This window comes from Bacillota bacterium (assembly GCA_012842395.1).
In the GTDB taxonomy this organism is placed as follows: Bacteria; Bacillota; SHA-98; order UBA4971; family UBA4971; genus UBA6256.
Genome location: DUSX01000031.1, coordinates 1 through 57,671, shown reverse-complemented (window position 1 = coordinate 57,671; position 57,671 = coordinate 1). Strand labels below are relative to the sequence as shown.

Below are 57,671 nucleotides of genomic sequence, written 5' to 3'. Positions count from 1 at the left end.
TCGTCCAAGCTCACAAAGTCAACCATGTCGCTGAAGCCAGCCTTGACTGCCTCGGGCAGAAGAGGATCATATGCCAACAGCCTAGTCTGCGATAGAGGATGGAAATAGCCGGCTAGGATCTGGCCAATTCTCCCGAACCCTACAATCCCCAGCCGCTTTCCTAGAACGTCACGGGGGTAGTTCTTGAACCGTATCTTGAAATTGCCCTTTCTTATCTCTCGGTCCATCAAGAAAAGATGCTTCAGCAGAGCGAGTATCATGGAAAGGGTGTGTTCAGCCACGGTACTGGCATTCACACCAAGGCTCGATGTAACAATGACGCCCTTTTCCGTGGCAGCCTTCAGGTCGACGTTATCCACCCCGCCGCCCGTTCTAGATATGGTCCATAGGTCGTCGCTCAATGCCAACAGATCCCTGCTGAGGAAGATCCCTGTCCGAAGGACTATCGCCCTGGCGTCCTTCATAAGCGGGGCTACAGTAGCCGGGCTCGCGTCTGGCGCCACGACTACCTCAAGCCCTTCATTCTCCAGCATCTGCCGCGCCTCTTCCTCGATCGGCTGGGGAAGAAGCACGTAGCCCTTCTTTCGATCCATCGCCCATCCCTCTTACGGATTACTGATTGGCAATATGGGCCTCGTCGCGCCCTCAAACCCTCAAGCCAGCCATGTCCGAGCCGACAGCCTCTGATTGAAGACGCGCCGTAACCCGGAGACCAACACCCCTCAATGCGAGCTTGGCCTACGCCGGCCGGCCCGCGTGCCGCGCGTGTCGAAACGTACGTGGGGGGCTCCGCTCAGACGTTTCGGCGTGTGCCCCACTACTCTTTTGGGACGCCTCCGGCAAGATGCATCATCACCGATTCCTACTGCTACACCTGCTGTTGCCGTTGTCTCTCCCAGTTGCCCAATGAATCCCACTCTTTCGCTGGGCTACCGGAGGTGTCCCAAAGCCTTATCACCCGGAGGATGTGCAAACCCATGCCGAGACAAGATCCGCGCCATCCGCGTCGGGATTGACACCGCCATCGAATCGGGCACACTCTCAGAACCTGAGGCCTTTACCTCAGATAGCGCCCACCGCATACGTCCAGGGTAATGCCTGTAATGTAGCTAGCCTCGTCTGACGCCAGGAATACTACGGCATTACCGATCTCTTCAGGAGTACTCAATCGCCTCAGCGGTATCTGCGAGACGATTCTGTCTCTCTCCTCTTCAGGCTTGTCGTCCCAAAGCGACTTGACCCGTTCACCGGTGAGCGTCACCGTGGGAGCAACCGCGTTTACCCTGATGCCCACTGGGCCCCAGTCATACGCAAGTTGACGAGTCAGCCCTTCCACGCCTGCCTTAGCAGCCGTGTACTGAACACCGGCTAACGATGCTCGCCAGTGACCAGCCAGCGCCGCCATATTCACGATGGCGCCTTTGCCCGCTTTCGCCATGATGGGGATCGCACACTGGCAGGTAAAGAATGTCCCCTTCAGGTTCACGTTTAGCACGAGGTCCCAGTGCTTCTCTTCGATCTCCTCGAGTTTGTATGGGGTGTGCAGGGCGCCGCCCGCGTTATTGACCAGGATATCGATCGTGCCCCACTTACGGCAGAGCTCTTCGATCATTGCCTGGACCTCTGGCTTCTTGGTTACATCCGCCTTTTTCCCCACAACCCGGCCGGGGAAGTCCTTGCCGAGCTCCTCCACAGCGCGATCAATACCCTCTTGGTTGATGTCGTTGATCATGACCTTGGCGCCCTCTCTTAATAGGCAGCGGGCAATGGCATACCCCATCCCCTGTGCAGAGCCCGTGACCAGCGCCACTCGATCCTGCAGTCTTCCCATGTCGCACGCCCCTCGAATTCCGCGTAATTCCGCGTTATGGTTGTCGTTTAGGCTCTATTGGTGAACAGCCTCTTCTCAAGCGGGACAACGATGTTGAACTTCTTAACCTCTTCCAAGAACTTGGCCAGAGCTTGCCCGGCGATCTCAAAGTATTTCTCGCCTTTCTCTTTGCTGGCTCTTAACGGATTTCCAATGGTGGCCGTGTCCGAATACTCGTGGTGCTCCATTGGAACCCAGATGTTTTCCGCCCCCATGAAAGTTACGAAGCCCGACCCGTCACGCTTGCTGAAGGCACTGCCCATCCACCGCGGGGCATGGGCTCGATCCGGCTTCGCCTTGCTCATGTCGACGGTGCCTTCGTCTGCCGCCCAGGCGGTACTAGTCTCGATTTCCCCGGCATGCCAACCCGGCGTTTCCTCCGGCGGTCCGTCAACGATGTCCGCTATGAGGGAGTACGTTCTCTCGGTTGGGGTCTTGTACCAGCATATGAAGCACCCTGTCTCGTATCTAATCCTCCTCAGCACGTCATCGATAACCTTCGAGTTGCTACCATGATGGCTCACGAACACTATCTTGTTGAAACCATGATAGATCATGCTCATGGCCAGGTCGTAGACGACGCGCCGGTAGGTGTCTCCTGAGAAAGTGAGCGTTCCCGTTCCCTGATTGACCTCGCCCATATGGTGGGGGGAATAACCGACCGGGATCAGCGGGGTGTAGCACGTCTTCGCTATCCGAGCGGCTCTCTCCACGACTCCCATCGTCGTCAGGCTGTCCGTTCCCAGCGGGCAATGGGCGCCGTGTTTTTCGGTCGACCCCATGGGAATCATGATGACGTCATTGTGCTTCAAGTATTCAGCTACCTCGTCGTAGCCCTTTTCGTAGATGTTCCAGGTCTCCTTGCGCGGCATTGTCCATTTCCTCCCTCTTGCACTGCGTACTGCCTAATGTCTCGCGTCCTCATATGAACTAGATGAACCCAAGCTCTCTGATGTTTGCTTCCAAGGTGCGTTTCTGTTCCGGCGTCAACGGCCTCAACGGGTGCCTGGGGTCTCCACCGACATAACCAGCCAGCTCCATAGCGCTCTTGACTGCGGCGACGCCGCCGAAGCCGGATACCCTCTTGTTCAACTCGACGATTCTCTCGTTGAGCCTCTTGGCCTCGTCGAGTTTCCCTTCCTTGAAAGCGTTATACAGCTTGACGCACTCCTCGGGGAAAACATTGGCCAGGGAAAGGACCCCGCCTACGCCGCCCTCAAGCAGCAAATCCAGGAAGAACCCGGCTGATCCGGCCAAGACGTAGAACTCCTTCCCCCTCGCCGCCTGGATGTAGCTCTTGAAATTCCCTTTGGAGCTGTCCTTCATCCCCACTACGTTGGGGTGTTCGGCCACTATCCGGACCACCTCAGGGCTTATCAAGACATCAGCGGCCACTGACGGGTTGTTGTATAGCAGAACCGGGACGGGAGACGCGTCCGCGACCCTGATTATGTAGTCCACCAGTGCGTCATCGGTAAGATGTTTCCGGAAGAAATGAGGCATCAGCAAGCTGACCATAGAGGCACCGAGTTTGGCCGCCTCCAGGGTGATGTCGATCGTCTCTTTTGTGCTCTCGGCGCTCGTTCCCGCCATGATCACTTTATCGTCAGCGGCGTTGTCGATCACTGTCTTCAGGACAGACAGCCTTTCCTCGACCGAAAGGGATCTGAACTCGCCGTTGGTCCCCAGGACAAAATACCCCCTGAGGCCGGTCTCGTTCATTCTCTTGACGTTCTTAACTATCCCCTCATACAGGATCTCATCATTCTTGAAGGGGGTGACCATCGGGGTGAAAACGCCAGATAGCTTCTCCTTAACCGTGCTGTTCATTGTGTGCACCTTCCTGCTTTGACATCATCCTGTTCCGACATCATCTCGAGAAAACTGTCTACGACTAGGTCGATAAACTGAGGGTCGTTAATGTGGGCATTCACCTCCTCCACAGGAATGGAGGGGGAAATCCGCTCTTTGAAGGTCTCTATGAACACCAGATTGCCTTGTGGATCCCACAACTCCTCTCCCTCACGGTTCGGGTAGGAGAAGCCCTTGAGCGGCAAAAAGACTTTCACCGGGCCTTGAGCCCTGTTGATTTTGTCTGCCAATAACTTTGCAACTTCGCTCAGTTCTTCATGGGAAAGCCGCACGAGGGTCAGCGTCGGATTATGTACGATGTACTTTCTTCGCCTCATCTCCGGAGTCAGGGAATCCAGCGGACCCTGGACAGTGTACTCAATGCTCCCTGGAGCGATGACCTGAGGCAAACCGGCCTGAGACGCTGACTCCAACCGATACTCCTTGATCGCCCCGTGGAGTCCTCCGACCAGCCTATCCGCCAACTCATGCAGGTTTATATCCAATACTCCGGCGAAATACCCCTCTTGGATCAGATCCTCCATTGCTATGCCTCCGGTCCCGTTCTGGTGAAAGGCCACGACCTCGAAACCTTTCTCTTCCAGAAGGGCTTTGGCCCGCAAGGCCCCCGGCGTCGTGGTCCCCAGCATCGACATGGCGACGACTTTTCCGCGTTGCTCTCGTCCGCCCTGATTCATGGCGCTCCTAACCATTCCGCAAATGGCGCCGGCCGCGTTCCTGAACACCCGAGTGGTGAGAGCGTTCACACCTTGCACGTCGACCACCGAATGCATGATGGCCACGTCCTTGGTCCCGACGAACGGTCCGAAAGTCGCGGTGCCGCAAGCCACAGTGGAGACCATCAGTTTGGGCACCCCGAACGGGAGGCTCTGCATCACAGCCGTAGCGATGTTGGTGCCCTGGGAGCCGCCAATCCCGATCACTCCCGCGAAGCTCCCCTCGGCGTACCGCTGTTGGGCGACCTTCGCGGCCCCTTTGATCATCACCTCAATGCACTTGCCCTTGTTTCCGGTTGCCAAGAGCTCGTTGATCGGCATGCCACCTGCGATCGCCACTTCTTCTCGCGAAATGTCGGGCTTGACTCTCCTGGGAGCCGCGAGAATGCCGGTATCCATTATGAGCGTGCTGAACCCGTTTTCCTCGATGGCCCTCCTCAGGTAGTCGGCCTCTGTCTCCTTCGTATCCAAAGTCGCGATTATAAGAATCGTTGGGACCATTGCAGTTACGCGTGGCCTCCTTAGTCTGCCCAAACACTTAGTACGGAGGTGACTTTGAATACCTGCAGACTCATGTGCGCCTTCTCGCGCGATCGGCAAATAGCAAATAGTCTGTAGTGAAAAGACCAAAGAATCGGCGGAATCACCCTTGCTGCCTTGCTGTCTGACACCTAGTACGAAAAATATATAAGGCCTTCTTCTCGTATTCTGTTTGCTCTGCTTTGCTCAGCCCGAGCCGACATTGGCTTGACTCGATGTGCGCCCCTAACCTGTACATCTACACTCGCGGGCCCGATGAGATTCTATGCCCATTCGTAACCCAGCAAACACATCATAAGCCAAACATGCCAACCTGTCAAGCTGTCAGGCTGCCTTACCGGCTCCCCCTTACACCGTGGGATTTTTCCCAGCGTGGGTCCGAATACTGCTGGATACTATTCGAGGTCGCCCCCGCAGCGATGTCGACGGCCGCGATTCTCTATCCGGGTCATGACCCCGATGCCGTCGGACGGACGTCTTCTGCCCGCGAACCGGCGGGATGTCCGCCTGTCCCGTCGTCGGCGAGCGCCTCGTCTTCTGAGGACCCATGGCCATCCTCGGCCTCTGCCTCTGCGGTTTCATAGTATCCTGTAAACTTCTGTTTGGCAGCCTGGAGGTGATTGAGCATGCTCTTGCGGGCTGCCGCAGAGTCCCCCTCCAGGATCGCCCTATAGATGGCCTCATGATCATCATACGATTTGCCAAACAGCCTCTTTACCGACGAACGATCATCCGCTGCTTCGGCCAGCTTGATGGCGTTATAATACGGTTGACCCAGCTTCAACAAGGCTTCCTTGATGAATTGGATGAACAGACGGTTGTCTGACGCCTTGGCCAAAGCAAGGTGGAACTCGTAATCAGCCTCAATGAACTCATCCACCGACTTGACATCCTTGCATTTCCTCAGGGAGCTCTCGATCTCCCGCAGTGAAGAACTGGTGCGCCTCTTGGCCGCCAGGTAGCAGACCTCACCCTCGATAGCCCTTCTAGCCTCCAGCGCTTCGAGAAAGGTCATGCGGCTCCTGATCGTATCGATGATGCCCTCTAATTGGTAATTTACAGCTGGCTTCTTCACGAAATTGCCCTTGCCCGGGACGGACTCCAGTAACCCCAAAACCTTAAGCCCGCTCAAGGCCTCTCTGATCGTCGCACGGCTAGTGCCCAAGCTCTTGGCGAGGCTCGCCTCTGACGGGAGGCAGCTCCCGGGTTTCAGCTTGTCGGTACGAATCATCTCGACGAATTGCTCGATGATCTGCGTCGACGTGCTCACGGTTTCAACAGGTTTTAAACCAAGACTTGTCATTCTGTTCACCTGCATGGTGTGTTTATGAATTCTATGAGGGATAAGGCCGCTTTTCGGTCCGTTTTTCGGCCTCTGTCACAAGTCTCCTGCCCGAACCGCCGTGTCTCGCCAGCTGAGAACCGCACCGTATCTGCCCCGGTCTCGGAGTCGGGCTCACCACGATTGCCGGTCCCCTGCCGCGTTGCGCCTGCGGAGCCAGGTGGTGTTTTGGCGCTTCTCTCGGGCTGCATACCCGCGCGATGCAGCCAACAAACAGGCGATCGGCGTCGGAGATCGCTTCTAAAGCGTCCACGAGTGGGCCGAAGGAACAAACTGCTCTTCGACCGCGGCAATTCATTATAGTTCTTCGCTCCCGTGCGCGACAATCCTTCTTCATCCAGTAATAACCGCTCGAACCTCCTGCCCGAACGGGAGCCAAAGGTTTGTTCGGGATCCGGTGCCACGTCCCGTCACATGCGGACACGGTCACAGGGCGCGTGCACTCTCGTGAATGCTGGCGTAGACTCCGGGAAGCGCGCTGCACCCCGTCGCACAGCTGGGGCGCCCAGGGGGTGCCTGCTTCTGAATCCGCCGACAACGATGAACACGCCGACCTCAGGCCTCCTATGGTTTTTGTTGCGAACCCCGAACGCAAGGAAGGTGGTACGGCAGGCGGTGCTGAGGGTAGCGGCCTTCGACACCAGGATTTCCATGGCCGACGTGCGCTCGCGTCTCCTCAAGATGATGGTGAGGCTGTTCGGCTACGCTGCCAAGCCAATAGCCGACGGACTCCAGAAAAAGGGAGGCGCCCTGGCGGCTCCGCCCGAAGGCTTCTTTGTGGAGGCCACCAAGGGCCCGCTGAAGCATGGTGAGATTGAACGAGCAACAGCGTGGGCAAGGAATCTCTTGAAGACCTAGTGACTTCACAAGACGTCGCGATTGGGAGGCAAGGGTCTGGGTGAAAACAAAGAGACGCACGACACCCCTCGCGATTCTGGCGATGCTGATCGCTGGAGCCTGCATCGCGGCGGCGGGCCCGTTCATAACAGGCGCCGCAGGCCCAATAGCCGCTTACCCGCCCAACAAGAACAAGGGGAGGAAGCGCAAACAAGGCAAGCAAGAGCCTCCTCCCCCGAACCGGTGCGGTTCGCCCGGCACTCACCGAGCAAGATCTTCTGGGTGGATTGTGTAGGTCGGCGGCATAGTCGGGGTCCAGAACATGTTCGGCGGCACGGGATAGACGGAGAAGCCGCCCTGCGCCGTAAGTTCCAGGTTGGCCAGGAGCTTGTCCCGGACCAGAGGATACGGAGCAACAAATACAAGCTCGCTGTTTTGAGTGCCGCCGAAGATCCTGTCACCCGCGCATGGGAATCCGACTACGGGCTTGCCAGTTGCTACCGCGAAACCGATGGACGAACAGAGCGCCGCCTCGGCGACGGTGTCCGCGGTGACCTTCTCCCCGGTCTCGTAGGTGCACGCGTGGATAAGCCTCATGATTTGGGCCGGATTCGCATAAATGACGACAACATCGGGGTCTGCCTGGAGATTGTCGAGGGCGCCGACCAGGATCCCGTCGAACTTCTTGCCAGTGTCTCCAAGCTTGAACGTGTTCGCCATGAAAGCCTTGCCCGCCGCCAGATCCTTCACATATGGGCCAACGGCTGCTTTGCCCGACGCGATAGCCTCAGGCGTCCTTATGAGGCCGACGCAAGCCGCTCCCATGGAGCACACCATCATCTCTGGCACCCCGGTGTTCACTTTCCCTTGGCACCTAGCCATCGACACCAGCTGGCACACGTTCAGTTTGAAGTTCAGGGGTTTCCGAGGCAGCTCCTCCTTGCTCTTGTAGAGTTTTACGCCGACAGGTCGCGTGTCAAGTCTTAGGATCCTCTCTAGTTTATCTGAGACTTCTCTGCATACCATTCACAAGTCCCCCTCTCCCCGTTCTCTTCTCGTCGTTACGACGAATCACAAACGCGCACGCAGATGAGGGTCAGCACGATCTGCTTTTCAGGCCTATAGTGATACCGAGCAATCTCGCGTGCTCGTGAATGCCGATTCCACGCCCGTGCATTATCGTGCCGCCTTCGGCCCCGGCCCTCTTTGAGGACTCCACCACCTTCTCGGCATCGCCCTTGTTGACTATCGTCACGATCAAATCATACAACACTTCGCCCTCGCCCGCCATCTTAACTTCTCCCATGCTCTCAGTGCCGGTGGACCCCCACCGGGCCGGGCGGCGGGGCTGACCCTGTAGACCGGGGTCACCCGCACGGAGGAAATCCCAAGCCCCATGGCGAAAATGCGCGATCAGGACGGGACGTCCTTCGAAATGGCCTCTCCGGAGATTGAGCGGATTCGTCGACCGGCCGCGCGCCGCACGCAAGCCAAGGCCAGGCCTCCCGGCTGTCCCGGCATGACGTCTAGTCCCACATCCCATCCATCTCTTCGTCGCTCACGTCGAAGGTCGTGCCTGTGGCGGGGTTTGGTTCCTCGACAAAGTGCTCTGGCAGCCTGTCGTGCACGCTCGTGAAACCCGCCCGCCGGTTGAACTCCCTCTCTGCCATGATCGTCTGTCTTGCGAGAGCGCGGATGGTCTCGGCGGAACAGGGAACACCAAGCCGGGCCGAAACGAGATCGCCGAGCAGGTCTATCCGGTCCCTGACCGCCGGGCCGACGAACATGCACACCCCCAGCATGTCGTATATCGCGGCCGATAGCTGAGCGTTCCTCGACGCCTCAACCTGACCTGCCGGGCTATGATGATCTATCTGCACGCGCACGGTATTCCCGGCAGTATGGTCGGCGCCCATCGGGGATGTGGCGAACGTCACCCCCAGCCCTTTGAGCCCCCGCGGGTCGTAGGCCGCCATGACCTGGCCTTTCACCGCCGGCACGCGCCTCACCCCCAGGACCCTTGCGGTCAGCGCACCGCCATGGCCTATCACCCTTCCAAGCACCGTGCCCTTGCCTATCTCACGTATGAGCTCAAGGGCGCCCGCGGCGTCTCCAAAGCGGACGAGACCCGCCTCCATCGCCACACCCACGGCTCCACCGACATCGATGGTGTCAACGCCGAGGTCGTTACACAACCGGTTCATCTCACCGATCGCATCGAGGTCGTCGATGCCGCAGTTCGAGCCGAGCAAGCCGATGGTCTCATACTCAAGAGGGCTCACGAGATCGCTGCCGTCCGCTCTCGGCACCCGGTTTGAGCACCCTATGGGACACCCGGGCATGCAGAAGTGAGTGGCCAGCCCGCCTCTTGCCAGGATGAGCTCGCGGAGAGCTTCCGCAGAGATGCGGTCCGCGCCCTCAAAACGCCCGGTGCTGAAGTTGCGCGTGGGCAGTCCGCCGAGGGCGTTGGTGGTCGTCACTAGGGCAGCGGTGCCCCAGTTGCGGTAAACCTCCGCGGTCTGAGGAGTGTCCCTGATCAATTGGATGACAGCCCTGGCGGCCTCGAGGAACTTCTTCTTGTCCCGGATCTCCGGAGCACGGGTGCCGGAATCGTCGATCACCACGGCCTTGATGCCTTTGGACCCCATGAGCGCCCCCATGCCCCCGCGGCCACAGTACCTTCCGGGCTCCCCGTCTAGGTCGGTGATGGCTATCCCCGCAGCTGTGAGCTCCATCTCGCCAGCCGGGCCGATGACCATGACTCCGACTCGCTTCCCGTACCTTTCCTGAAGCCGTGCAGCAGTCTCGTACACGCCAAGGCCCGCAAGATCGGGGCAGGGAACGAGCTCCACCGTGTCCTTCGCGAGGACGAGAGTAAACAGCCCTCGCGCGTCATCCGGTTTGTTCTCGAGGATGAGTGCTTTTACACCGAGCCGGGCGAGCTTGTGGCCGACAACCCCGCCCGCGTTGCTCTCCTTGATCCCTCCGGTAAGGGGGCTCTTGCCGCCCACCGAGATCCTGCCAGCGCACGGTGCCGGCGTGCCGCCCAAGACCCCTGGCACGATGAGGAGCTTGTTGTGACGGCCGAGGGGATCGCAGCCGGGTTTCACCTCGTCGAGCACAACGCGCGCTATGAGGCCACGTCCTCCCAGCATTGCGAGGGACTCCCCCGCTACGGCGCGCGTCACGCGCCGGGCCGGCATATCGATCCTGAGAACGTACGTGTCCATGTGCAAGTCCACGCCTCCTTGGAGCCGAACGTGCCCTCGACAAGGCGCTCGAGGCGCCTCGAGGCGCAAGGGGCTCCCAGTCCGAACGGACGGCTCCCACTTCTAACTTCCGGTAGCACCCTTGCAAGTTACGTGCCTATGGAGCTGCGCGACACGCGGCCCCACCCCAACAAGAAGAAGGATGGCTGCCCCCCGTGCCGAAGTGTTTCTATTGTGAGGAAGGCCCGAAAAGCAATGGCAGGCGGCGGTTCCCTTGCTCGAGTTTCGAAGCCGAGACAACATCGGGGGTGACATCAATGGCGGACGCCATCGTCCGAAACCCGTCCGGTGCCTTTGACTTCGCGATGCAGCCTGATACTCCTCCTTCTGAGAGAGACTTCGCGCGGCTGGAGGCGGCATGGCGCACCTTCGTGCAGACGGGGGAGATCGACTCGACCGTCGTGAGACCCGTGATCGCCGAATCGTGGAAGAGATGCCGGGCTCTCGGGCTCGACCCCCAAGACACAAGATGTTTCGACCTCGCGGATGAAAACGAGGTGCGCGCGCGTATATCCGCCAACGAGCAGCTGATCTCCACGGCCTGGTCCTTCATGAGCACGCTTTACAAGCTCGTGGCCGGTTCGGGATTCCGTGTGGACATAACGGACGGCGAAGGGTTTCTGCTCAGAAGCATCGGGGACGATCAGGTCCTCCAAGAGACGAGCCGTGTGCGCCTCGCGCCCGGTGCGAGCCGACACGAGTCACGCGCCGGCACATGCGCCATTGGCCTCGCGCTCATGCTGGATGAGCCTGTTCAGGTAGTTGGGGCCGAGCACTATAACGTCCACATTCACTGGGTCACTTGCTCCGCGGCGCCCATCCATGATCACACCGGGAAGATAGTCGGCGTGCTGAACATGACCGGCAGGAGGGAGCTCGTGCACAAGCACACCATCGGGATCGTCGCCAGCATGTCGGAGGCCATCGAACGCGAGCTCGCCCTGGAGCGCTCCCTCCACGAGATCCGCACGCTGAACCGGTTTCTCGGCACCGTGTTCGATTCCATAAGGGACGGCCTCGTGGCAGTATCGTCGGACGGCACCATCATGCGTGTGAACGAAGCCGCGTTGCGCATCTTCGGCATAGAGCGGGAGGACGCCCTGGGCAGGCCCATCGATGCAGCATTCGGGCTTTTTCCCTCGGTCGTCCAGATTCTCAAACAATCCAAGCACCGCGAGTTCAAGGAACACGAGATCTCAATACGAACCGGGCACGGCACCACGAGGTGCCTTGCAACCATCCGCACGCTCCGCAACGCAAGCGGGGATTCCATCGGCACCCTCGCGGTTTTCGACAAGATGGAGCGCGTGAGAAGCCTCGTTCGTAGGATGGTCGGGGCGCAGGCCAGGTTCACGTTCGACGACATCGTCGGGGAGAGCCCCTCTCTTCAAGAGGCTGTGAGGCTGGCGAAAGCCGCCTCGCGTACAGACTCGCGCGTATTGCTCTGCGGAGAGAGCGGCACGGGGAAGGACCTCTTCGCCCAGGCGATCCACAACGCAAGCGCTAGGAAGGACGGCCCGTTCGTGGCCATAAACTGCGGGGCTGTGCCAACCGAGCTTATCGAGAGCGAGCTGTTCGGGTACGAGGAAGGCGCCTTCACCGGTGCGCGGCGTGGAGGAAAGCCGGGCAAGTTCGAGCTGGCCGAAGGAGGCACGCTTTTCCTGGACGAGGTAGAGAGCATGCCCCTGGAGATGCAAGTAAAGCTCCTTCGCGCGCTGGCGGACGACCAAGTGATGAGAATAGGTGGCACGGAGATGATTCCGATAAACGTGCGGATAATCGGCGCGACCAATCGCAACCTTGCCGACGAGGTCCGGGCTGGTAGGTTCAGAGAGGACCTGTACTATCGCTTGAATGTGGTGAACGTCTCTATACCACCCCTTCGACAAAGGCGTGAGGATATACCTTTGCTCGTGCGTCACTTTCTTGATCGCCACGGCTTCGGCGCGTCTTGCGGGCCGCATGCCCGCGGCGGGACAGATCCAAAGTTCGCGATAAGCCCTGACGCGCTGGAGGCCTTAAAGAAGTATGAGTTCCCGGGGAATGTGCGCGAGCTTCAAAACGTGCTGGAGAGAGCGGCAATAGCCGCCATAGAGAAGCAAGGGGACCGGCCTACCGATGAGGACGTCATTGTCATCACCTCGGACTGCCTGCCGAAGGACGTGTTCGCGGGCGGGGAGCTGCTCCCGCTCCCGGGGCACGCATCACCACGGGCACTGACCGGGCCGTCGGCGCACGCGACGCCTGCGGCTGCGGCGCTCCCGGTTTCGCGGCCTCCGACTTCGCCGGCCCCATCCGCGGCATGGGCGGCGGTGGCGCCGCCGGCGTCCGCTGGGCCCGTCGGGCCCGCCGCTAGGCCCGCGGAGCCCTCGGAGCCCCCGGAGGTCGCTCAGCTCGCTGAGCTCGCGGAGCGCCCGATTTCCCCGATCCCCGGCGGCGGCCGTGCAGAACCCATAGAGAGTATGCAGAGCATTGAACGCGACGCCATCCTCAAGGCCCTGGCCTATTGCAGCGGAAACGTCTCGAGGGCCGCCGCGACGCTCGGCATCGGCCGGAGCACTCTTCACAGGAAGCTCAAGAAGTACAACATAGTCCCGAATCGGCACAGTGTGCCACGTGGTGCTTCATAATGATACACATCATCAGAATCGGAGGAGTTGGTATCGGGCCGCTGACCGCAGGGACCCGGTCCTGGCGAAGCGTGGCCGCGCTTGGGGTGCCGACTCCGAGTGCGATACCGGAGGCCTTTCACCGCGCGTTTGCTCTGTGGAGCTCACTGCCGCTCGTAATGGTCCGCCGAGAACTGAGAGTCGTAACCGGCCCGCTGTCGCCGTTCATAGTCGTCAGAACGCTAAGGTAAGAGGCATCCCGCAGCCGCAGCGTCCCGTCGTGAATGCTGCGGTAAACGTGGCACAGCACTTGCATGTTTCGTGGTGGCGGCGAGGTGGGTTGAAGTGGAGCAATGCGCACATCTTTCCCTCACGCAACTGCCTGATGTCGCTAGACGGGTCCGTCACCACATCCTCTCGATGATCCACACGTCCGGAGCCGGCCACCCAGGCGGCTCTCTCTCATGCGTCGAGATCCTTGTTACCCTGTACTTCCGCGAGATGAGAATATCGCCCGGGAACCCTCATTGGCCCGAGCGCGACCGCTTCGTACTATCAAAGGGGCACGCAAGCGCGGCCCTGTACAGCGTCCTGGCCGAGAGAGGATTCTTTCCCGTGGACGAACTCCGCACCTTCGACGCCATCGACAGCAGGCTCCAGGGTCACGTGGACATGACAAAGACGCCAGGGGTAGACATGTCCACTGGCTCGCTCGGTCAAGGGCTTTCGGCCGCCTGTGGAATGGCGCTCGGAGCGAAGGTCAGCCACAAAGACTTTCGCGTGTACTGCCTCCTCGGGGACGGCGAGACGCAGGAAGGCCAGGTGTGGGAAGCGGCTATGTTTGCCGGCAACAAAGGTCTCGACAATCTCACGGCCATCGTCGATTACAACAAGGTCCAGCTTTGTGGGCCTGTTGCCCAGGTGATGCCGCTCGAGCCCTATACTGAGAAATGGCGGTCTTTCGGTTGGTCGGTGGTGGAGGTGGATGGCCACGATTTCGAGCAGCTCACGAGCGGTTTTCGGCGCGCCCGGGAGACCGTCGGCGCGCCCACCGTGCTGGTGGCCCACACGGTGAAAGGCAAAGGCGTCTCGTTCATGGAAGGCCAGGCCAAATGGCATTCCAGGCCGATCGCCAAGGATGAATTCGAACGGGCACTTGGAGAGATCGGCTTCGTGCGGGGACAGGGCTCGTGCGGCCCAAGCCTGCTCAGCGGTGAAGTCGGAGGTGATGCACGATGAGCAGCGCCGTTTGCGAGTCCATCCGCGACGCGTTCGGCAGTGCCCTTGTCGAACTCGGGAGAAGCGACCCACGGGTCGTAGTACTGGATGCGGACCTCGCGGAACCGACCCGGACTAGCAGGTTTGGAAGGGAGTTTCCCGGACGGTTCATCGAGTGTGGGATCGCCGAGCAGAACATGGTGGGGGTGGCGGCAGGCCTCGCCACTACTGGATTTGTTCCTTTCGTCACAACGTTTTGCGTGTTCGCTAGCAAGCGGGTGTACGACCAGGTCAGTATCTCCGTGGCGTATCCGAGGCTCAACGTCAAAATGTGCGGCGCCTATACGGGCCTGTTCACGGGGAAGACCGGCGCGACGCATCAAGCCATCGAGGATCTGGCGCTCATGCGGGCGCTCCCAAACATGACCGTGATCGAGCCCGTTGACGCGAGGGAAGCAGCGCTTGCCACGAGGTACGCGGCGCAGATCCCGGGCCCCGTGTACCTCCGGATAGCGCGCGACGCCTACCCGGTGCTCCCCAGCCATATGGTGGGGCAGGCAGGCGCCTGGGGGGAAGGCGATGGCGACGCGAACGGTCGTCCACCGTTTATGAGGGCCAGGACCCTCGCGGATGGCCACGACGCGGCAATCATCGCGATGGGCACGATGGTTCACACCGCTCTAGCCGCACGCGAGGTGCTCCGTGAAAGAGGCGTGGTTGCAAGGGTTGTCGCGGTATCCTGCCTCAAACCGATCGATGAAGAGGGCATTGTCAAGGCCGCGACGGACACGGGAGCGGTCGTGACCGTCGAAAACCACAGCATTATCGGGGGTCTCGGTGGAGCGTGCGCGGAAGTGCTCGGCGAAAAGTACCCCGTTCCGCTGAAAAGGGTGGGCATCCGCGACGTGTTTGCCGAGTCAGGGGCAGATGCAGACCTCGCTCGCAAGTATCGGCTCACCGCCGATGACGTGGCCAAGGCCTGTCTAGAGGCCCTCGCTGCAAAAGAGAGCCGTGGTTGCGGTCGCAGTCGCGGCGCGGTGGCCGCGTCGACGACGGCGACGACGAGCTGAAGTCCGCTCATTGGGATGGGTTGTCGGTGATTGCACGAGGGGTGCCAGGATCCGGCCACTGGCCCGACGGGCCGGATCCTGGCGAAGCGTGCCCCGCTCCGCTTGGGGCGCCGTCCCGAGCGCAAACACCGGCGATCCGGCAACCGCCGGAAATAGGGTAAAGACTAACGCGCGCTCACTTAGGGGACGACACGAGGAGGTAGGAAATGTTCGTGCGGGAGGTGGTCGCAGCGTAGAACGCAAGAGCACACATGACATGGTGATGTCGCCAGTCTCACCGTGACGCGGTCGTCGGGTCAACACGTGAGGACGCCTGCTAATAGACGAGCGAGGAGGTTGCGAACGATGAGAAGGCTTCTGGGCATCTGCATACTCATTATGCTGGCTGTAGCTTTGTCCCCGCCGGTTACACGCGCCGCCCAGCCAACCTATACTCTCCGCTTCAACCATGTCCTGGGCCCGAACCATCCGTACCACGCGGGATTCCAGAAGTGGGCCCAGCGAGTGGCCGAACGGACCAAGGGCGACCTTCAGATCCTCGTGTTCCATAGCGCTGCGTTGGGCGTCGAAGAGGACATCCTGGAGCAAATCCGCCAGGGCGTTCCGGTAGGTCAGAATACCGACGCGGCCCGGATGGGCAACTACATTCCCGACATCGCCGTTCTGAACGCCCCCTACTTTGTGAACAGCATCGAGGATGTGGTCAAGCTCAGCCAGCTACCCACGGTCAAGAAGTGGATCGACGAGCTCGCGAAGAAGTACGGGTTCCAGGTGCTTTCGATCCAGTGGGTCCAGGGGTTCCGTCATTTCATGACCAATAAACCTATCCGGAAGCCCGAGGATCTGAAGGGCCTGCGAATAAGGACCGCCCCGGCCCCGATCTGGCAGGAGGGGGTCAGGGCTTTGGGTGCGACGCCTACCGCCATGGCCTTCGGCGAGATGTACACCGCCCTGCAGCAGGGTGCCATCGACGGGGTGGAACTGGTTTACGACAACATCATGGACGGAAGCCTGTACGAGGTTCTCAAGTATGTAGACGAGACCGGGCATTTCCTGCTCATCAACTTCATTGTAGTCAGCTCGGATTGGTTCAACAGGCTCCCCAAGGAGTATCAGAAGATACTCGTCGAGGAGTGCGACAGGGCGGGTCTCGAGACCTCCTACCTGATCCAGGAGAATACTGACAAGGTCAGGAAACAGGTTCAGGAGAAAGGTATGGTCATCATTAAGGACGTGGACATAAACGCCTTCAAGAAGGCCGGCGAGGCCGCATATCAAAAGATGAATCTCGTCGGAGTCAGGGACGCGATATACAAGGAGCTCGGCAAGTAGGGAAGAGGTCCGCGGAGCAAATGGCCGGTTGAACCGGCGACCGGCCCCCGGTCCGCGCCCCGTGCCGGTGGCGGGCCGGGGGCTCGGCATAACGGGAAACGTCCGGGCAGGACCCGGCCTTCGCCGAGGGGGGATGTGTGTGTCCAGAGTGAGACGAGTTTACGACGCCATTTGCCGGGCCGAGGAGGCCATTGCCGGAATTCTCCTCGTGGCGATCCTCGTCCTCATATTCGGGGCCGCGGTGGCCAGGGGTGTCGGGCGCCCGCTCGCCTGGGGGATGGACATGGCCACCTTTCTTTTTGCTTGGGCGGTCTTTTTCAGTGCCGACGCCGCCATGCGAGAAGACCGCCATGTTAGCGTAGACTTGTTCGTCAATCGGCTGCCGAAGAAGGTCCAGTTCTACATCAACATCCTGAACCACCTCATCATCGCCGCGTTCTTGATCTTTCTCATCGTATACGGGGTTTGGATGTCTTATCTGACGAGGTTCCGGACATTCCAGGGCATCCCGGGATTCAGTTACACCTGGGTCACGCTAAGCGTGCCTGTGGGCAGCGCGCTGCTTCTCATCACCACGGTACTCAAGATCGGACGAATCGTCGCAGACCATCGCCGCACGGCCGCCTCCGCAAGCTCCGGAGAGGACGACACCCGCGCTCTTGAGGCTTAGCGCTGCCTAAGGGGAGGGACACATATGACGTGGGTCTTGATCGTGTTTGTGGCATTACTCATTCTAGGGATGCCCGTGGTCTTTGCCATAGGCATTTCCGGATTCATCTTCTTTCTCCAGCAGCCGAGCCTGCCTCTCACAATGCCGGTGCAGCGTATCCTCTCCGAGACGCAGAATTTCGCGCTGCTCGCCATTCCCATGTTCATCTTCGCTGGCAACCTCATGAACGAGACCGGCATCACGAAACGGCTGGTCAAGTTCGCCACAACGTTGGCCGGACACATGTACGGTAGCCTCGCGCAGGTGAGCGTGGTGTTGAGCACGCTAATGGGCGGAGTGTGCGGCTCGGCCATCGCGGACGCCTCCATGGAAGCCCGCATCCTCGGCCCGACGATGACGAGCCGGGGCTACTCGCGGGCGTATTCGGCGGCCGTTCACGGCTTCACAGCGCTCATCACGATCGCCATCCCGCCCAGCATCGGCCTGGTGCTCTATGGGACCATCGGAGAGGTCTCCATCGGGCGCCTGCTCGCAGGCGGGATAGGACCGGGTCTTCTGATGTCGGTCTTTCTCGCCACCGCGGTGGCAATTACCGCCCGCCGCAGGAAATACATGCCCGAGAGGCCGAAAATGGCCCCCCTCGGCGAGATCCTGCCGACTTTCGCGCATACCCTATGGGCCATTCTCTTCCCGTTCCTGCTTCTGGTGACTCTCCGCTTCGGGCTGCTTGTCCCGTCGGAGGCCGGGGCCGCGGCGGCCGTGTACGCGATGGTGGTCGGGCTGGTCGCGTACCGCGAGATGACGTGGGAAGGGTTCAAGCGCGCGGTGAGGCTGACCATCATGGACGTCGGCATGGTGATGTTCCTCATCGCGCTTTCTTCGCTCATCAGCTACGCGATGACCTGGGAGATGGTGCCCCAGGCGCTCTCTCAGCTCTTACTGGGCATCAGCCGCAACCCGAAGATCATCATCGCCATCATCGCGCTTTTCCTGATTTTCCTCGGCATGTTCGTCGACTCCACCGTCATGATCCTGCTCCTCACGTCCATTCTCGTGCCTGTCATAAAGGGAGTGGGCGTCGATCCCGTGTACTTCGGAGTACTCATGGTGATAAGCTGCGCCTTCGGGTTGCTCACCCCGCCGGTGGGTTTGGCGATGTACTCCGTATGCTCCATCATGGAGTGTTCCGTGGAGGACTTCGTGAGGGAGGGATGGCCGTTCGCACTGGCGGTGCTCCTGGTGATACTTGCCATGTACCTCTTTCCGCCGCTGGTGACGTTCATCCCTAACGCGATATTCGGTTAGCACCGAGACAAGATGCGGAGGTAAGATAGGATGGAGAAGGGTGTAGCTATCGTTACCGGGGGTGTGGCCGGCATCGGTCGCGCCATCACTATGGCTTTGGCTGAAGAAGGCTATCTTGTGGTGGCGTGCGACGTTAACGTCGAGCGAGGGCGGGCTCTGGAAGCCGAGCGCCCGGGGCGGGTGGCGTTTCAGCGGTGTAACGTTGCTGAAGAGAGTGACGTGGAACGGGTCGTGCGCGACACTTGCGCGGCATACGAGAGGATAGACGCGCTCGTCAACAACGCTGGCATCATCAGGCGGCGAATGGGCGAGGAAATCAAGACGGCTGATTGGGACGCGGTCTTTGCCGTGAACGTGCGCGGCGCTTTCCTTTTCTGCAAACACGTGGCGAACGTTATGAAGCGCCAGAGAAAGGGCAAGATCGTCAACGTCTCATCGGTCGCAGGCAAGATGGGCGACATCACATCCGCGCCGGGTTACGGCCCATCCAAGGCCGCCCTCGATGCGTTGACGAAGACCTTCGCAAGGGAAATGGCGCCATACGGCGTGACCGTCAACGGCGTGGCCCCGCACGCCATCGCAACGGAGATGAGCGCTGAGTGGTCAGAAGAAAAGAGGAAGAGCATCGTCCAGGCCATTCCCCTGGGGCGACTCGGAAAGCCCGAGGAAGTCGCGGCAGTGGTACGGTTTCTCCTGTCACCCGGAGCCGACTTCATCACCGGTGAGATAATCGACGTGAACGGGGGCTTTCTCATGGACTAGCGCGATCTCGCCTCTGAGTTCGCGAGGACAAGCACCCATCCTGTGGAATGGGTTTGTATCTTCTTGAGATCGATCCCTGGACAAGTATCCAATAGGCTGAGGAGTGTCTCGTCCCTCATCACGATGAGCGCGGGCCCTTGTGCCACGAGGTCGCGAAGTTCGCTCGGATCTCCGAGGAAGGGCACGGATCGGCCCGCGTAATGCTCGTAAACGACCCTCTCGGCCTCGCCTGGGACCCCGTACGGGAGCATGCCGCTGGTCCTGTACCATGCGAGTTGCGTGTCCGGCTGAAGCATGGCCCTGGTCGCGAGGCCGAAGGAACGCCACGGCGAGACCTGGTCCCACTTATAGCTCACGCTTGCGAAAAGTGTACTATAGCTCGCCACAGCAAGGATGACCATCGCCACGATGGCAAGGCGCTCACGGCGCCATAGCGCGGCCACAGTGAAGGCGGCGAAAGCCACGGTGGACATCAGCAGGAACGGTAGGACGAGGCCTCTATATGGTCTCATGGTGGCGTCCAGCGACTCGAAAAGAAGATACGCGTCGATCGCAACGAACACGGCGGTTATCACCGCGCCGAGCGCAGCTGACACCGCAAAGCGTTTGCCCTCCTGCAACTTGCGCGTCACACTGACAGCGGTCAGCATGGATAATGGTGGCAGCACGGGAAGAAGGTACCGGATCACACGCCAGGCGCTCACGTGGGGCACAAAGAAGGCAACGAGGCACCATAGCGATGAGAAGAGAAGGCCGTCCACCTCGCGCGTACGCCGCGCCCGGCGGGCGCTCCGTAGCCCGTCTATGCCGGTGGCCACGGCGTCCGGGAGGAATACCACCCACGGAACCGTCGCGAGGAGCAATTGAGGCAGGTACGTGACGCTCAGCCATGAGAGCGGCCTCCCGCCCGGCGCCTGCAGGAATGCCAAGTTGCGTCTACCGAAGAAAAGGTCGAGGAAGGGACGGCCTAGATGCAGGTACTCATAGACATACCACGTCCCGCCTACGACAGCGAAGATGGCTAAGCCAAATGAGGTGCGCCACAGCGCGGACCGCCATGAGCCGAATAGGGTCGCGATCCGGAAGTCGTCCCTCCCGAGCATTCGGACGGCAATCACGCATGCCAGAACCACGCCCGCCGGGATGACCAAGGCAATATGCCATCGATTCATAAACGACAGCGAGAGAGCCAGCCAGGCAAGGTAGTAAGCGGCTGCACTGTGAGTCTGCCAGAAGAGCGCGAAAGCATAGAAGAAGAGGGCATATGTGAACAGGTTCAGGATGTCCTGCTGCACCACCATCGTGCAGTAAGCGAAGAGCAAGCTCGTGCCGAGGATCAATGTGGCAAGCAGGCATTGCTCGCGAGCGAAAAACCGCCGTCCGGACAAGTAGGTAAGGACAAGGATCCCGATGGACAATGCTACCTGCCACAAACGCGTCGACCAGTCGGATTCACCCCAAAGACGGTACGATAAGGCTATTGGCCATATTGACAACGGCGGCTTATCCAGCAGGTCGCCTCCTGAGCCTCGTATGGTCATCCAGTCCCCGGAGTTAACCACACCGCGCGCAGCACCGGTGTAGTACGCCGTATCCGCATCTGTGACCGGGAGGTTGAGCCACGGGAGGTACATGATCGCTCCAAAGGCTAGTACGAGGAGCATGTCTGCGGCGGCGGTCTTCCTCGAATTTCCGTTCATGTTCGTCCACCCCTTGCGCGCCTCGCCTGAGTGATAGTAAGCGACAGTGAGCAGCAGTGAGCAACAAACGAGTCATAGTCGACCACAACGAGCGACAGCGAGTGACAACGAGTGAAGGCGAGTGAAAGCACACGAAGGCGGGTGGAGGCGAAGCATCGATTCCGGCCGTTTGGCACGTAGCCAATGACCCTTTTGAACCTATTGACCGCGCAACCGCCTGCGTCGCTTCCGGCGCCCGAGTCTACCGCCGAAGGCTCCCGTCGCTCGCAGCACCCGAGCTCACCGCCGAAAGCTCCCGTCGCTCAAGACCGTGCTGACACCACAGGAGAAAGGCTGCACCAATAAGGACCACGAGGTAATACGAAAGCGCCCGATCCAGAAGCACCGCCCCCCGTTCCACTCCCGTCGCAGCCTCCCCAATGACAAAAAGCCTAACGAAAGCAGCTTGGAAGGACTCTGTGACACCAATCCCGCCGGGTATAAAGGACGCGACCGCCACAAGGATCGAGGCCATATATCCTATCGTGAGGCCCCACGGTGCCACCGTCAGACCCACACTCCGGAAAACGCAGTAGAACCTTACTACCTCAGCCCCAAGCGAAAGCAGGGACAGGCCCAAGAGCGACCAGAAGTTCTCGCGTCGACACCACGCGAGTAAGCTCGTTCCAGAGCTCGCCATCACACTCTGTATCGGAGTCTCAAAACGCGGCGGGATCGGCAATGCCTCCACGACGCGCTTGACCCCGCGCAAGAACGCACCTGGAAATGCCAAGGCGGCGGCAAGAAACACCAGAAGCGCCGTCGCCAACCCGGCCAGCACGCGAACAGCCGGGCCAACAGCAAGAGGTCGGATGGCGAGGGCGATCAAGAAGATGATGGCGACGCTCAGCATGTCCAGTGCTCGCTCGACCAACATAGCCGTGGTCGACGGGGCGAGCGGGATATGGTGGAACCGCTTTAGTATCAGAGGTTTAGCCACGTCGATCGCCTTGCCCGGGACTAGGCTTGACGACGCCACCCCGGCGTAGATCGAGCCCACCGACAGCATGAACGATATCCGCACGGAGGTCGCGGACCGAATCAAGCGCTGCCAGCGTATGGCCTTCGTAGCGATGTTGACAAGCGAGGCTGACACGGCCCCGACGAGGAAGAACAGGTCGACCCGCCCCACGCCCTGCCGTAAAGCCGGCCAGTCTAGGGTCATCAAGAAGTACACGAGCGCCGCGAGCCCGATGGCGTGCAGCGCGTAACGCGTGGGGTTTCTCATTCTCCGCCTCATCTCCCGGTCGCCCCTGGGGCACGCCTCCGAGCGGCGGCCACCCGAACCATCATCCGGAAGTAATCCAAGATCGTTCGCGCGACCCTCATCTTGCTTTGACCGCGCTTTTGATCATACCGAAGGACCAGCGGCACCTCCCGCGCCTTCACCCCGACGCTACGAAGCTTCAAGAGCAGCTCCGCAGTTGCGCTGAACGTGGTGGACTCAATGAGGCGCGGACCGTACGCTCCAGCAACGCGTCGCAAGGCCTCGGCCCGGTACGCCCTGAAGCCGGAAGTATAGTCAGTGACTCCCGGGATATCGAAGAACGCCTTCAACATTAGATTGACGGTCCGGCTCATGACGCGCCTCGGCAACGAGAGGCCGATCTCCTGCCCTCCCCTCTGATAGCGGGATGCGATGACTATGTCGGCATCATGAGGAGGCTGAAGGTTACCGAGCATTTGAGGGACAAGGCCTGGTTCATGCGTGTTGTCTGCGTCCATTGTCACGAGGACGTCCGTCTCGTTGGAGGCCGCTGCCAGGAAAGCCGCGATCCCGTCCCGAAGCGATGCCGGAAGCCCTTGGTTGGTCTCGTGGGTGACCACGTCGATAGGCATGAGGCCGTCTCTTTCACGTATCCTTTCCATAGTAGCATCAGTGCTGCCGTCGTTCACGACTAACACCCGGTACCGGGGAAGCTGCCCACTGAGCGCACGTATCTTGTCCAATAGGGGGCCTATGTTCCCTTCTTCGTTGTAAGCGGGCAGCAAGAAATACAGCAACCCTAGTCACCTTTCCTGGCCTGGCAAACCTCGTGGGTGGATCGCCGGCACCATCGCTTGGGCTAGAGCCTGGCGCCGCCCCGGGCCTCGCTTCTTTTGAACAACCAGCGTCCGGAACATGTTGCCCCGGCTGACATCCTGCCGTCTCTTCGAGCATACCACAGGAGCGGTTCGGCTGGAAGGCCGTAGTGGACATCCTATGTATGGCTGGGACAAACTCGGGCGCACTCTCATGTGAGACGCTGCCGTGGTTTCGGTCGGATGCATTTCTGGAAACGGGGTGCAGGCTGCCCGGAGCGCCGGGCGCCAGATCAAGCGGAGTCGAACGAGGCGAGAGTAAGGCAAGCTGAAACGGAATACGATGAGATGGGATGAGGATGAGATGAGGTTGATCAAGTGGGTAGATTGGCACTCCCGCGGCAGGGAAAGGCGCATCTGTGGAGAAGTTTTTGTAGTCTGGCGATGGCGCTGCCAGATATGAGTCATCTGGGTGCGGCGCCATAGGTTTTGATTTGTTCCTTCGAACGAAGGTGTCAAGGTGCCTGCGCCCGCACGACGCGGCGCGGAGGCTTTGGCCGTTCTCGCACGCCAGATTCGAAAGAGCCGCACGGCAAACGCCCCGTCCCTGGAGAGCAAGGCCAAAAGCCTTGAAGGGGGCGAGCATGGCCCCTAGCCCCGGCGTCCCATGCCAAGCTGAGCATTGGGCAAGCCCGTGACCCCTGGCGCTTGCCCGGGCTCCCTATCTTACTATTGAGGAGAATCTGTAGATCGATGGATTCAGGCTCGACCGATTTCACTCAAGGCAGCATACCGCGGCACCTCATAACGTTCTCCATACCGTTACTCCTTGGAAACTTCCTCCAGGCGGCATACAACACGGTTGACAGCTTTTGGGTCGGTAGGTATCTTGGTCCCCAGGCGCTCGCCGCCGTATCGGTAAGTTCGCCCGTCATTTTCTCCCTGATCTCACTGGTCCTCGGCCTCACCGTGGCGGTCACGGTGTTGGTAGCGCAGCTTTACGGAGCAGGCGACCATGCGAGAATGCGCCACGTGGTCACGAATTCCCTGGTATCCTTGACAGAGATCGGGATAATCTTGTCGATCATCGGTGTCCTTAGCAGGGACGCCCTCTTGCGGCTCATAAACGTCCCCACGGACGTCTTCAAGCCCGCCTCCGACTACATTGTGATCTTCCTGGCAGGACTGGTGGGTATGTTCCTGTACAATGCCGCGAGCGCCATACTGAGGGGCCTGGGCGATTCGAGGACGCCCCTCCGTTTCCTCGCGTACGCTACGGTCACGAACATAATCCTGGACCCGATCTTCATCCTGGGCGCGGGTCCGATCCCGCGCATGGAAGTGGCGGGCGCCGCGCTTGCAACCATACTTGCGCAGGCTTTTTCCGCGGTTATCGCCCTCATTCACTTGCACAAGGTCTCTGGGCTGCTGAGCATCGAACATGATTGGTGGCGATTGGACTTGCCGCTTCTAGGCCTTGTCACTCGAATCGGCCTCCCTGCGGGGGTCCAACAGACGCTAGTCTCGCTGAGCGGCCTCGCGGTCAACTCAATAGTAAACCGCTTCGGAAGCATAGCCATGGCTGGCTACGGAGCCGGGCTCAGACTTGACCAGTTTGCGTTCATGCCCGCCATGAGCAGCGGGATCGCGGTGACGTCCCTGGTGGGACAGAACCTCGGCGCGGGACGGGACGACAGGGTATCCGAGAGCGTGCGCTGGGGGGTTATCCTCGGTGGGGGCATCACTGCGGTGATGTCCGTCGCTGTGCTGGCCGGTTCCGCGAGCCTCATCTCGGTGTTTACGAAGAACGCCGATGTTATCTCGATAGGCGCAGAGTACCTCAGGTACGCAGCTTTGTCCTACATACCCTATGCCCTCATGTTCACCCTGTCCGGGGTGCTCCGGGGAGCTGGAGATACAGTTGCAAGCATGCTGTCGACCTTGATCTCTCTGTGGCTTGTGAGAGTCCCCACGGCCGCCATGCTGTCTCGGCTCCCGGGCCTCGGGCTACGAGGTGTGTGGGTCGCCATCGTTGCAGGACCAGTCTCAGGGACCGTCATCAATTTCGTATACTACCGAACCGGCCTGTGGAAGAGGCGCGTCGTGGTACGCCGGCAAGACGGGTGATGTGGGGAACGGATGAGGAGGGGACTTGTGATGTGCGTCATGCGACCGGCCGCAAGGTTGCTCTGCGGAACGCGTCAGGGCGGGCGCGTGATGTGTGTCACCCGATCCGGGTCGTAAGGTGCTGTGCGGAACACTTCGTGGGGGACGGTTGCCGTAGGTAACGAATGGAGTGCCTGGGGTGACGCTGGTCACGGATTAGGCGGGAAGCATGACGGGTGGCACTCGGCGGGAGGGACGTGTGACGGAGGGAACGCGCAAGGCTGGAAGGATGATGTCCGTCATCTATAGGCTCTTGATACGTAAGGTCCAGAACGGAATGCCCCTCACGAGTGACGCGCGTCGCCCGTCCCCTTGCACGCGCGACGTCCGGAACGGGTAGGGCCGCACGCGGCGCCGTAACCGGTGATGCGCGTCACCTTTGCTGTGAAGCGCGAACCGCCCCATGCCGTATCCCGCAATAACGCGGGGCGCGCGCCATCTATGGTCGTGAGAGAAGACGCGAGCTCACGGCCTCTTCCTAAGTGGGGGTACTAAGTGGGGGTACAGAGGAGAGCCCAACGGCCTTGCGCACGCTCGCGCAGGCAGCCTCGATGGGTACCCAGGCTCCTGCAACAGGGCTCGCGTTGTCCTGAGGTTGTCTTGAGGGCCGGAGGGTCAGGACTCTATTCCCCACGCGTGTTAGGCTCTCGCCTATCCCGGCGCGTCATATAGCTCTGGCTCCGTAGCTCCTTCAAAAAGGTGGCTTGGGACGGCGTGGGCGCAGCATTGTCCGATAGAGAGGCATGGGTCCCGCGCGTCTTGAGGCGTTTCCTTTCCTCCTCAATCTCATCCACTTGTCGAACCAAGTTCCTGAGGTTTTCGATCTCCTCTTTGACCTCGGCATCGCCGGCGCCGTGCCCGTCGCGGGTTAGGTTCTCCAGAGCTTGCAGCCTATGTTGCAGAATCGCCTTGCTTTCGTTCAACTCGCCTTCCCTGGACTTCTCAACAGCTTTGTCTTTGGCCAGAGCGGTTTTCACGAGTTCCACCCGCTTCACCACTTCATACCTGGGCTTGTACGCCTCAGGCGGACCATAGCCGGCACTTAGCCGGGCCTTGACCGAGACGCTCACTTCGGCCAGCGCCTGCCCAGCATCTACATATTTCAGGGACACCTCCAAGACCTCGTGCTCGCCCTCCGGCAGCGGAGGATGCCAGACCTCGAGCACGAGGCGCTTGACCTCGTCCTCGTACATATCGGGCAGGTGCAGGACCGCGCCGTCGGGGGCCGGCTCGGGCTCATACCCGAGCACGCCAGCGAGCTTGCACCCGAATCCAACCGTTGCCTTTACCTTCACCGCTTGAGCCACGACTGAGAGCAGGCCCGTGAGCTCTTGCCGGAACACGCTAGGGATCTCGTCAATGTTCTTGACATAGTAGAAATTGCCGTGCCCAGCTTCGGCGAGCGCGATCAGGAGGTCTTCATCGAATGCGCTACCAACCCCTACCGCCGAGACTGATATGCCTTTTTTCTCGATGGCGCGGACTTTGGCGCCGAGGAGGGTGGGGTCGGTGACGCCGACGTTTGCCATGCCGTCGGTCAGGAGCACTACGCGGTTTACCTGGCCGGCGCGGTTTTCTTTCAGCACTTCCTCATATCCGCGAAGGAGCCCTCCGGAGAGATTTGTGGACGAACCGCTTTGGATGTTCCTTATCGCGGCCTTGAGCTGGTCCTTGAATTGAACCTCCTGGGAAGGACAGAGGAGCTCGACATCGCTATCGAAGGTCACCAGGGAGAACTTGTCCCTCGCGCTTAGCTGGTCGACCACAAAGCAGGCGGCCTCTTTCACGTATTCGAGGGGCTCCCCGCTCATGGAGCCGCTACGGTCCAAAACCAGGCCGATGTTGAGCGGCAGACGCGCACGGCCCCCGCCTCCGTGAACTGCCTCCTTGGCGTTCGGGCTGAGGCCAGTCAACGTCACGAGCGCCCAAAAGACACCAGGCTCCCCAACAGGCAACAGGGCGTGGCTCAGAAGAATCTCCATGCGCACTGAATCGTTTCGACCAGCAGCTGCGCCATCCTTATCATTCAGTGCGCCGCCACTCGATACGCCATCATTCGCCGCGCAATCATTCGGACGATCGTCTTTCCGGATGCCACCCGTGTTTTTGGAACCGCCGTCCGCACTCATCCTCAAGCCCTCCTCAGGTGATGCTCGCGCGCGATTCCCGGAGGGATCGCGTGTGCTGTCTTCTCGCTATTCGGCGCGGTCCCTTCCATGCCTCCCATGTTCTACTCGCACTTCGCCAACCCGAAGTCTACACAAGCCGCCATCCGTCTACGTCCTTGATGAACGCAAGTCGATGTTCACGGAGCACATCCGCGGTCTCGCGCGGCCCGCATTTGTCCGCACGATAGGCGCAAATGGCCTTCATCCGGGACCTGCGTAAAACGTTGTCCACGCGGTTCTCGTAACTCACAAATCTCGCCCAGTCCTTGGGCTCGAGCCAACCCGTGTCCCCAGAGAACCTCATGCCATCGAACCCCCTGGACAGGGCCTGGTTAAGCTTGCCTGCCCACGCTTCTATGACGCTGTCCGCGTTGAACGCGCCGCCTCTCATGTACCATTCTGAAGAGGAGAGAATCTCGATTTGTCCCTTCTTGAGGTAACCTTCCAGCCCAGGAACCGCCTGGGCCAGCGCCTCCCTTGCCATAACCCGACCAAACGGTTCACAGGTGACCCACAGGCAGAACTCGTTATGCTCCAGCCCTGCCCTGAAGTAAGGGACGAGAACGTCTACGAGATCCTGACTGCCAGAGTAGAACTGACAAAGATGCATGCCCCACGGAAGGAGCCTCATGGCATTGGCTCCGGACCTCCTGAACTCATCCTGCAGGCGATACCGCAAGGATCTGGCGGAGCCTCGATAAGCTTCCACAACAGGACTTCCGTAGGCTTGAATGGAAAGCCCCGCGGAGAGTTGTGGCGGAAACGGCCCCGAGCGCTCGCCGGCTGGGCTCTTGCGGCGCCCTACGAATTCCGCGATGAGGACGTCGAGCCTTGTGCTCAAGGCCTGAACCGCCGCAGCCTGGAAATTCAGGTGGTTCCTCTGGACGGCACGATTGAGTTCCTTGCGAAGTTCCTCGATCTCTGCGGTGAGTTGGGCGAGCGCCGTATTTCTTGCATCCTTCATCAATGTATCAGTCATTACCGTGCGTCTTCCCTTGGTCGCGTTCTCTGCTCGTCCTCTTGGCCTGTCCGTGACTCTGTGCCTGTTTCTCGTGCGGCTCCAGGTTCCTTGCCGCGCCTAGCCATGTTTCGGCCTTTGATTTGAGTGGAACACATGCCGCGTCAACGCCTGACAGCCTTTTAGGCACTACCCCCTTTCCCGGGACACCCACTGCACCGGTTTGCGCGAGGTGATACGGCAGTAGAGCATCGCAGCGTACGATCCGGGTTCATGCGCTTTTGGTGTCGAAGAGCGCTGAAGCACGACGGGTCCTGACGGCGCCGGCTAACATGAATCGACCCACGTTAGCGGTAATCTTCGCCACGAGTCGATGCAATCCTTCCGAAGAGGATCAAGGAGAGACGGTTTTTGTCCCCGCCGTGCGGTCGTGCGGTCGGAGGCCAGGTTGCCCTGCCCGCACCGCAGGTCATTTCTGCGAGACAAACGGCTTGCCGTCGGCCTCCGGGGCCTCAGCCCTCCCAACGAATCCTGCCAGCGCCAGGAGAGCAAGCACGTACGGCAACGCGAGGAAGGCCTCCTTCGGGATCGCAGCAGCGAGATTGAGCTGCAGCGCGATCTGAACGGCGTCCGCAAGCCCGAAGAAGAGCGCTGCCAGGAAGGTACCCACCGGGTTCCACTTCCCGAATATCATCGCCACAAGGCCGAGGTATCCCCGGCCAGCGCTCATGTCTTGCTGAAAGAACCCCAATACGTCCAGCACGAGATAGGCACCAGCGAGACCGGCCAGAGCGCCGCTGGCCACAACGCTCACGTACCGCACCCGATGCACCGGAATCCCCACGCTCTCCGCAGCATCGGGCCGCTCGCCGACGCTCCGCACGCGAAGCCCCATGGGGGTCTGCTGGTAGAAATAAAGCAGCGCAAAAGGAAGGGCTAGCGCAAAGACGTCTATCACGGTCATGTTCATGAGGATCGGGCCGACACCTGGAAGTTGAGCTATCCCGGCGGGGAAGAGCTTCGGAATGGTTGGCACGGCTGGCGATGTGCCGGCATGCCGGAAGATCACTTTCAAGAGAAAGCTCGTGCCCCCAGCCGCCACGACGTTGATCCCAGTCGCGCTGATGATTTGGTCCGCCGCCCATGTCACGCTTGCATACGCATGCACGAGCCCGAGCACCGCGCCCACCGCCACCCCCCACAGCAGGCCCAACCAGACATTGCCGCAAACGCTGGCGCCGATCATGCTCGCGAACGCACCGGACAGCATCATTCCTTCCAAAGCGAGGTTGACCACGCCGGAGCGTTCTGATACGAGGCCCGCTTCTGCGGCGAGTATCAACGGCACAGACGCCTGAATGGCGGAAGCGAGCACCCAGGATATCATCGGACTCGACCCTCCCTCAGCAGCTTGACGCGATACAGCCTCTCGAATGCGAGGAACAGCACCGTCAAACCTTCAACCACAAGTGCCAAGGCTTTCGGCGTGCCGAAACGCACCGTCATCTCTAGCACACCCGTCCGCAGGGCGCCAAACAAGAAACCTGCGAAGATCGTGCCCAGGGGATGGGCCATGCCCACCAATGCCACCGCGATGCTGTCAAAGCCAAGCCCGGGCGAGAATTGATCGAAGAACCTGTGGTCCACGCCCAGCACCTGAATCGCCCCGGCCATGCCGGCCACGGCTCCGCTCAAGAACATGGAGAGATACACCACCTGGGACACGGGGATGCCGGCATACGCGGCTGCGATCCTGTTCTCGCCAATAGACCTCACGTGGAATCCGAACACCGTGCGGTAGATGAGGAACCACAGGAGCACGCCGAGTACCACTGCGATCACCACACCCATGTGCAACCTGGTGCCTCGCACGAGCACGGGGAGAACGGCAGTGTCCGCGATTGGCCGGGTGGCTGGAACCACCCCTGGCGCGCGCAGGGGATTGACGACCATATAATGAACCGCTAACGACGCGACGTAATAGACCATCAGGGTAGTGATGACTTCGTTTACGCCCCTCGATACCTTGAGCCACGCTGGCACCAATGTGAGCATGCCGCCGATGAGCGCGCCCGCCCCCATCGCGACCAGCGCGTGGAGGCCGGCGGGCAGATGCCAGGCCGCGGCAACATACGCGGCGGCCAATCCGCCAGCGTATATCTGCCCCTCGACCCCGATGTTGAAGAGGCCGGCCTTGAACGCGACCGACACTCCAAGCGCAGCGACAAGAAGCGGCGTTGCTTTTACAAGCATCTCAGAGAAGTTTGAGAAGCTGCCGAAGGATCCGGCCGCGAAAGCCCGTCCGAAGGCGCCCGGCGGCTCCCCCATCGCCCACAGTATCAGAGTGGCAACGATGATGGATCCCCCCACCGCAATCGCCGGAGTCACGACCTTGCTCGAGAATCTCATGCTACGCCCTCCCGGTCACCCAATCCGGTCATGAGCAGCCCCAGACGTTCCTTCGTTACCTTGCCGTCGTTGCACATCGTAGCAACGACCCTGCCGTCGTACATGACTGCGATCCTGTCACTCAGGCTGAGTATCTCGTCCAAATCGAAAGAGATCAATAGGACGCCCGCTCCGGCATCGCGCTTTTCAACGATCTTTGAATGGACGAAGGCGGTGGATCCCACGTCCAAACCTCGCGTGGGCTGCGCTGCCACAACAAGCCGCAACGTCGAGGATAGCTCCCGGGCGAGGATCATTTTCTGTTGGTTGCCCCCGGAAAAGGACGATGCGGGAGCATACACGTTAGCAGGTGTGAGATTGAACGTGCGGGCCAACTCCTTGGCCCTAGACAGAGCGGCCGATATATTAAGGACGCCGCCCCGTTGGATTCGCGTATCACTCGTCTCATACCCGAGCATCATGTTTTCCCAAGCGGGGAAGCCGAGCAGTAACCCCTTCTCGTGCCTGTCGTCGGGGATTAAAGCAACCCCCAGGTCCCTTATGCTTCGGGGGGACATCCGCGTGACATCTCGGCCGAGGATGCTTACCTCGCCAGCATTCGGACGCAGGAGACCTAGAATCACGTCGACCAGTTCCGCTTGGCCATTCCCCTCAACACCGGCGATGCCAAGGATCTCGCCCGACCGCAACTCAAGTGTCGCTCCTTTGAGCACCTCCGCCTCTGAGCTAGCGGCCCGGGCCCTCAGACCCGTGATCCTTAGGATCACGTCTCCAGCCTGCCGGTCGTGCCTGGATAGGCGAGCGCTGCTAGCTTCCCCACCGGCCGCAGCGGAGCCAGGCGCGACGGAGCCACGCTCTGACGAGCCAGCCGCTGCTGCTGAACCAATCGCTCCAGAGCCACCGACTGCAGGCCCAGCTGTTACAGAGCGTGCCGCCCCGGAGCGAGCCGTGCCGAAATCGGGTGATCCGGACCCTGTGATCATCTCGCCAAGAGCCTGCACGTCCACTTGCCCCCGGCTTACGGTGCCCACGACCCTGCCCTTGGCGAGCACGGTTATCCGGTCGGCTATCTCGATGACCTCAGGCAGTTTGTGGGACACGAACACGACGGACTTGCCTGCGCGGCAGAGCAGCCTTATGACACTAAAAAGGTTGTCCACCTCACCCGGCGACAGAACGGCGGTTGGCTCGTCGAGGATGATGACGTCAGCCTTTCTATACATGACCTTGATGATCTCAACCCGCTGCTTCTCGCCGATGGATAGGTTCTTCACGATCGCGTCGGGATCTACAGCCAACCCGTACTGGTGCGACAGATCCTTCACCCACGCGCGGATCGCCGCACGGTCGATGTTCAGGCCCCGGCGCGGCTCTGCGCCGAGCGCTATGTTCTCGGCCACGGTGAACCTGGGTATCAGCATGAGGTGCTGGTGAACCATGCCGATCCCAAGCCTGTATGCGTCCACCGGCCCCCGCATGGATACCTCCTGACCTCTGACCAGTATTGATCCTGAATCAGGAGCTAAGAGACCCGCAAGGATCTTCATCAGCGTGGTCTTGCCGGCACCGTTTTCGCCCACCACCGCGTGGACCTCCCCGGGGAGGAGGTCGAACGAGACTTGGTCGTTCGCCACCACGCCCCCGGGGTACCTCTTGGTAATATCAATAGCTGCCAGGACATGCTCCATGCTCGTGCACCGCACAAGACACCGGCTAGAAGGCCGGTGCTTTGAACTTGGCCAGTTCGTCGAGGCTGGTCGGCACCTTGAACTTCCCGTCGCGCAGCGCGTTGCTGTACTTCTCAAGCTCAGCCATAACTTGGGCTGGCACCTTGGACTTCGTGTACCTCATCTCGCTCAGCCCTATGCCGCCTTCCTTTATGCCAAGAGAAACAACTCCTGAAGTGAACCTGCCGCGCACGGTATCCTCGATGGCAGCGAAGCACGCAGTATCCACTCTTTTTACCATGCTCGTGAGAACCTTCCCCGGCGCCAGGCTGTCCTGATCCATGTCCACGCCCACGGCATAGAACCCATCGGGCCGAGCCTTGACAGCGTCTATCACTCCGAGACCGCTCTCCCCGGCGGCCTGGTACACTATATCCGCGCCACTGTTATACATCATGTCGGCGATCTGTTTCCCCTTGGCGGGGTCTGTGAACGAGCCAACATAGGCCGCACTTACCTTGACCTTGGGACTAGCCGTCATCACGCCCGCCCGGAATCCGGCCTCAAACTTCCTAATGAGTGGCGAATCCATTCCGCCAACGAAACCTACTTTCCCAGTCTTGGTCATCTTGCCCGCGAGGAACCCGACTAGGAAGGAGCCCTCCTCCTCCCGGAATACGTAACAGCGCAAGTTGCCGGGTATCGTGTCCGGCACTGAGTCTATGAGAGCGAACTTGGCGCCAGGGAACTCAGAAGCCGCTTTGACGATCGCATCGGTCAGCAGGAAACCTACTCCCACAACTACGTTGTGTCCCTCGCTGGCCAGCTTCTTGAGATTGACCTCATAATCCGCCTGCTCTCTCGATTCCACGAGGGTGACGTCGACTCCCAGTGAGGACTGAGCCTTCTTGAAACCCTCCCAGGCGATGTCGTTGAATCCATGTCCGGAAAGCCCGGTCAGGTCTGTAACCATACCAGCCTTCGCAGGCGCCGCCGCTGCAGCTGCCGCACCGGCCAACACATCGACCCCGGCCCCTTGCGGGATGCCGAGCGCCGCCAGAAGCAGAACACCGACGAGGCACACGCAGGCTCTTCGATTTGATCTCATCTTTCATCCCCCCGAAGGTTCATAAGTCAGGAAGAAGCGCAGAAGAGGTCCTGTTAGAACTGCTGCTATCAGTGTTCCGATACCTACCTCCCCTTTTAGAAGAAATCCCACACACACCGATAGGAAGTCCGTGGCTATTCGCGCTGACCCAATATCCATCTTCAGAAGCTTGCCGACGGTGAACGCCCACCCGTCAAGCGGTCCTCGCCCCATGTTTGCCCGGGCGTATGCCGCTATACCGCCCGCCATGAGGACTATGCCGCCCAGTAGCAGCGCGAGCCTGAATGCCAGCGAGCCGCCCCGAACGGCGACAAGCGGCATGAAGAAGTCAATGGACCATCCCACCAAGATCACGTTGAAGAGGGTGCCAAGGCCCGGGACCTCGCCGCCCAGAAGGTAGTTTACTACCACGAGAACGGCGGTTGTCAGCTGGGAAATGCGCCCAAGGCTGAGGCCCGTGACGTTTTGGCATCCCTGCATGAAAACGGTCCACGGGTCGACACCCAGTTTGGCGTTGACTATCATCGCAACGCCGAGCCCGATGACGGGTTGAGACACAATCACCACCGTCACAGCCCGTTTCATGCCCCGCTCCCCCGCCACACCTGGGAACGCGGGATCCGTTCGCGGCGAAGAACCTCCCGCGCGCGCTCCACTACATCGCCAACATTCAACGCGGTGTGGTTGCCCCTTGAGACCACGATCTTGCCATCAACCATAACAAGCTCAATGTCTCGTGTAGACGCGGCGAAGATTATGTTGGAAAGCAAGGCGTGACAGTCGGTCGCTGCCAGGCGCGGGGAATCTACATTGAACCCGACCAAGTCGGCAAGACAACCCTCGGACAGGTCGCCAAGGTCCACCCACCCGGCTGCCCGAGCGCCGTTTCGCGTGAGCATATCCATGACATCGTGCGGACTGAGCACGGACGCGTCGCCCATCGTGAGCCTCTGCAACATCGCAGCGAACCTGCCCTCGACCAACATGTCGTAGGCTCCGCTGCTTGCCGCACCGTCCCCTCCGAGCGCTACTGGGATGCCCGCCTTCTGCATTTTGACGACGGGGGTCACCCCATCAAGCAGTCTCACGTTGCTGGACGGGCATTGGACCACGCTGGACCCACTTCGCGCGATGAGGTCGATGTCGTGGTCATCCACCCATACCACGTGAACCAGCTGGGTACCGGGGGACAGCACCTCACACTCATCGAGAACCTCGATCTCACTCTTGCCAAACCTTGCGAAGCTTGACTCGGTCTCAGCGCGACCCTCGCAAGCGTGGATGTGGATGCCCACACCATACGCCCCCGACAGCTCAACTGCGCCCTGGAGCAGCTCCTTCGTGCATGCCGGCAGGCCGACCGGGGCGATTCTTGCGAGCAATCTGCCGCCGAGGTCGGATTTGCTGTAGGGGTTGCCGTCGGACTTGGCGCCGGGCTTGTCGACGCGGGATTTGCCAGCGCCAGACCCACCGCCGTCCGACCTGCAGTCCCACGCCGTGACGAAGTCCTCGGCCAGTTTGAGCGCGGCATCCGTGGCCCTCGCTGGGGTATTCTCGCCCTCCATGTAGTCCGCGATGGCAAGGCCCACAGAGGCCCTCAGGCCGCTGTCCACAAGGGCCTGCACCACGGCGTCAGGATGTGCGCATTCCGTGATCATCTCGGAGACGCAGGTTGTACCAGACGCCAGCGCTTCCAGGGCACCGAGGAGAGTGCTGTAGTAGTAACCGTCCCAGGACAGCTTGTAGTCCCATATGAGCCTCAGCCACGGGGTCAGGGGCAGGCCGTCCATGAGACCGCGACCGAACGTTTGCAGCAAATGGGTGTGTGCGTCAACGAACCCGGGCACCAAGGCGAGGTTCGATCCCTCAATGACAACGCGTCCCGGACCGTCACAAGGAAGATCGAAACGCTCAGGACGATAGGCGATCCTGCGCACTCGGTTCCCCTCGACAAGCAAGTCCGCCCGCACAAACGGGTCTTCGGACGGGTCGCCTTGCCGTCTGTAGACCAGCGCGTTCTTAAAGAGGACCTCCGTAGGCTTCCACTGTCCCGATCCCACTGCGCCGCGCCCCCACTTCATCCGAGTTTCACGGCAGCACGCAGCGCAACCCGGATCATGGCGTCTATGCCCTTCTCGATTTCATCGGGGCTCTTTATCTCGCGGCCGGTCACAAGGTTGCCTGCGGGCACCAGCAGCGCCGCTCCAGCGCATCCACGAAGGCTGGATACAACGAATATGGCTGCGGCTTCATTTTCAACTGCAAGTACCTTGGAGTCGCTCCAAACCTTGATGCGTTGCCTATAATCTCCGTGCGCGAATGGTGATTCGATGTAGAAGGCGTCGTGTGTTCGGACTATGCCCAGTCTGTAGTCGATCCCAAGCTCTTCAGCGGCGTCCACCAGTGCCCGCAAGAGTGTGAAATCAGCGACGGCGGGATATGAGAGGGGGATATACTCGGGGGTCGTGCCATCTCCACGGACCGCGGCTGTGGCGATGATGAGCTCCCCGGGAACGATGTCCTCCTGAAGCGCACCACACGTACCTACCCGGATAAGATTTCTCGCGCCGATGTTTATGGCCTCTTCCACAGTGATCGAGGCCGAGGGAGCGCCGACGCCGGTCGATATCGTGGAGACCGTGACACCGTCCACCTTACCGGTGAAGGTATGAAACTCCCTGTTTGCCGCGATGGGCCGCGCGTCTTCGAAATAGTTCGCTATCAGTTTCGCACGCCCCGGGTCGCCCGGCAGAAGGACCGTCTTCCCTATGTCCCCCGGCTTACACTTGATGTGATGCTGCACTTCCGTAGCTACTGCCATGTCTCGTCCCTCGCTTCAGCGGATTGACGTTGTTGCTGTGGTCGTTCCGTGTTCGATCAATGTCCGATGCGTTCTCCGTATGAGAGATGTCTATATGTGATGTCTTCGGCCGTTGTGTCCGGCGCCGCTGTGTCCGGCAGCGCTACGTCTTGCAGCGCTCGGCCAAGGTCCAGCTTGCTTCAAGGGCTGTTTTGCCAGGTCGCCACGAATCGGAGCTTTGGCGCTCGGGGCAGGAGAAAGTGCCGGGAATACACCAACGCCCTGCCAGAAGCGTCGTACGCGACACGTTCCAGCAAGAGAGCCGGCGTGTCAGACGGCACACGTGCATTTCTCGCGTCCGCCTCCCCGAGGTGGACTGCGCTCGCCTCAACCTCCGAGCGCACCGCCCTTATACCGACGGATTCCAGCAGACGGATGGCCGAATGTGGCGCGTCGCGGCGCACCCGCTCAAGCGCGAACGTAACGACCTTGACAGGGACGAAATCGACCATGTACGCTACCGGGATTCCCGAAAGTTGGGCCCTGATCTCCAACACAAGCACTCTTTCGCCTTCAGAAAGAGCCAACCGGCTCCTTGCAACGGAGCCCGCTTCCTGGTCATAAGCCGCTATCACGCTGCAGTCTACGCGCCCCCCGCGCGCCCCGAGAAAGTCCACTGTATCCACAAAGCGCGATATGTCTGTGCTCGGGGGAGCCTGTGCCACGCCAAGCACGGTGCGCCCGACCCCGCGCTGGTTCACGATGATTCCATCCTGCTCCATCAGGAGCAAGGTCTCGCGAAGCACATTCCTGCTCACCTTCAGGAGGCTGGCAAGCTCGGGCTCAGAGGGCAACTTGCTTCCGACGGGAAGGCTGCCGTCGCTTATCATACGCAGAAGGCGCTCATACAGCTGCACCCTGAGTGGCTTGAAGCCCTTTTGCACCCGCACAGGCTCTTCCTCCCTTAAGGGCATTGCTCTTAACACACGTTAAGATCGCGTCTTGCGTGGTTGTAGTATATCAGATGTTGGACATCTCGCTTATAGGATACCACGGTTCGTCGATGGGTGCAATATGCCTTGCAGCCCTTTCGTGGAGAGCAATGCGGGGAAAGACGTGCTGTGCTCGGAGAGCGCCGCAGGTGAAAGGATTTTGCGACACGGCATAGAAGAAAATACCTGTCGATCCCATGTCCAGACCGTCCAAACCGGTTGGCCAAGTTGGCCAAAGGGGGGTGATATCGAGCAGACGACGCGACACCCGGAGACGCAAGTTGGAGACTTCTAAGGAGGAGGCGATCGTATGGCGCAAACCGCGCAACCGAGGGTGGTAAAGTCCGGCATTGGAACGATGGCGTGGCTACTGGTCCCCGTCGCAGTGGGCATTAACCTCGTCGGGAATTTCATCGCTGTGAGCCTGAAATTGCCCGTGTTCCTCGACTCCATCGGCACGGTGACTGCGGCCATCCTGGCAGGGCCGTGGATCGGCGCACTCGTAGGGCTCCTCACCAATCTCATAGCCGGCCTTCTCATCACGCCGACTTGGCTGTGGTACGCCGTGGTAAACGTGGTGTTCGGCATAGTCGCGGGCTTCCTTGCGAGAAAGGGCTGGTATGCCACCATCCCCAAGACGATCGTCTGCGGCCTCATCCTCGCCGTGATAGGCATGATCGTGTCCGCGCCCATAACCGCGTATGTCTACGGCGGGGTGACCGGGGCTGGGGAGGACTTCATCAGGGCATACCTGTACGCCACGGGCAAGACACTCATCGAGGGGGCCATCACCGCGAGCGCTATTACGGAGCCAATTGACAAGATCCTGAGCGCTATCATAGCATTCCTCATCGTGAAAGGCGTGCCGCAAAGATATCGTTCGCAGTTCAAGTAGGACGTCAAGCGAAGCGGTGAATAGCCGGAACCACTCAGGCTGGGCAGGCGCCCGAATGCTCCAAAACCACTTCTAGCAGGTATACTATCCCGGCGGGCGCGAGCGTCGCGGCGACCGAGACCGAGACTAGGATGACCGAGATTAACAAGGAAGGCGATTGGGGAACGACGCTCGCGCCCCGGACGTGAAGGCAGGCGCGGACCGGCGCGTCGGTAGCTGGAGGACGCGACGGCGGCAACGGCTTTGCGGGCTTCAATGTGTCCAAGGTGGGATGATGCGGGAAAACTCGACGGTCCCGTGGCGATCTACCGTGGCGATCTACTTGGTGGAGCAGGTGGCCGGCCGGGAACTACATGCCGTCCGGGGATGATGTAACAATGGGCAGGGCAACTCCGTACGTACATCGAGATTCGGCGATTCACAGACTCAACCCCCTTACTAAAGGTGTCTTCTTCTGTTGCGTGGTCGTCGTCGCCTTCACCGCGCCGTCCGTGGGCATTGTGCTGTCTCTGCTCGGCGCGGTCGTGGTCGCGGCGGTCGTCGCCGAGGTCTCGCGAAACCTGGCTACCCTTGTGTTGAAATCAGCTTTTCTCATCGTTTTCCTCATCTTCGTGGTTCAGGGACTTTTCTATCCAGGCTCCAAGGCTGCGCTTTGGAGGATTGGGCCTGTCACGGTCTGGCGTGAGGGACTGAATTTCGCGGTTTTCACATCGGCCCGGCTCATCACCATAATCGCAGCCACGGTCCTCTTCATCCTAACCACCAAGGCCGAGGACCTCGTATCTGAGATGATGGCGCACGGGCTGTCACGCAAGCTCGGGTATGTGGTCCTGATGACGATGCAGATCGTGCCCCAGATGCAGGCTCGAGCCACAGCCATCCTCGACGCCCAACGGTCGCGGGGTCTCGAGACCGAAGGAGGACTCATGAAGCGGTTCAGGGCGTACGTGCCCATTGTTGGTCCCCTTGTGGTTGGATCCATAATCTCGCTCGAGACCCGCTCGCTAGCCATCGAAGCCAGGGGCTTCAGTTCACCCACGCGAAGGGTACGCGTGGAGGAGATACCCGATTCCCGGGGAGAGAGAATATCGAGATGGGCTGCGGCCGCGTTGACCGCTCTATTCGTTGTTTGGAGGTTTGTGTCTTGGATATCGTCATCGATTCACTGACATATACGTACCCAGGGCAGGCACAACCCGCACTCAAGGACATATCTCTCAGCATACAGTCGGGCGAATTGTGTTGCCTCATCGGCGCGAATGGAGCGGGCAAATCCACGCTATGCTGTGCCATCGCCGGGTTCGTGCCCCACTTTTACAAGGGCGAGATGTACGGCTCCGTAACGGTAGGAGGGCTCGATACCGTCCAGAGTTCCATCGGCAACCTTGCGCGACGCGTGGGCATTGTATTCCAGAACCCATTTGACCAAATCACCGGTGCCACGCTCACCGTATTTGCCGAGGTGGCGTTCGGTCTGGAGAATCTCGGCATTCCAAGGGACGAGACGATGCGTCGCGTTGAAGACGCCCTCCGAAAGGTCAACCTGTGGGACCTACGCACGCGCTCGCCGCTCGAGCTCTCCGGCGGGCAGCAGCAGAGGCTCGCCATCGCATCCGTGCTCGCGATGGATCCGCCCATAATCGTGCTGGATGAGGCCACCTCGCAACTGGATCCCGCGGGGACGCGCGAGATCTGGCAGATCATCGCGATGCTTCACGCCTCCGGCAAGACTCTCCTTGTAGCAGAGCACAAAATGGAATACGTGGCGCGCCACGCATCGAAGGTGGTTCTTCTCTACAAGGGGGGAATAGCTGCCTGCGGTAGCCCGAGGGATGTGTTCGGCAAAGCTGACATTGCGGCCTTCGGCGTGAGAAGGCCACGCTTCATGGAGCTGATGAGCGGGCTCGCCCGAGAGGGGCTGTGGCAGGGTGAGATGCCCTTGACCCTTGAGGACGCCGCCTCCGCGCTAAAGAAGGTGGCACAGAGTTGAGCACGGAAAGCCCCCGCGTCGACGCGGATCGGACCGACACTGGCAAGTGCATCGTCCTTGACGACGTGCATTTCGAATATCCAGGAGGCGTAGTGGCGCTCCGCGGCGTATCCCTGAAGATCGGCAGAGGAGAGACCGTGGCCATCGTAGGCGAAAACGGCGCGGGCAAGACCACCCTCGTCAAGCACCTCAACGGGCTGTTGAAGCCCTCATCGGGTTCGGTCACGGTGGACGGCATCGATACCCGCTCGAAGACGGTAGCGTCCATGGCGCGCCTCGTGGGGTTCGTGTTCCAGAACCCAGACGACCAGTTGTTCCAGAACCAGGTCGCGCGCGAGGTAGCGTTCGGCCCGCGCAACCTCGGTTACCCCACCGAGCGGGTCGAGGAGCTCGTAAAGTGGGCGGTCGAGCAGGTTGAGATCTCGGACCTGCTCCCAAGGCATCCGTATGACCTGGGCCTCGCCCAGCGCAAACTAGTGGCCATCGCGTCAATCGTGGCGATGGACACGCCTTACATCGTCCTCGACGAGCCCACGACCGGCCAGGATCACCCTGGCACGGAGAAGCTAGGTAGGCTCGTCGCCAGGCTGGGCGGTGCGGGCAAGACTGTCATAGCCATAACCCACGACATGGAGTTCGCTGCGGCGCATTTCGCCCGCATCATCGTCATGGCCGACGGGAAGGTCATCCTCGACGGCACGCCGCGCGAGGTGTTTTCACGCCCGGCGGTCCTCGAAAGGGCCGCTGTCGAGCCCCCTCAGATCACGCGTCTCGGGCAGCTCCTCGAGCTCGGTGAGTGCGTCCTCGATGAGGGGGAATTCCTACAGGCCTTCTCGCGGCGTCTTGCCGCTCTCAAGCCTTCGCACGAACATGAAGCTGGACAGCCGGCACGGCCGGAGGAGCTGTGACAGCTGGGAGGTGCGGATCGATGTCAAAACAGCCACACATTCAGTGCGGGCCGGGAGAGACAACCCCTTATGTGCTGCTCCCCGGGGACCCCGCGAGGGTGAGGCGGATCGCCGAGATGCTTGAGAACGCGCGGGAGGTCGCGTTCAATCGCGAGTTCCTGACGATGGTGGGAGACTATAAGGGGGTTGCCGTGACGGTGACGTCGACCGGGTGTGGGGCGCCCTCGATGGGCATCGCCCTCGAGGAACATGCCCGGCTGGGGGCGCGCGTAGCGATCAGAGTTGGAAGCTGCGGCGGTTTGCAGCTGGGAATGGGCCTCGGGGATCTCGTAGTGGCAACGGCAGCCGCCCGCTGCGACGGCACCACCGCGTTGTACGCAGACCCTGCTTTTCCTGCGGTGGCGGATTGGGATGTGACGGCCGCCCTCGCGGACGCGGCGAGCAAGACGGGCGCGCGCCTTCATGTCGGCCCCGTCCACTCCCATGACTCCTTCTATGTGGACGACTACCAAGAGATCCGCGAACGCTGGAGGAGGCTCGGCCTTGTCGCGTCAGACATGGAGACCGGCGCGCTTTTCGTCATCGGGCGCATTCGCGGGCTCAAGACCGGCTCGATCCTGAATGTGGTGGTCACCGCGGAGGGACACACCGATGAGGGCATAGCCCGGTTCCAACGGGGCGAAGAGATGACAAGGCGTGGTGAGCGGAACTCCATCCTGGCAGCCCTCGAGGCATTACGCGTGACAGCAGGCGGGCCCCAGCAGGTGTGAGGCTGGGGCTTCTCCCGCCCTGCCGCTTTGCGTTGTGCGGTGACCGCTGATCCAGGTCCGCTGTACAACCAGTTTATCTCTTGCTCGTCGCGATTCGGAAGCTTCCCTCCTGCTGCAAATCAGCACAGTCCTTGCCAGAGAGGGGTTCACTCAGGTGCGCCGCACAGGGATGCCGTATGGCCCGTCCTTCAGGTAGGCTATGGTGGGACGGGTTGGATGGGCTCCCTCCACCTTCGGACGGTCGCTCTTTGCCCTGAGCTCCTCCATCGCCTCACCCACGGCGAGCTCGACCATGCGCGCCAAGTCCGCAAGCGAACGCGAGTACCGCCTCTCGGGAGGCAGGAGCAAGTTGCCGTCACGCCCGGGCAGGATAGCCGCGTCCCTGGGCGTGATGTGCGGCGCGCAGTATGTGAAGTTCTCCATCGGGATCTTTGCGAAGACCTTTGCCCACATCTGCACCTGCCACTGGTCGGGCACGAACCTCCAGTCTGGGCTGGTGATGAGGCGCATGTACGCCTCGGGCCCATGCAGCGTCAGAAGATGGAGGACGGTCCTGTAAGTCGGGCTCCCCACAGGGTCGGCATCGACGTTGTTGGCCCCCATTATCAATCTTCCGCCCGGCCTGAGCACGGGTATGGCCACGACTGCCGCCTTCGCGGCCTGATAGTGGTTGATCCCCACAAAGCCTGCGTGGGTCACGACGATGTCGTACTCCCTGTCGACCGGGATGCTCACGTATTCCGCAAGTCTCTTCGTGGCTGCGATGTGCGCCTCCTCAAGGTCTCCCGCATACACCCCGGTCAGCTCGAACTTGCTGTTCAAGGTGACGTTGACTATGAAGTCGACCCCCGCCATCTTTGCAACCTCTAGGGATTCCTCGTGGCAGGGGTTGCCTTCGAGGACTAGATCGCGCGCGTTCGGCGAAGAGAGGAACTCCGGACCGTGAAAGACATACGTGCTCTCCTCCCCGATGAGCCCGGGGCACACGGACTTGCGCCCTCCTGACGTCCCGGCCATGAAATGGCTTTCCACGAGCCCCGTTAGGATCTTGATGTCGGATTCGAGATAAGCCTTGTTGATGAGCACATGGGTCCCGCGCGATGTGGTACCCAGGCTAGCGAGGCTCGCGCGATCGCGGCAATCGTGGCAGACGATCCTGACCCCGCGAGCGGGAACCGACGGGTCGATCATCTTCTCCAGCTCGTCCCTGGAGAGCACCCTGTGGGTGCCGGTGGCCGCTATCACCGTGATCCGGTCCGGCTCGATCCCCGTCTCAATGAGCGTGTCCACGATGGGCGCGAGGATCCCCGCCTCGCCTCGGTACGGCACTGGTCTCGTGTTGTCAGAGATGACCACGGCAGCAGTCGCCCCCGGCCTTCCCTCGCATTTGCGCCGCACTAGCTCCACGAGGCCCGGCGAACCTATGGGCCTCGCGAGAGCCTCCCGGATCACCCGCGAAGGGTCCCCGAGAGGCCCGGGTTCTGACATGGAAAGACAGACCGTCTCAGCCGGGAGCTCGACGTCCACCGACTCCGCCCCGAACACCATCGAAAACTTCGCCATCTCGATGCACCGCCCATCCTGAACGCTCAAGAAATGCTCAAACTCGGCTCGTGCTGCTCCGAGTACGTGCCTTGCTGCGCACTCCGCTTTCCTCTGCGTTCCCTACTTCTTCATGTTTTTGATTAGGCCGAAATCCCCTGTCTTGGCCGCAAGGAGAATCGGCCTCATGTACTCCTCCACGAGGGACGCAGACAGCGGCACGGGCATGTTCTTCAGCTTCATGTCGAGCTGCGGGTCCTTGGCGGCCGCCATGGCTCGCTCGATGTGCTCGTCGGTAAACCCCGGGATCTCCGCGAGCGTCGTCGGGAAACCGACCTTCTTGCTGAGGTTCACCATCCCCTCCGCAACCGCCACGCCGAGGTCGCGACCGCTCAGCCTCCCGAGGTCCGCCGAGATGTAGCTGTGCCGCTTGTAGATCTCGCCCACCACGCGAAGCTGGTCCTCCACGGCCGGCGCGAAGAACACAGTGTAGTAAGGGTTCATCACGGCGCACGCGCGCCCGTGGCTTGCGATGTCCACCAGCGAGAAGCTCGTGAGGTGGGCGCCGTTCGTGCCTCCCACCATGATCGCGTACCCGCCCAAGTCAGTGGCGAGCCCGAGCGCCTCGCGGACCTCGTCATTCTTCGGATCCTCGATGACCTTCTCCATGTTGGCCACGGCAAGCTCGATGCCGACCTCGGCTATCTCTCGCGCCAGCTCATACTGCTGCGGGCCTATCCCGAAGAAGACCTCGATGCAGTGGGCTATCCCATCGAAAGCCCCGTCAAGCGTCATCCCCCTGGGCATGGTCTTGGTGACCGCGTAGTCGAAGACCGCGCGCGACGGCACTATCGCCTCGTCCACGATGAGCTTCTTCTGCCCGGCCACGGGGTCAGTCACGTTGGAGTATTTCGTGAGATGCGCTCCTGAACTTGCCGCGCTCTGGACAGCCACCATCGGCAGGAGGCGCTTGCCTGTCTTGGCCAGCGCCGCGCTGACCTGCCCCGTGCCGAAGTACGGGTCGATCTCCGGCTCGTATGCGCCGAGATTCGCCAACACGTTCGCCGCTTTGACAGCATCGATGGTGCTGCCACCTCCCACTGCGACGAGGCAGTCCGGCTTGAACTGAAGCACGTACGTGGTGATGCGGTACACGTCCTCCCTCGGCGCGTTGGGGGCTGCGTCCGGGACGATCCGGTCTCCCGCGAGCTTCACGCCTCTCTTGGCAAGAGATTCCACCACCGGGTCCACCACGTGCTTGAACCAGTCGGCGCGGTTCGCCACCACAAGCGCGCTCCTACCGAACTCGGAAGCAAACTCGCCGACCTTGTCGAGGACCCCGAGGCCAAACGCGTACCTGTCGCCCTTGAATCCTTTCAGCAGTTCTTTCGCCCTAGCTTTCAAATGTTCCATTCCCGGCATCGTCCGAATACCTCCCATCCCAAAACCTTCGCTGCATTGTTCTCGCGCCCGTCGCCTTTGCCGCCGTCGTGCTATCGCTGTTCCCCTGATTCCACCCGCCGCGCCCCAAACGAAACTATCTGAACCAGTTCTTCGACGGAGATCTCGTCCTTTCCGAAATCTCCCACCTTTCTACCATGCTCAAGAACGACTATTCTGTCCGCCACCGGGTACACGTGGTACAAATTGTGAGTGATGAATATTATCGCTAGCCCCCGCTTGCGAGCCTCGTCGATGTAAGTGAGGACTTTGTTGGTCTCATGTACGGAAAGAGCAGACGTCGGTTCATCCAGGATGAGTAGTTTGCCGCCGAAATGCATGGTCCTCCCGATGGCTATCGCCTGGCGCTCCCCGCCGGAGAGAACGGAGACCTCGTCGTTCGCAGACCTGACCCGGATACCGATGTCTCTGAGAGCCTCCTCCGTGACCACCCGCATCTTCTTCCCGTCGAGCAGCCGGAAAACTCCCACTCTTCGCTGCGGCTCCGCACCGAGGAAGAAGTTCCGCGCGATGCTCATGCTCTCGATAAGCGCAAGGTCCTGGTACACCGTCTCGATTCCGAGCCTCCGGGCGTCCTTGGGGGACGCGAACTCCACCTTCCGGCCCTCGAAGCGCAGCTCCCCTTCATCCGGCCGATACACCCCAGTGAGGATCTTGATGAGCGTGGACTTGCCGGCCCCATTGTCACCAACGAGGCCCGTCACCTCACCTCGCCGTATGGTTATGTCGACGCGCTCGAGACCGGTCACCTTCCCGAAACGCTTGCAGAGTCCGATGCCCTCCATGAGTGGCGGAGCGCCCGAGCCGGGCGCACAATCGGTGTAGTCCGAGGCTACCGACGCTTGGGTCACCGATGCCACGATATCACCTCCCCCAGCCTCACGTTGAGCGCCACCGCAGCCACGACGATGAAGCCGACGAACGCCATGTACCAGTACGCAGGCGCCCCCACCATCACGAGGCCGATCCTGATGGACGCCATCGTGACCGCGCCCAACATGGCCCCGAGTATGCTGCCCACACCCCCCGTGAGGGAGTTGCCGCCGACGACCGCGGCAGCGATCGCCTCGAGCGGCAGATCCTGTCCCCAAACCGGGGACATCGAGCCCATCCTGCCAAGCTGAAAGCATCCGGCGAGACCGGCCATCACGCCAGCGAGAACGAAGTTGACGAGTTTGACCCTGGTGTCAGGAACGCCGAGCGCACGAGCGGCGGCCCTCTTTCCGCCGGTCGCGAACACCCAGTTTCCGTATGCCGTCTTTTGCAAGACCACCCAGAATACGGCGCCGATCACGAGCCACCACGCAGCGGAGATATGGAACGTGTGGTATACCTTCGCTCCTCCCAACCATCTCAGGAGTGGGACGTCGGTAAACACGCTGATCGGCCAGCCCTGCGTGAGATAGAGCGCCAAGCCTCTCCAGAACATCATCGCCCCGAGGGTCGTTATGAACGATGGGATCCTCGCGCTCAAGGTCACGAGGCCGTTCAGCGCGCCGATTCCGGCGGAGCAAGCCAGGACCACTGCGAAGGCAAGGTACGGATTCCACGACAAGCGGGTGACGAGCATGGCCAAGAGCATGCCCGTGAGGGCGAAATTGGACCCGACCGATAGGTCCATCTCCCCGGCTATCATGAGAAAGCTCACGCCCACGGCCACGGTGCCGAGCTCCGCCGCTACCGTGACGATGTCCCCGAGCGTTCCAGCACTGAGAAACTCCCTCTTCATGGATATGAAGACGGCATATACCACGATAAGTGCCACGGCCACTCCGACTTCCCTGTGGCCAAGCAGCGCCTTTATCCGCATGCCCACCCCTCCTTGGCAAAATGCGGGGAGGAGCCCCTCCCCGCATTTCTCGCGAGGCTTATCTCGCGGCTCATCTGTAGCCCTGTTTTACGAGAGACGCGACCGCGTCCGCGGTCTCCGCCGTAACGAAGCCCCGGCCCGTATCATAGTCAGCAGGGTTCAGCTTATACTTGGCACACAGATAGAGCTCCACCACGGCCATATAGCCCTGGAGGTATTGCTGCTGATCCACGGTGCCCTCGCAGATCCCGTCGGAGATGGCCTGGATAACTGTGGGGTCAAGGTCGAAGGACACCATGAGGACCTTCCCCTTCAGGCCGTCATCCCTGATCATCTTTATCGTCGGGATCGCTCCCAGCGGGCCCAGGGTGAAGATGGCTGCCGTGTCGGGGTTGGCCTTAAGGTAGCTTCGGAGGATACCTATCGCCTGCGTTGCGTCCTGGGTGATGTCGAGCTTATCTACCTTCCCGCCGAGCTCCTGGGTGATCACCTCGGTGATGCCTTTCGCGCGCGCCTCAAGGCCCACGTGGCCTGCCTGGTGGATCGCCACGACCACCCGCGCGCCCTTCTTGAGCTTCGGCAACAGCTGGCGCGCGGCCATCTTGCCGGCCTCATACTCGTCCATGCCGATGTACGCCATATAGGGGATGGTTCCGCGAAGCTCCTCCGGCTCTTTGCAGTTGATAGCGATGACGGGGATGCCACGTTTCCTGGCCTCTTTGATCGGCTCAGCCCAGGCTCGCGCATCGCTTATCGTCGTGGCGATCCCGCCGGCCTTCGCCTCTATGGCTGCCCGGAACATGGCAACCTGCTCGGGAACGTTGTACCCCGCCGGACCCTGGAAGATCGCCCTCACCCCGAGCGCCTTCCCGGCGTCCTGCACACCGCGCTGCACAACTGCCCAGAACGGGTCACCCGGGCCGGCATGGGCTATGACGTAGAACGTCAACTCATCCGCCGCCAACGTCGCGGAGTCAAACCCACCCAGCACAAGAGCGCAGCACAACACCAGCATCAACCCGACAAGCCTTTTCATGCGGAAACCCTCCTTCTTCACTCACGGGAATGTGACAGCCACTCGCGTCAGACTCCGCGTTCTCGAGGTTTCCTTCGTCGAACTCCTTGAGATCCCTAAGTGGCACACCGACAGTCTCCCACCTCCCCCCTCACGATGGGAGACCGGACGGTAGTCCCGAGTCACCAAGGGTCGCTTCCAGCCTGTCCGTCCGTGGTGCTTTGGCTTCAAAGGTTTCGCGCAACTTCGTCAGTTGACGGCAGTGAATGCATTTAGGTTTGTCGGTGGCTAGCGTGGCGAGCGTCCTTCGCCCACGGGCATCAGGTCATCGCGGCCATCCTCCTACACTTAGCTGCGGCCTACGATAGCGCTCGCGCTGGCCCGGCAACTCGCAGACACCCCCGGTCTTCATGCCTTCACGGGAATCCGCTCGAGCCTGGTGTACGGCTGGAGAGGTCCTCCCATGAGAGGCGACGCGTATTGGACAAACGCCGCGGTGACATCGTTGCCTGCTTCGTTTATGAACTCGTCCGGCACGAGCTTCTCTTCATTGGCCACGACCGCCAGATCACATGTCCCGAGCTCCACCTCATACCGCGGCCCGGGCTTCCGCGTGATGACCACCATCTTGTCGGTGATCCCCTGAGTCGCGCACCTCACGGCGTGCCGGCCGACCTCGTACGCTTCCTCCACGTCCACCGGCGAGGCCAATGCCGCCGACACCCTTTGGATCGTGCCAGGCTTGTCGCACCTTGCCTTAAGCTTCAGGTTCGTCGCCACGAGGTCGCAAAGGAACTCCCCGACCCCGCCGAGCTGCTTGTGGCCGAACTTGTCCGTGTCGATGGACCGGGACGAGGCTGTGACGTACCTCCCCGCCTCATCCTTCAGCCCTTCGCACACCGTCACTACACAGTGCCCGAGCCTGTCGTACACGGCCTTCACGTCCGCGAGGAACTTGTCGGGGTTGAAGGGCCGTTCCGGCAGGTAGATGAGGTGCGGGGCAGCGTCTTCGTGGTCTCTAGCAAGCGCGGTGGCGGCGGTGATCCAACCCGCGTTCCTGCCCATGACCTCAATCACCTTGACGTTGTCCACGACCCCGATCGCTTCGGTATCCAGCCCGGCATCCCTGACCGCGATCGCGACCCAGCGCGCGACGCTCCCGTAGCCCGGAGAGTGATCCGTCACCGCAAGGTCATTGTCTATGGTCTTGGGGACGGCCACAACCGCGAGCTCGTAGCCGGCGTCTCTCGCTGCCTTACTCACCTTGTTGGAGGTATCGGCGGAGTCGTTCCCGCCAATGTAGAAGAAGTAACGGATGTTGTACTTCCTGAAGACCTCCACCAGCCTCGCGCAATCCTCCGGCGACACCTTGTGGCGGCACGATCCGAGGGCGGCCGAAGGAGTCCCGCGAAGCCCTCGAATGACGGAAGGCTCCTGCTTGCCAAGGTCGACAAAGTCCTCTTTGAGTATCCCGAGGACGCCGTGCACCCCCCCGTAGACCCCCTGGATCTCTGCGTGCTCGAGGGCTTCCTCGACCACCCCTGCGAGGCTTGCGTTTATCACGGCAGTCGGCCCTCCGGATTGTCCAACGACTGCGTTGCCCCTAAGCGGCATGAGAACCACCCTCCTATGTGCTCTCGCCCCTCCATCGGACCCGGTCCCAGGGCACTGGGGGCACTCAGACAAAGTAGCGCGTTATCGCGTCCATGTCCTTCCCGCGCGTCTCCATAAGGACCCGCGTGGCCGCCTCCGCATCAAGGCCGTTGTGAACTATCTCGCTCACAGCCACAGCCACTGCCCGTGGATCGTCCTTGCCGGGGAATGTCACGTTCCTCCCCACGAGCGCGCCCCTGACCGTAGCCCCTGCGCGCATTCCCGCCGCGAACTCCTCGAGTATGCCGGTGGGATCGCCAGTTGACTCCCCGCCCAGCATGAGTATGGGACAAGTCGTGGCCCTCGCGACCTTGTCATAACCCTCGCAGTACGGGATCTTCAACCATGTGTACGCACTGGATTTTCCGAGCCCGGCAGCGACCCCCACGATCTTGATGAGTGCCTCAGCCTCTTTCAGGGTCTTGAGCTTCCCCTCGACCTTCCGCAGCATAAGGGCCTCAAGGAAGACGGGGATTCCCAAGTCAACCAGCTCGTTGATGGCTTCCACACAATACATGATCGTCTTGCCGGAATCCGGGTTCTCCGGATCGAGCCTGAACATTATCTTGGCGCCGTCAAGGCCCATGTCGGCGATGGAATCCACGGTGTACGCGGTCATCCTGTCATCCATCTCGAACACGACGCCCGCAAGCCCACCCCGGTTCATGCACCCGAGGATTACCTTCTCGTCCAGGAAGGAAGGTCCGCCAGCCTCCTGCACGAGGTAGTCGAGGACGAGCAGCTCCTCGATTATGTCAGGCGTCGCCATCACCCCATCGAACCTGGGGTCAGTCAGCACCCTGGCCAGGCGTGCAAGGAGGCCGTACCGGTCGCCGATGGCCACAGGGTCGTCGCCGACCTTCGTCACCATGCGCGCAGGGTGGTCGGTCGCGAGGATCGTGAGCTTGCCGTCACGTGTGAGCGTGCGCCGTCTCTTGCGGCTTTGGGCGATCTCCCTTATAAGCCCTGGCTCGTTCACCCGAATGTCAACGATCTTGTCGCATATCCTGGCAGGCAGGAAATCCTGCGCCCGGAACTCGTATCCTTCGATTGAGTACCCAAACCTGCCGGTCATTCATCGCACCTCCCGTGGTCTCTGATGCGGTACGGGCGTCTAGGACGGCGCGCTTGCGGCGCGCCTCGTTCGAATTCGCCGCGCGAGATAGCCGAATTCTCCACGCCCCGTCGGGCAAGCACCGGCAACCCTAGCGCCGTCAAGAAATGAGCAAAGGCGCCAGGTGCTCGCGGGTCTGAGCGTATGCCGCGCGGGCTTCCGGTTTGTGAAGTATCTCCGCCGAAAGGTAACCTTGGTATCCCGAGTCGCGCAGCGTCCCCACGATCTCACGGAAGTCCAGGTGCCCGCACCCCGGCGCCCAACGGTTGCTGTCTGCTACGTGGACGTGCCATATCCTGCGCGCTGCCTCCCGGAGTGAACCCGTGATCGACGGCTCCTCGATGTTCATGTGGAAAGTGTCCACAAGGAGGCCCACGTTGTCACCGGCGGCTTCGGCCACCGCAAGCGCGTCAGCGACGGTGTTGAGGAGGTCCGTCTCAAAACGGTTCAAGGGCTCGAGGAGCAACTTCACACCACGTCCAGCGGCATACCGAGCGACCTCCCGCATCCCCGCCACCACGCACTCGGTGGCGCGCTCCGGGCCGAGACCGTCCTTGGCCCGACCGCGAATGAGCCCGACTATCACGTAGGCGCCGAGCTCCGCCGCAAGGTCCACATGGGCTTTCAACCGCGACACAGCACCCTCGCGTCGTGCGGCCTCCGGATGGGACAGGCTGAGCCCCTCAGCGTATGCAGCTCCTGTCCCGAGCGCGGGGACCTCCAGGCCATGGGCCCCCAGCAGGCGCTTCACTGACGCAGGGTCGAGGCCCTTGGGATCGCCTATCGCAAGCTCGACTCCGTCAAACCCGACCTCCGCGGCAAGCCTCACCGCCTCTTCGAGCGGAATATCCGCCGCGAGTGGCGTCGCCTTCGGCGTCGCGTTCGCCACAATGCTCAATTTCATCTCAGCGTCACCTCGGTCATCCTCGCGCCTCGCCTCGGCCATTCCTGCACGATGATCATGCCGTGCCCATGGTGCCTGCGGCCATCCTCCCGCCCGGTCCTACACCGCGCCGGCTCGAGGCGTCCGGGACCCGATCCTGGGCCTAGGTGCCTCGCCACGGATTCACGTTTCCTTTCACCACAGCGCAAGGGTTGCCGGTGCCGGTTTCAACCCCGTCTCGCCGGGGCTCACGCCGGCGGATATACGAGAGAGTAGATGCTCCGCCCGCCAGGCGCAAGAGGCCCCTTCAAGACCGCCTCGATGTCCTCACGGCGCCGCTGGCTCATGTCCTCGATGGGCGGGAGTTTGCCGGGCGGGAACGCCTTGAGGATGTCGTCATGCAGCTTCACCATGTAGTCCAGGAATGCTTCCACACCCGGCCTCGCCTTCTCGGGATCGGCGAGCGTGGGCTTGCCGACGCATCCCTCGGGCGTAGCGGCATATTCAGCCGGACCGCAACCGATGTGCCCGTACCACGCTATCGGCCTGTGAAGCAGGTTGCCCGCCTTGTCCACGTGCCCTTCGGGTAGATAGCCCCTAGGCGTCGTATCCACGGCCTTCGACTGGTCCATGAGCTCCGGGAACAAAGCCAAGCTCCACGACGTCTCCACTTCGTCGGCGTGGATGAAAGGAGTCTCGTACACGCCGCCTTGATCTTTCAGCTTGAAATGGTCCTGCACGGCGTGGTACCAGTTGACGTTGATTATGATCGCCGGCACCTGGTACGTCTTGCCGAACTGGTGGATCGCCGTGGGGATCACGTACTCTTGGCCGTGCCCGTTGAGAAGTATCATCTTGCGGAACCCCATGTTCCAGAACCCGGCCATCATGGACTTGAGGAGCCCACAGAAGATCTCCTCAGGCACTATCACAGTGCCCGGCATCCCCATATGGTGGAACGGATGGGAACCGTACCACACGGGTTGGGCGACGGTGCAGCCGGTCCTAAGAGCAACCGCCTCGGCCATCCTCGTCACGAGGAAGGTGTCCTCGCCGATGCACGCGTTTGGCCCGTGGTTCTCCGTGGACCCCACGGGAACTATGAGGATGTCGTCTTTCTTGAGACGCTCCTGGATCTGGCTCATCGTCATGTTTTGCAGGTAAACGCCAGATGGTTCGTCCATGTGCCCCTTCTTTGGAGGCAGTTCCCAGTTGCCCATGTGACAATGCTCCTTCCTTCGAGGATTTCGAAAAACCAGCGCAAGGTCGGTCGCCCGTCCAAGGCGGGCCGCCCGTCCGTCGCGCAGTAACCGGCGGCCTCTTCGGGGGCCGGCAGTCCACCTCTTGACGCCCGCTGCGCACGGTTCACCGCACGCCGCCCGCCGCGCGCGACTGGTCGCCGTTCGTCCTCCGGCTCGACCGGTCCACGGCCGGAGCGGGCGGCTACTCGGGCGTAACGACCACCTTGACGGCCTTGCCGGACCTCATCGCTTCGAAACCCTCGCTTATGTTGGCGACGCTCACCCGATGCGTTATGAGAGCGTCCGTCTTGATGGCCCCGCTCTCCAACACTTTGATGGCGGGCGGGAACGTGTACTTCGCTATGTAGGTACCGAGCACGGCGACCTCGTGGCGGGTGATGTAGTACTGCGCCACAGGGGGCGCGACCGATTGGTTCATCCCAAAGAGGAGCACCTTGCCGCCGCGCCTCACGAGATCCAACGCCGCCGGGAGCAGCGCACCGACCGCGTCCACCACGACATCCGCGCCGATGCCCGTCTCGTCCAACACCCTTGCCTTGACGTCGGTGCTGCGCGGGTCGATCACGAGGTCGGCCCCGCTCCGCCTGGCTGCCTCCGCCCTCACTTCGGCCATCTCGGAGACGATTATCTTGCCAGCGCCGGCCGCCCGGAACACCTGGATGAACAGCAGCCCGATCGGCCCCGCCCCGAGCACGACCACAGACTCGCCCGGGTGCAGCCGCACTTTCTCGGTGCCGTTGACCACGCAAGAGAGAGGCTCCGCAAAAACAGCCGTGTCGGGCGGAACGGCTTTCGAGATCTTGTGAAGAGCCCGCGCTGGCGCCACGTTGTATTTCGCGAACCCTCCATTGAGGAAGATCCCGAGCGTAGTCATGTTTTCGCACATGTTCGGCATCCCCATGCGGCAGTACCGGCACCTGCCGCACGTGAGGTTGGGGTCGATCACGACCCTGTCGCCTTCCTGCAGGCCCTCCACCCCCGGGCCTGTCTTGAGAACGGTCCCAACGTATTCGTGGCCGAGAATGGAGCCGGGCGTGGCCGGGTGGCCGGGCGGAACCTCCAGGATGTGCACGTCGGTGCCGCAGATGCTGGCTGCGTCGACCTTGAGAAGGACATCGTCCTCCTTGTGGAGTGCCGGCACGGGGACCTCCTTGACAGCAAGCCTACCATTGCCCTCGAAGACCGCCGCCAGCATGGTCCTGTCTTCCATCGAAAACCCTCCCGAGCCCCCGCCCCTTAGATGAGAGCGGTGATCTTGCACTCGCTCCTGTCCGTCTGCAGCCTTATGATGTTCTCGGGCACCTCGTCCATGGTGATCCTCTTTGTGACGAGCGGCAGGACGTCCATGCCCGACGCGATCGAGCTTATCACCCTCGGGAACGTCCCGTGACCCGAATGGCCCTGGGAGCCGACTATGCGCGCTCGCCTCACCTGGAAGACCTCTCCGGTGACCGGGATCTTCGCATCCGCGCGGGCGACGATGGAGACCGTGGCCTCAATGGTCTTGCCTTCCCATATCGCCTGCTCGATGCCTGGCCATACAGCGGCCGGAAGGCCGGTGGCCTCGAGGTACAGGTTCGCGCCCATGCCGCGGGTGAGCTCCAGCACCGCCTCGGTGAAGTCCTGCTCGACAGGGTTGATGACGTAGTCGGCCCCCATCTTCTTGCCGAGCTCGGCGCGGCGCTTCGACGGCTCCGAGAGTATGACCCTCGCCGCGCCCGCGCGCTTCATGATGGCCACAGCCGCAAGCCCGATGGGCCCTCCGCCGCATATCACGACGTTGTCGCCGGGGCGGATTCCGCCTGTGACGTCGATGACGGCCGTGTACGCCACGGATGTGGGCTCAACCAGGGCTCCCGCCACGAACACGTCGTCACCGGAGTACCTCTCTTTGAGCTCCTCGATGCTCCAGACGTACCTAGCGTCCACCGTGATGTATTCCGCGAACGCCCCGTCGCAGCTGAACCCAAGTTCCTGAAGGGCCTCGCACTGGTTCGGGTACCCGTCAGCGCACGGGCGGCACGAACCGCACCACAGCATCTCCTCGGAGCACACGGCCTCCCCGGGTTCGAAGGGTTTACGCGTCCGCTTGTTTATGGCGTTCTTGCCGGCCTCGACGACCACGCCGGAGAACTCGTGGCCCAGCGTGCACGGGAACGCGGTGAGACCCGGATAGAAGATGTAGCCCTCTTCGTCCGCCTGCGCCATGTGGACGTCGCTTCCGCAGATCCCGCAGGCCTTGACCTTGATCAACACCTCGGTGAGACCGGGCTTGGGAACTTCTTTCTCCACCACCTGGAGTCTGGGATTCCGCCACACCTTGCTCCCTAGGTACGTGAGCTTGCCATCGATGTCCTTGGCACCGAGCTTGAAACCAGGCCTGGGCTGCCAGTCACAAGATAGAACGACCGCTTTCATCTCTCTTACCTCCATTTTCGACACGTCTACGGCCTATCCGGCTCCGCCGCATCGCGCCGGCCTTGATACTCCCCGCAAGTCCGACGGACCACCAGACGCGGGGGAAGGACCACGCGGCGTGCCGGCTCATCCCCAACTTTGCCGTCGATCCGCTCGAACAACATGCGCGCGGCTATGGCGCCGATATCGTACTTGGGTTGGGCGACGGTCGTGAGCTGCACCAGGTGGAGGCGGGCGAACGGGATGTCGTCGAACCCGACAACAGCGATATCCTCTGGCACCCTGAGGCCGCGCTCGTATATCGCCTCGAGCGCTCCCATGGCCATATAGTCGTTCGCGGCAAACACCGCGGTGACGCCCAGAGCCCGGTCCAGGAGCGCGCTCATGGCACGGTACCCGCCCTCCTGCTTGAAATCGCCCTCTACAACGAGCTCGGGATCGGGTTCGATGCCCGCCCGACGGAGCGCCTGGCAGTATCCTTCGTACCGGTCCATGCTTGCGGAGACGTGGGAGGGACCGGCCAAGTAAGCGATTCTCTGATGGCCGAGCCGCACGAGGTGGGTCGCAGCCTGGAACCCGCCGAGAACGTTGTCCACAACCACGCTGTCGGCCTCCACATCAGGCAGAGTACGGCCGGCAAAGACGAAGGGGATCTGCTTTGAGCGTAGAACCGTCATATCGCTCTCCCCCGCCTTGACCGACGTGAAAATGATGCCGTCCACCCTCTTCTCGACAAGAAGGTCTATGTACGCGGCCTCCTTCTTCGGTCTGCCGTCGGTGTTGCAAAGGATCACGTTGCTGTCGAAGTCCGAAGCCAGGTCTTCGACGCCGCGCGCCACCTCCGCGTGGAACGGGTTGGTTATGTCCGATATGATGAGGCCGATGGTCCCGGTCTTCCGAGTGTTCAACCCCCGGGCGAGCGCGTTCCGGGAGTAACCTATCTCCTTTATCGCGGCAAACACCGCGGATCTGGTCTCTTCAGCAACGTTTGGGTCAGCATTCAGGACACGCGACACAGTTGACTTCGAGACACCAGCGACCCTGGCCACGTCTCGGATTGTTGGGCCCAACTTCATCCACTCCATCCTTACGTATCGCCTGAGGCCGCGTAACGCATCGCCCCCCCCCCGCCCATCAAGCGGTTGCTGGGCCGCCCGCCGGCTTCCCGAGCCGACCCCTCGCGGTAGCCTCGCGCGCCCCGAGAAGCTGCGATCCCAAGCTCGGGTCGACGTGGCCGCGCTCAGCAGGCCGGCGGCAGGCCCTTCGCCCCGCTGGCATACCGACAAATCAGGGGCCTTTCCCGAAAAGCAGAAGCGTTGCGTGCCGCGTTGCGTTCCGCGTCCTGTCAGCTTTGGCTTCTGGTGCGAAAGAGGCACGATCCCGAGCGGCTCTGGGACCGGTCCCAGGCTAAGTAATTCGCCGCCGCTGTCCGAACTCCTTCATTAAGGGGAACGAGTTTATCCCGGGGTCTTACTAGCCTCTGAAAAGCGGTATTTCCGCTTTTGGTTGGTGCCTCGCCCGTGGCCTGGCGTGAGTGGCAGACGGAGCCGGAAGGCCTGGAATGGTGAGACGGAAACTATGACTTCTTCTACCGTGATATGATGGTAAAGAAGCCATGTTTGTTCGGGTGACTTGGGCGAGAGGTATTGGTTACCTGCGGATCGTGGAAAGTTACAGGAAGGATGGGGTAAGCAGGCACAGGGTGCTTCTCAGTTTGGGGCGGTGTGACCATCAGGCGACAGTGGAGACGGTGCGCGAATTGGTCAGGGAGTACCGTCCGTTGGAAAGAGCTCCGGTGGTGATCGCGGAGGTTGAGGAAGCATCCGGTCGCGCGCAGGGGAAGGGATATTTCCGGAAGCTGCGCGGGTGGAAGTAGGGGTGTCCTTATAAGACAGGTATGCCGTAATGAAGGCGAAGCGCACGAAGGAGGAGTCACCGGGTCAGCATTGGAGCTGTCTTTAAGGTGGCACGCAACGACCGCTGCGGCAAGGCCGGAGGCGGGCCATTCGTGGAGCCCGCCCGGCCTGGCCGCCCCGCGAGAGAAGTAGATGGGTAGAGGCCCGCAGAGGGGGCGGGCTGGGGCTCGCTGGTCGGATTGCACCTTGATAACTCAAAGACGGCGTGTATGCGGCAGCGAGGGGCTTTCATCAAGAAGGCGGCCGGGCCTGCAGGAGGATCGCATTCTGGCGTTGTAATGGAGGGTAGGCTGGTGCGGAGGTGGGGAGTATGGGGCGCAAGGTCATCTACCGACAGCGTATCCGGAGCCAGGCTGCCTCGGTGCAGGCGAAATCCCTTCTTGCGCATATTGCGAGTGAGGTCCGCGCCCGCAGGGAGGTGTCGGGCGATGAGGCGTACCTCATCACGCTCGACGCGTACCGGTTCTTGCAGCGAGGACTCCTTCGCCTGGGTCCCGGGCAGGTGGAACTGCCGTGCATAGCCGGGCGGGGAAGCCACATGCGCCGCGCGCGCAGGGACCAGCCCGAGAAGCTGGTGAGGGTGTCCATCGTCG

Annotated in this window: 49 protein-coding genes and 1 pseudogene (1 of these 50 running past the window's edge); 16 read left to right on the top strand and 34 right to left on the bottom strand. The window is 61.2% G+C overall.

The annotated features are described in order from the left end of the window. The 6 genes from GX515_09485 to GX515_09460 all read right to left on the bottom strand — a co-directional run. A protein-coding gene (locus tag GX515_09485; protein ID HHY33228.1) for a hydroxyacid dehydrogenase crosses the window boundary here: on the bottom strand, positions 1 to 593 show its 5' portion. It extends 418 nt beyond the left edge of the window; 593 of the gene's 1,011 nt are visible here — the first part of the coding sequence; the start codon lies at positions 591 to 593; the stop codon falls past the left edge of the window. A gap of 464 nt (positions 594 to 1,057) precedes the next feature. Next, entirely contained in the window at positions 1,058 to 1,831 is a 774-nt protein-coding gene (locus GX515_09480; protein ID HHY33227.1) for an SDR family oxidoreductase, read from the bottom strand. A gap of 47 nt (positions 1,832 to 1,878) precedes the next feature. Beyond that, on the bottom strand, positions 1,879 to 2,742 hold the full coding sequence (locus tag GX515_09475; GenBank protein HHY33226.1) for a creatininase family protein: 864 nt from the start codon (positions 2,740 to 2,742) through the stop codon (positions 1,879 to 1,881). A 58-nt stretch (positions 2,743 to 2,800) separates the two neighbouring features. Next, positions 2,801 to 3,700 (bottom strand): dihydrodipicolinate synthase family protein, encoded by a 900-nt coding sequence (locus tag GX515_09470; protein ID HHY33225.1) that lies wholly within the window; start codon positions 3,698 to 3,700, stop codon positions 2,801 to 2,803. Beyond that, on the bottom strand, positions 3,697 to 4,959 hold the full coding sequence (locus GX515_09465; protein HHY33224.1) for a UPF0261 family protein: 1,263 nt from the start codon (positions 4,957 to 4,959) through the stop codon (positions 3,697 to 3,699). The genes GX515_09470 and GX515_09465 overlap by 4 nt, the downstream gene beginning before the upstream one ends. 487 nt (positions 4,960 to 5,446) lie before the next feature. Continuing rightward, positions 5,447 to 6,301: a FadR family transcriptional regulator gene (locus GX515_09460; GenBank protein HHY33223.1), complete on the bottom strand. Its 855-nt coding sequence runs from the start codon at positions 6,299 to 6,301 to the stop codon at positions 5,447 to 5,449. 654 nt (positions 6,302 to 6,955) lie between these two features. Between GX515_09460 and GX515_09455 the strand changes: the two genes are divergently transcribed. After that, positions 6,956 to 7,198 (top strand): hypothetical protein, encoded by a 243-nt coding sequence (locus GX515_09455; GenBank protein HHY33222.1) that lies wholly within the window; start codon positions 6,956 to 6,958, stop codon positions 7,196 to 7,198. 240 nt (positions 7,199 to 7,438) lie between these two features. Here GX515_09455 and GX515_09450 read toward each other — a convergent pair whose 3' ends face one another. From GX515_09450 to GX515_09440, 3 genes and pseudogenes are all read right to left on the bottom strand, one after another. Beyond that, positions 7,439 to 8,203 (bottom strand): DUF169 domain-containing protein, encoded by a 765-nt coding sequence (locus GX515_09450; protein HHY33221.1) that lies wholly within the window; start codon positions 8,201 to 8,203, stop codon positions 7,439 to 7,441. A 62-nt stretch (positions 8,204 to 8,265) separates the two neighbouring features. Further along, positions 8,266 to 8,468, bottom strand: a pseudogene (locus GX515_09445) (PII family protein). A gap of 235 nt (positions 8,469 to 8,703) precedes the next feature. Beyond that, positions 8,704 to 10,407 (bottom strand): aldehyde ferredoxin oxidoreductase, encoded by a 1,704-nt coding sequence (locus tag GX515_09440; protein ID HHY33220.1) that lies wholly within the window; start codon positions 10,405 to 10,407, stop codon positions 8,704 to 8,706. A 296-nt stretch (positions 10,408 to 10,703) separates the two neighbouring features. Here GX515_09440 and GX515_09435 point away from each other — a divergent pair, with 296 nt between their 5' ends. From GX515_09435 to GX515_09405, 7 genes are all read left to right on the top strand, one after another. Next, the gene (locus GX515_09435; protein ID HHY33219.1) at positions 10,704 to 13,076 is read left to right on the top strand and encodes a sigma 54-interacting transcriptional regulator; all 2,373 of its coding nucleotides are present in this window, start codon (positions 10,704 to 10,706) and stop codon (positions 13,074 to 13,076) included. Positions 13,077 to 13,400: 324 nt separating this feature from the next. Next, positions 13,401 to 14,294: a transketolase gene (locus GX515_09430; GenBank protein HHY33218.1), complete on the top strand. Its 894-nt coding sequence runs from the start codon at positions 13,401 to 13,403 to the stop codon at positions 14,292 to 14,294. Continuing rightward, entirely contained in the window at positions 14,291 to 15,343 is a 1,053-nt protein-coding gene (locus GX515_09425; protein ID HHY33217.1) for a transketolase family protein, read from the top strand. Before GX515_09430 ends, GX515_09425 begins: the two co-directional genes overlap by 4 nt. Before the next feature lie 345 nt (positions 15,344 to 15,688). Then, positions 15,689 to 16,675 carry a TRAP transporter substrate-binding protein DctP gene (gene dctP, locus GX515_09420; protein HHY33216.1) on the top strand — a complete coding sequence of 329 codons (987 nt, stop codon included), beginning with the start codon at positions 15,689 to 15,691 and terminating at the stop codon, positions 16,673 to 16,675. Positions 16,676 to 16,808: 133 nt separating this feature from the next. Continuing rightward, positions 16,809 to 17,345 carry a TRAP transporter small permease gene (locus tag GX515_09415; protein ID HHY33215.1) on the top strand — a complete coding sequence of 179 codons (537 nt, stop codon included), beginning with the start codon at positions 16,809 to 16,811 and terminating at the stop codon, positions 17,343 to 17,345. A 24-nt stretch (positions 17,346 to 17,369) separates the two neighbouring features. Next, positions 17,370 to 18,650 (top strand): TRAP transporter large permease subunit, encoded by a 1,281-nt coding sequence (locus GX515_09410; protein ID HHY33214.1) that lies wholly within the window; start codon positions 17,370 to 17,372, stop codon positions 18,648 to 18,650. 30 nt (positions 18,651 to 18,680) lie between these two features. Further along, positions 18,681 to 19,412, top strand: a complete 732-nt coding sequence (locus GX515_09405) for an SDR family oxidoreductase (GenBank protein HHY33213.1) — start codon at positions 18,681 to 18,683, stop codon at positions 19,410 to 19,412. Here the strand turns inward: GX515_09405 and GX515_09400 are convergent. The 3 genes from GX515_09400 to GX515_09390 form a co-directional block, all read right to left on the bottom strand. Further along, positions 19,409 to 21,112 carry a hypothetical protein gene (locus GX515_09400; GenBank protein HHY33212.1) on the bottom strand — a complete coding sequence of 568 codons (1,704 nt, stop codon included), beginning with the start codon at positions 21,110 to 21,112 and terminating at the stop codon, positions 19,409 to 19,411. The genes GX515_09405 and GX515_09400 overlap by 4 nt on opposite strands. A 241-nt stretch (positions 21,113 to 21,353) precedes the next feature. After that, positions 21,354 to 22,379: a flippase-like domain-containing protein gene (locus GX515_09395; protein HHY33211.1), complete on the bottom strand. Its 1,026-nt coding sequence runs from the start codon at positions 22,377 to 22,379 to the stop codon at positions 21,354 to 21,356. 8 nt (positions 22,380 to 22,387) lie between these two features. Then, complete coding sequence (locus tag GX515_09390) at positions 22,388 to 23,155, bottom strand: glycosyltransferase family 2 protein (GenBank protein ID HHY33210.1); 768 nt, start codon at positions 23,153 to 23,155, stop codon at positions 22,388 to 22,390. Positions 23,156 to 23,926: 771 nt separating this feature from the next. Between GX515_09390 and GX515_09385 the strand changes: the two genes are divergently transcribed. Beyond that, positions 23,927 to 25,300 (top strand): MATE family efflux transporter, encoded by a 1,374-nt coding sequence (locus tag GX515_09385; GenBank protein ID HHY33209.1) that lies wholly within the window; start codon positions 23,927 to 23,929, stop codon positions 25,298 to 25,300. A gap of 662 nt (positions 25,301 to 25,962) precedes the next feature. Here the strand turns inward: GX515_09385 and GX515_09380 are convergent. The 10 genes from GX515_09380 to GX515_09335 all read right to left on the bottom strand — a co-directional run bounded on the left by GX515_09380 (position 25,963) and on the right by GX515_09335 (position 37,399). After that, positions 25,963 to 27,468, bottom strand: coding sequence for a VWA domain-containing protein (locus tag GX515_09380; GenBank protein HHY33208.1), 1,506 nt, complete (start codon positions 27,466 to 27,468; stop codon positions 25,963 to 25,965). Positions 27,469 to 27,595: 127 nt separating this feature from the next. Continuing rightward, positions 27,596 to 28,486: a Spo0E family sporulation regulatory protein-aspartic acid phosphatase gene (locus tag GX515_09375; GenBank protein ID HHY33207.1), complete on the bottom strand. Its 891-nt coding sequence runs from the start codon at positions 28,484 to 28,486 to the stop codon at positions 27,596 to 27,598. 448 nt (positions 28,487 to 28,934) lie between these two features. Beyond that, positions 28,935 to 29,852 (bottom strand): ABC transporter permease, encoded by a 918-nt coding sequence (locus tag GX515_09370; GenBank protein ID HHY33206.1) that lies wholly within the window; start codon positions 29,850 to 29,852, stop codon positions 28,935 to 28,937. Then, the gene (locus tag GX515_09365; GenBank protein ID HHY33205.1) at positions 29,849 to 30,874 is read right to left on the bottom strand and encodes an ABC transporter permease; all 1,026 of its coding nucleotides are present in this window, start codon (positions 30,872 to 30,874) and stop codon (positions 29,849 to 29,851) included. The genes GX515_09370 and GX515_09365 overlap by 4 nt, the downstream gene beginning before the upstream one ends. Continuing rightward, the gene (locus GX515_09360) at positions 30,871 to 32,562 is read right to left on the bottom strand and encodes an ABC transporter ATP-binding protein (GenBank protein HHY33204.1); all 1,692 of its coding nucleotides are present in this window, start codon (positions 32,560 to 32,562) and stop codon (positions 30,871 to 30,873) included. Before GX515_09360 ends, GX515_09365 begins: the two co-directional genes overlap by 4 nt. Before the next feature lie 25 nt (positions 32,563 to 32,587). After that, positions 32,588 to 33,649 carry a BMP family ABC transporter substrate-binding protein gene (locus GX515_09355; GenBank protein ID HHY33203.1) on the bottom strand — a complete coding sequence of 354 codons (1,062 nt, stop codon included), beginning with the start codon at positions 33,647 to 33,649 and terminating at the stop codon, positions 32,588 to 32,590. A gap of 3 nt (positions 33,650 to 33,652) precedes the next feature. Then, positions 33,653 to 34,234 carry a hypothetical protein gene (locus tag GX515_09350; protein HHY33202.1) on the bottom strand — a complete coding sequence of 194 codons (582 nt, stop codon included), beginning with the start codon at positions 34,232 to 34,234 and terminating at the stop codon, positions 33,653 to 33,655. After that, a complete protein-coding gene (locus GX515_09345) occupies positions 34,231 to 35,709 on the bottom strand; it encodes an amidohydrolase family protein (GenBank protein HHY33201.1) in 1,479 nt (492 codons plus the stop codon). The genes GX515_09350 and GX515_09345 overlap by 4 nt, the downstream gene beginning before the upstream one ends. 17 nt (positions 35,710 to 35,726) lie before the next feature. After that, on the bottom strand, positions 35,727 to 36,470 hold the full coding sequence (locus GX515_09340; GenBank protein HHY33200.1) for a nucleoside phosphorylase: 744 nt from the start codon (positions 36,468 to 36,470) through the stop codon (positions 35,727 to 35,729). A 179-nt stretch (positions 36,471 to 36,649) separates the two neighbouring features. Further along, positions 36,650 to 37,399: a GntR family transcriptional regulator gene (locus tag GX515_09335; protein HHY33199.1), complete on the bottom strand. Its 750-nt coding sequence runs from the start codon at positions 37,397 to 37,399 to the stop codon at positions 36,650 to 36,652. A gap of 352 nt (positions 37,400 to 37,751) precedes the next feature. Here GX515_09335 and GX515_09330 point away from each other — a divergent pair, with 352 nt between their 5' ends. From GX515_09330 to GX515_09310, 5 genes are all read left to right on the top strand, one after another. Next, positions 37,752 to 38,336, top strand: coding sequence for an ECF transporter S component (locus GX515_09330; protein ID HHY33198.1), 585 nt, complete (start codon positions 37,752 to 37,754; stop codon positions 38,334 to 38,336). Between the two features lie 377 nt (positions 38,337 to 38,713). Next, a complete protein-coding gene (locus GX515_09325; GenBank protein ID HHY33197.1) occupies positions 38,714 to 39,505 on the top strand; it encodes an energy-coupling factor transporter transmembrane protein EcfT in 792 nt (263 codons plus the stop codon). After that, a complete protein-coding gene (locus tag GX515_09320) occupies positions 39,481 to 40,326 on the top strand; it encodes an ABC transporter ATP-binding protein (GenBank protein HHY33196.1) in 846 nt (281 codons plus the stop codon). The genes GX515_09325 and GX515_09320 overlap by 25 nt, the downstream gene beginning before the upstream one ends. 50 nt (positions 40,327 to 40,376) lie before the next feature. Next, on the top strand, positions 40,377 to 41,234 hold the full coding sequence (locus GX515_09315) for an ABC transporter ATP-binding protein (protein HHY33195.1): 858 nt from the start codon (positions 40,377 to 40,379) through the stop codon (positions 41,232 to 41,234). Between the two features lie 20 nt (positions 41,235 to 41,254). Continuing rightward, positions 41,255 to 42,004, top strand: a complete 750-nt coding sequence (locus tag GX515_09310; protein HHY33194.1) for a nucleoside phosphorylase — start codon at positions 41,255 to 41,257, stop codon at positions 42,002 to 42,004. Between the two features lie 150 nt (positions 42,005 to 42,154). On the opposite strand, the gene larA is transcribed toward GX515_09310, so the two are convergent. The 12 genes from larA to GX515_09250 form a co-directional block, all read right to left on the bottom strand. Further along, positions 42,155 to 43,567, bottom strand: a complete 1,413-nt coding sequence (gene larA, locus GX515_09305) for a nickel-dependent lactate racemase (protein ID HHY33193.1) — start codon at positions 43,565 to 43,567, stop codon at positions 42,155 to 42,157. 102 nt (positions 43,568 to 43,669) lie between these two features. After that, the gene (locus GX515_09300) at positions 43,670 to 44,959 is read right to left on the bottom strand and encodes an iron-containing alcohol dehydrogenase (GenBank protein HHY33192.1); all 1,290 of its coding nucleotides are present in this window, start codon (positions 44,957 to 44,959) and stop codon (positions 43,670 to 43,672) included. A gap of 80 nt (positions 44,960 to 45,039) precedes the next feature. After that, positions 45,040 to 45,792, bottom strand: a complete 753-nt coding sequence (locus tag GX515_09295) for a sugar ABC transporter ATP-binding protein (GenBank protein ID HHY33191.1) — start codon at positions 45,790 to 45,792, stop codon at positions 45,040 to 45,042. Between the two features lie 62 nt (positions 45,793 to 45,854). After that, positions 45,855 to 46,817 carry an ABC transporter permease gene (locus GX515_09290; protein HHY33190.1) on the bottom strand — a complete coding sequence of 321 codons (963 nt, stop codon included), beginning with the start codon at positions 46,815 to 46,817 and terminating at the stop codon, positions 45,855 to 45,857. Positions 46,818 to 46,887: 70 nt separating this feature from the next. Then, entirely contained in the window at positions 46,888 to 47,853 is a 966-nt protein-coding gene (locus GX515_09285) for a sugar ABC transporter substrate-binding protein (GenBank protein HHY33189.1), read from the bottom strand. 387 nt (positions 47,854 to 48,240) lie between these two features. Then, complete coding sequence (locus tag GX515_09280) at positions 48,241 to 49,446, bottom strand: 6-phosphofructokinase (protein HHY33188.1); 1,206 nt, start codon at positions 49,444 to 49,446, stop codon at positions 48,241 to 48,243. Positions 49,447 to 49,510: 64 nt separating this feature from the next. Continuing rightward, entirely contained in the window at positions 49,511 to 50,560 is a 1,050-nt protein-coding gene (locus tag GX515_09275; protein ID HHY33187.1) for a hypothetical protein, read from the bottom strand. A gap of 139 nt (positions 50,561 to 50,699) precedes the next feature. After that, positions 50,700 to 51,503, bottom strand: coding sequence for a sugar phosphate isomerase/epimerase (locus GX515_09270; GenBank protein ID HHY33186.1), 804 nt, complete (start codon positions 51,501 to 51,503; stop codon positions 50,700 to 50,702). 227 nt (positions 51,504 to 51,730) lie between these two features. Continuing rightward, on the bottom strand, positions 51,731 to 52,702 hold the full coding sequence (locus GX515_09265) for a creatininase family protein (GenBank protein HHY33185.1): 972 nt from the start codon (positions 52,700 to 52,702) through the stop codon (positions 51,731 to 51,733). Between the two features lie 223 nt (positions 52,703 to 52,925). Beyond that, entirely contained in the window at positions 52,926 to 53,954 is a 1,029-nt protein-coding gene (locus tag GX515_09260) for a zinc-dependent alcohol dehydrogenase family protein (GenBank protein ID HHY33184.1), read from the bottom strand. 26 nt (positions 53,955 to 53,980) lie between these two features. Further along, a complete protein-coding gene (locus GX515_09255) occupies positions 53,981 to 55,162 on the bottom strand; it encodes an alcohol dehydrogenase catalytic domain-containing protein (protein ID HHY33183.1) in 1,182 nt (393 codons plus the stop codon). Between the two features lie 26 nt (positions 55,163 to 55,188). After that, positions 55,189 to 56,232: a LacI family transcriptional regulator gene (locus GX515_09250; protein ID HHY33182.1), complete on the bottom strand. Its 1,044-nt coding sequence runs from the start codon at positions 56,230 to 56,232 to the stop codon at positions 55,189 to 55,191. A gap of 545 nt (positions 56,233 to 56,777) precedes the next feature. Between GX515_09250 and GX515_09245 the strand changes: the two genes are divergently transcribed. Together GX515_09245 and GX515_09240 are read left to right on the top strand one after the other, a co-directional pair. Further along, entirely contained in the window at positions 56,778 to 57,038 is a 261-nt protein-coding gene (locus GX515_09245) for a hypothetical protein (GenBank protein HHY33181.1), read from the top strand. A 350-nt stretch (positions 57,039 to 57,388) separates the two neighbouring features. Continuing rightward, positions 57,389 to 57,671: hypothetical protein (locus GX515_09240; GenBank protein ID HHY33180.1), on the top strand; the 283-nt coding region annotated here is incomplete at its 3' end.

Bases quoted from the DNA above. Each gene is read 5' to 3' on its own strand.
- GX515_09350 (HHY33202.1), bottom strand. From the start codon at position 34,234: ATGAAACGGGCTGTGACGGTGGTGATTGTGTCTCAACCCGTCATCGGG.
- dctP (HHY33216.1), top strand. From the start codon at position 15,689: ATGAGAAGGCTTCTGGGCATCTGCATACTCATTATGCTGGCTGTAGCT.
- larA (HHY33193.1), bottom strand. From the start codon at position 43,567: ATGGCGAAGTTTTCGATGGTGTTCGGGGCGGAGTCGGTGGACGTCGAG.
- GX515_09415 (HHY33215.1), top strand. From the start codon at position 16,809: ATGTGTGTGTCCAGAGTGAGACGAGTTTACGACGCCATTTGCCGGGCC.
- GX515_09410 (HHY33214.1), top strand. From the start codon at position 17,370: ATGACGTGGGTCTTGATCGTGTTTGTGGCATTACTCATTCTAGGGATG.
- GX515_09370 (HHY33206.1), bottom strand. From the start codon at position 29,852: ATGATATCCTGGGTGCTCGCTTCCGCCATTCAGGCGTCTGTGCCGTTG.
- GX515_09465 (HHY33224.1), bottom strand. From the start codon at position 4,959: ATGGTCCCAACGATTCTTATAATCGCGACTTTGGATACGAAGGAGACA.
- GX515_09435 (HHY33219.1), top strand. From the start codon at position 10,704: ATGGCGGACGCCATCGTCCGAAACCCGTCCGGTGCCTTTGACTTCGCG.
- GX515_09355 (HHY33203.1), bottom strand. From the start codon at position 33,649: ATGAGATCAAATCGAAGAGCCTGCGTGTGCCTCGTCGGTGTTCTGCTT.
- GX515_09425 (HHY33217.1), top strand. From the start codon at position 14,291: ATGAGCAGCGCCGTTTGCGAGTCCATCCGCGACGCGTTCGGCAGTGCC.
- GX515_09480 (HHY33227.1), bottom strand. From the start codon at position 1,831: ATGGGAAGACTGCAGGATCGAGTGGCGCTGGTCACGGGCTCTGCACAG.
- GX515_09405 (HHY33213.1), top strand. From the start codon at position 18,681: ATGGAGAAGGGTGTAGCTATCGTTACCGGGGGTGTGGCCGGCATCGGT.
- GX515_09330 (HHY33198.1), top strand. From the start codon at position 37,752: ATGGCGCAAACCGCGCAACCGAGGGTGGTAAAGTCCGGCATTGGAACG.
- GX515_09400 (HHY33212.1), bottom strand. From the start codon at position 21,112: ATGAACGGAAATTCGAGGAAGACCGCCGCCGCAGACATGCTCCTCGTA.
- GX515_09260 (HHY33184.1), bottom strand. From the start codon at position 53,954: ATGGAAGACAGGACCATGCTGGCGGCGGTCTTCGAGGGCAATGGTAGG.
- GX515_09295 (HHY33191.1), bottom strand. From the start codon at position 45,792: ATGGAGGGCATCGGACTCTGCAAGCGTTTCGGGAAGGTGACCGGTCTC.
- GX515_09270 (HHY33186.1), bottom strand. From the start codon at position 51,503: ATGAAATTGAGCATTGTGGCGAACGCGACGCCGAAGGCGACGCCACTC.
- GX515_09290 (HHY33190.1), bottom strand. From the start codon at position 46,817: ATGCGGATAAAGGCGCTGCTTGGCCACAGGGAAGTCGGAGTGGCCGTG.
- GX515_09280 (HHY33188.1), bottom strand. From the start codon at position 49,446: ATGCCGCTTAGGGGCAACGCAGTCGTTGGACAATCCGGAGGGCCGACT.
- GX515_09360 (HHY33204.1), bottom strand. From the start codon at position 32,562: ATGGAGCATGTCCTGGCAGCTATTGATATTACCAAGAGGTACCCCGGG.
- GX515_09475 (HHY33226.1), bottom strand. From the start codon at position 2,742: ATGCCGCGCAAGGAGACCTGGAACATCTACGAAAAGGGCTACGACGAG.
- GX515_09380 (HHY33208.1), bottom strand. From the start codon at position 27,468: ATGAGTGCGGACGGCGGTTCCAAAAACACGGGTGGCATCCGGAAAGAC.
- GX515_09385 (HHY33209.1), top strand. From the start codon at position 23,927: ATGGATTCAGGCTCGACCGATTTCACTCAAGGCAGCATACCGCGGCAC.
- GX515_09245 (HHY33181.1), top strand. From the start codon at position 56,778: ATGTTTGTTCGGGTGACTTGGGCGAGAGGTATTGGTTACCTGCGGATC.
- GX515_09325 (HHY33197.1), top strand. From the start codon at position 38,714: ATGGGCAGGGCAACTCCGTACGTACATCGAGATTCGGCGATTCACAGA.
- GX515_09310 (HHY33194.1), top strand. From the start codon at position 41,255: ATGTCAAAACAGCCACACATTCAGTGCGGGCCGGGAGAGACAACCCCT.
- GX515_09275 (HHY33187.1), bottom strand. From the start codon at position 50,560: ATGACCGGCAGGTTTGGGTACTCAATCGAAGGATACGAGTTCCGGGCG.
- GX515_09285 (HHY33189.1), bottom strand. From the start codon at position 47,853: ATGAAAAGGCTTGTCGGGTTGATGCTGGTGTTGTGCTGCGCTCTTGTG.
- GX515_09470 (HHY33225.1), bottom strand. From the start codon at position 3,700: ATGAACAGCACGGTTAAGGAGAAGCTATCTGGCGTTTTCACCCCGATG.
- GX515_09450 (HHY33221.1), bottom strand. From the start codon at position 8,203: ATGGTATGCAGAGAAGTCTCAGATAAACTAGAGAGGATCCTAAGACTT.
- GX515_09440 (HHY33220.1), bottom strand. From the start codon at position 10,407: ATGGACACGTACGTTCTCAGGATCGATATGCCGGCCCGGCGCGTGACG.
- GX515_09365 (HHY33205.1), bottom strand. From the start codon at position 30,874: ATGAGATTCTCGAGCAAGGTCGTGACTCCGGCGATTGCGGTGGGGGGA.
- GX515_09340 (HHY33200.1), bottom strand. From the start codon at position 36,470: ATGGCAGTAGCTACGGAAGTGCAGCATCACATCAAGTGTAAGCCGGGG.
- GX515_09265 (HHY33185.1), bottom strand. From the start codon at position 52,702: ATGGGCAACTGGGAACTGCCTCCAAAGAAGGGGCACATGGACGAACCA.
- GX515_09375 (HHY33207.1), bottom strand. From the start codon at position 28,486: ATGACTGATACATTGATGAAGGATGCAAGAAATACGGCGCTCGCCCAA.
- GX515_09395 (HHY33211.1), bottom strand. From the start codon at position 22,379: ATGAGAAACCCCACGCGTTACGCGCTGCACGCCATCGGGCTCGCGGCG.
- GX515_09255 (HHY33183.1), bottom strand. From the start codon at position 55,162: ATGAAAGCGGTCGTTCTATCTTGTGACTGGCAGCCCAGGCCTGGTTTC.
- GX515_09460 (HHY33223.1), bottom strand. From the start codon at position 6,301: ATGACAAGTCTTGGTTTAAAACCTGTTGAAACCGTGAGCACGTCGACG.
- GX515_09300 (HHY33192.1), bottom strand. From the start codon at position 44,959: ATGGAACATTTGAAAGCTAGGGCGAAAGAACTGCTGAAAGGATTCAAG.